This window comes from Paenibacillus sp. M2, from assembly GCF_046713495.1.
GTDB lineage: Bacteria > Bacillota > Bacilli > Paenibacillales > Paenibacillaceae > Paenibacillus > Paenibacillus amylolyticus_B.
The window spans coordinates 5,353,481-5,411,151 of record NZ_CP169648.1; the positions used below are offsets into that span (position 1 = coordinate 5,353,481).

Sequence of the window (57,671 nt, forward strand, 5' to 3'; positions counted from 1 at the left end):
CAAATTCGAATCGCATTAGCAACATTAATCATGATTAACGCAATAAAGTTGATAACACTGGAATACCATTGAAACGAGTTGAACACGATCATCATAAATCCTAAGATCCAGATGAACCAAAACCAAAGTGGAATTTTCAGAAAAAGCTGCTTCATTAAGATGTACTCCTCATATATTAAATTGGTCTATGTACAAGATATTCTTCGAAGTAGATATAAATTCCTTTATTTAGGTTATAATCCCAAATAATAAATACGAATTAGACCCAATTTCAAGCATCCTCACAGTTAAAAGGGCCCCGATAAAGGCGCCCTCTGGTCTGTTTAGTAATTTCTTTGCTTATCCAATCTGTTCCGAGGATATCGATCAGTGTAATTTCATTGCCCTCTTTGTCCGTACCAATTTCAGAGAGCGCAGTGTATCAAATTTTCGATCTTCATGCATCCAGCTACAATTAATGGGTTCGGAAAGCACCATCGTTTTAACGAACAGCGCTATCTAACCAGCAACTATTTTTGCTTATAAAACTCATGATACAGCTTCATTAACGCCCGCTTCTCAATCCGTGATACATAAGAACGTGAGATGCCCAGTTCCTTCGCAATTTCGCGTTGAGTTCGTTCTTCCCCGCCCGCTTCCAGGCCAAATCGACCGATTACAACTTCCTTCTCCCTATCATCCAGGATGTCGAGATTGCGATAAATTTTGCTTTTTTCAATCTTGAGCTGTACCCGATCTACAACATCATCAGCTTCTGTGCCAAGGATATCGATTAATGTAATTTCATTGCCTTCTTTGTCCGTACCAATGGGGTCGTGCAGGGATACATCTTTGCGTGTTTTCTTCAGGGAACGCAGATGCATAAGTATCTCGTTTTCAATACATCTCGCCGCAAATGTGGCAAGCTTCGTACCTTTGCCTTGTTGAAAACTTTCGATGGCTTTGATCAAACCAATGGTTCCGATGGAAATCAGGTCTTCCTGATCTTCACCCGTATTGTCGAACTTCTTGACGATATGCGCGACGAGGCGCAGATTGTGTTCAATGAGCAAATTGCGAGAGTGGGCATTGCCTTCAGCCATAAGGCGTAAATGTTTGGCTTCATCACCCTCAGCCAGTGGCTGGGGGAACGCATTATTTTTGACATACGAGACGAGTAACGTTAACTCTTTAATGAATAGAGCAATTGCGGTAAACAATCCGGGCACAGATGACACCTCCTGCAGTTTTACAACGATCTGGCCTGAGCACATGTGGGAACAGGGTCGATCTATTGTATGTAGGCAGAGGCCCAGAAGTGCACGTACACTTGAAAAAGGTGAAGCTTCTGTAGTTATTTCACAGGCTCACAGAGACAATGGAACCCACCCGCTGAAGCAGGAGAAATTCTTTTTCCACACTTTCGATAAAATATGTTTTCTCCCCAAATATAACGACATCGCTCTCCGTTAATGAAACATCGCTTTTAAAATAGATCACATTGTCCGTTTCCCGGAATGCACCTTTGTAATAGAACATCCTATTTCGCTCCTTCATGTATCTACCTATGTAATTAACTACCCGCTCCATGTGGATCTGCTTCCTTCATGCTAACATATTCTCTCTCATTCATCATGTCATATTCGCACACTAACCAACATAAAGCCCCAGCCCTGTGCAGAACAGAACTGAGGCTGCATATCGATATGAATTCCTGTTTCTCCTGTCAATTGCTTCAAGAAGCTAATTCAAATTAAATCATTTGAAGATTCGTTGAGAGAACTGATACAGTCCACTGTTCCAGACAGATGGTTCGTGTCCACCTACATCCAGATAAAACGTATGCGGAATATTCATGCTACTCAAGCCGTTTTTGAAGTTCTGGCTGACCCATAACAGACCATCACTTGATCCGCAGGAGATCCACAACAATTTGAGTTGGCTGGCGACTTGTCCCGGGTTGGAAACCAGCTGTGATACAGATTGCGTATTCGGTGCAGCCGAGAAGGCCCCTACCCAAGCGAAGGTATTCAGATTTTTCAATCCGAAGTTAAGCGACTGCCCACCACCCATGGACAGACCGGCCAGCGCACGACTATTCTTGTCTTTGTACACCGGATAATTGGCTTCGATATGAGGAATCAGATCCTTGAGCAGATCTTGCTCAAACCGTTCAAACGCAGCCACTTTGTCCGGAGCAAAAATGTCACCGACTGGACGGTCGTCCTTCATGGCACGGCCATTCGGCATGACAACGATCATCTGAGACAACTTACCTTCCGAATACAGGTTGTCCAGAATGTTCTTGGGTTTCATTGCGTTAACCCACTCATACTCATCTCCGCCGATGCCATGCAGGAGATACAGGACGTTATACTTTTTATTCGGAGAATATCCTGGCGGTGTATACACGGTCGCTTTGCGTGTATTGCCCACCGTTGTGGAGTAATAGGATATCAGATTGGTATTTCCATGCGGAATATTGTTTCGATAGCCATCAAAACCCGGTGGTGCCGGCACCACCGGAGTGTTAGCCAGAGCATTGTTTGCGTCATTGCTGGATACATTCATAGATTCATACGCTGTGTTCTGAGCACCAACCTCGCTGGAATCCGTAGCAAAAGCCATTGTTGGGGCAATCATGGCAACGACTATCGAAAGACTTAAAAGGATTGAAATACGTTTTTTCATCTCAATTTCTCCTCTCAATTTTGTCAAACTTAAGTATGCGTTTCTCGATGTTTCACTGGAGTACGCTTGATGCTGAAGTTCAACTTTTTCTAAAGCGGTGAAGCAAGCTTCCTCTCAACCCAAAATTGAAAGCCCTTACAATAAACAGGTTAGATCACCTCCCTTCCCTTCAGAAAAACACTGAAACATGTAGATTTCACTCTGTTTTCCCGACATAGAATTACTTATATAGTATATTTAAACTTATTTATCCATTTTTTGCAACAATATTTTCATTTCTATCGATTCAATTCAATGAATCTTAGAGCATCAGAGTTTTTCTTCTTTATCCTCGAATCATAATTAAAAATGTAAAATACTGTTGTTAAATTGAATATTTTACCTTATTATAGCTTCCATAGGGGGGTGTCTATGAACAATTTCAATAGATTTATAATATTTTTCTTCTGAGATATGCTTACGCAAAAGTTTCTCAACGTTTCGGCCGCCTATATCTTTTGCAACTACTTTATATTTTGGGAGGAAAATGATGATGTTCAATGTACGCTTGTCGATCAAAAAATCATGGGTTTCATTCCTGGTGATTACATTATTGCTGCCTTTACTTGTGGGGTTATGGCCATCCAATGTCTATGCTGCATCTAACAATGAAGGAAAAATATCCATAACCGCAGATGATGAGTTCACACTTTTTATAAACGGAAGACAGACGGGAAAAGGCACCGACTGGGCCAAAGCCTATACGTTCCCTGTGCCGATTCAATCTGGCATCAATGTGATTGCGGTTCAAGCGAAGGATATAGGCCTCTATGCAGGACTGCTGGCAGACCTTAGCTACGGAGATGAGAATCTGGTTACGGATTTCAACTGGAAAGTATCTGAACGATATGTCGAAGGTTGGGAGCAACCCAAATTCGATGATTCGTCATGGTCACGTGCTACTGACTTCGGACGGTATGGCAGTGATCCTTGGAAACAGATTAGCGGCATGCCTGAGGAGACCAGTGCACGCTGGATCTGGGCAGGCAAGACCAATGTGGATGCTCCAGTTTCAGAAGCATATTTTCGAATCTCGTTTAACGTATCCGAAGATGGACTGGCTATTAGCAATCCCATTTCTTCTTCCGGTCAATTCGAGCAAGTCGATTATCAGTTAAAACCGACCCAACCCATGCCTGCTTCCATGGTGAAGAGACTTCCCGTGGTAAATGCCGTCTTTGAAACGGTGGAAGAGAAAGGTTCTATAGAACTTAGCACCCAAGAAGCTGCCCAAATCGGTAATAACCTAGCTCCTGGTCAGATCTTTCTCGATCAGTCTTCTGCCCGGGCTATCAAAGTTACAAGCGTCAATAGAAGCTCTGGTGGTATGCGGGTAGATTACACCACTCCGGGTGTGGAGGAATTGTTCGATTACTATGATATTCCCGAGCAAGAGGTCTCGTTCGAAGAGCGTAACATCGTCATGCCTGATCCTGAGATGGTATTGGATAGCAAGGAATGGCTTGTTCAGGAAACCCCTTCCTTGTTAGAGACCGATATAACTGATGATGCTGAAATGCGACAGTTCAACATCGACAACACCATTCAAAACGATTTAGATGCAAATATGGACATGCTTGCGGATGCAGAAACAATGGATATCGCTTCCACGGATATCGCGCCCATGGATCTGAATGATGTGAATTCCATGGACATGAATGATACAAACGATATGGATCTGAATGAAATAAACTCCACGGAATTAACTGATATTAATTCAACGGATCTGAATGATGTGATTCGCGCTGCTGGAGCAGGTGATTTTGCCAATTGCAAAAAATCCGGCAATGAGTTTGTCTGTGATTTCAAGAAGGTACTTGTAAATCAACAAAATGCAAACGGTAACAAAGTGTTCGTTGAAGCAGGTGGCAAGCTCACCTTGATTGCACCCAAAGTTACGGGGAAATACGGATTTTGGGGGAAATATGATCTGAAATTTACTGCTGGTGAGAAAGCCAACATCTATATCAAAGGTGATGCCAAGTTCAAAAAAGAAGTTAAAGTTCCAATCATGGGCTTCAACATTGGTGCTGGCAACCTCGGAGCCGTATCTGTCGGCGTTTTTCTGGTCATTGGTATTGACGGCAACGTCACCTTTGAATTTCAGGTCGATCAGGGATACACGGTTACCGCGGGAGTCAAAGGGAAAACACGTGTCTTTATTCCCGTGAAGATCCAGCCTTACAGCAGTGTGAACAGATATCTTACGGTAACCCATAAAATTGAAGGACAGATCACTGCTTGGGCAGGAGCCAAAGCGGAAGTCGGTCTGAAAATTGCCGGCAAAAAAATACTTGAGGTAAGTGTTTTTGCCGGCATTGAAGGCACAGGGAAATGGACAAGCAGCAATAATGTGCCCAGTACCATGTCTCTAAAGATTGATGCTCTCGTCAAAGGAGAAGGAGCTGTATTTAATAAGTCCTTCAAACTCTTCGAGCTGCGCTGGAATTTGGTGAATCTGGTGAAAACCCCTACCAATCCGGGAACCGGACAGAACCTGGCACGAAATGCTGCCATAACGGTAACTTCCACCTATCCCGGGTATTCAGCAGCCCGAATTAATGACGGGGATCGTAACACGGCCTTGGGGGAAAATTATAGCTGGGCCAATAACCGTAATTCCTCACTTCCCCAATATGTCGTCATTGATTTGCCGGCATTGAGTTCAATCCAGCGAATTGATCTGTATACCACCCAGGGATACCCGCTTGCCAATTATGATCTGCAATACTGGAATGGCTCAAATTGGGTGAATCTTGTACAGATTACAGGCAATCAAGAGTTAATGCGTTCACACACATTTTCAGCAGTCAGTACCTCCAAGATCCGTGTCGTAGCGAGTAAAGGTCCTTCCCATCAGTCAACCTATGTGCGAATCAATGAGCTTGAAATCTATTAAAACAACATACCCAAAAAGCCTCAGCTCCTGGTTACACAGGATGGCTGAGGCTTTCTTGACATCTGTTTAGTGTACGGATACTGGATTAACTGCCTCTGCACCCTCGGGTGAAGCCAGTCTGTCTTTCATCAACAGACTGATGAACAAGCCCAGCAAACCCAGTGCAGCAATTACTGCGGCATACAAAGGCACTGAGATAAGTCCCGTATGCGTAATTGCATACCCACCCATATAGGCACCGGCGGCATTTCCCAGGTTAAATGCCGAATGACTTGAGGTTGTCGCAAGCAGCGGTGCTTCACGAGTCATATTCATAATCCGAATCTGAAGTCCCGGCATAATACCAAAAGCAGCTACACCCCAGAAGAATATGGTGATTACCGCGAGATAAGGATTCTCTAGTGTAATCGTAAGTGCAGCCAAAAGAACCGCCAGTATCCCAAAGTTGACGATCAACGAAGGCATCAGCTTCCAGTCTGCCAGACGGCCGCCAACCATATTGCCCAAGGTTACACCGAAGCCAAACAACACCAGAATCCAAGTCACACTTTGCTCCGCAAAACCACTAATATCCACAAGCATCGGCGTAATATAGGTGAAGACTGTAAACAAACTTCCGCACCCCAACGCCCCAATAAGCAGAACCAGCAACACTTGTGGACGTACCAGATTTCGGAATTGCTGACCGAGGTTTGCAGGCGGTCCTTGCGCAATAACCGGAATAAAACGAATAATTCCCATTAATGAGATAATGCCAAGAATTGTAATGGCTCCGAAGGATGATCTCCACCCAAGCTGTTGCCCGATAAATGTACCAAACGGAACGCCAATGATGTTGGCAATCGTTAGCCCCGCGAGAACAACCGATACCGCTCCCGCCCTTCTCTCTGGCGCAACAAGCCGTGTTGCCATGATTGAACCTACACCAAGGAACGTACCATGGGCAAATGCCGTTAAGATCCGTGCCGAGATTAACAACCCATAGGTGGGAGCAATAACGGACAATGCGTTCCCGATAATGAAAATGCACATGAGCAGCACCAGTAGTTTTTTCTGTGGAATCTTGTGCGTAAACACGGTTAAAATCGGCGCACCTACCGCTACACCAAGCGCATATCCCGTAATGAGTTGTCCTGCCTGCGGAATGCTTACATTCAAGTCTGTTGCCACATTGGGCAGCAGGCCCATAATGATAAATTCAGTCATACCAATCGCAAAAGCGCCAATCGTCAGGCATAACAGGGACAATGGAAACGCCCCACGTTTACCCGGCTGCGAAGCCTCTAGTTCTGTTTTGTATCCTGTATTGTGTCCAGTCGTGCTCATAGATGTTCTCTTCTCCAGTCTCTTAATCAACGATTTTCTGTCGCCTTCAACCACAAGGCTTCTGTTAGTTGTTCGAACGTTTCACGCATAGCCAGCTTGTCCCGCCAGTGTGCCGGAATACCACTCAGTCCATAATAAGCACCTGCAATCTGCCCATACACCGCACCCGTGGTATCCGCATCATCACCCAGATTAACAGCTAGCAACGCACCTTCTTCAAAGTTCGCCGATTTATGGAACGCCCAAAGTGCTGCCTCAAGTGAACGAACCACGTAACCACTGCCCTTAATTTCCGGCGGTTCTTTGCTCTGATAGGAACCCATAACAACCTCTTCAATAGCGGGCGAAAAGGCAGGTTCTTCCCTCCACTGTCTGCATGTCTCCGGCATCAGCATGACGCTCTTGTCCACTCCGCGCAGTCCAGCAACAAGTATGGCAGCCAATACCTCACATGCCTCTACGCTTTCCGCTGCGGCATGTGTTGTACGAGAACTCAACCCGGCATAGCGGACCATTTCGTTTGGTTGATTGGCATAAGCCATCGCGACAGGAGCAAGCCTCATGATAGAGCCATTGCCTGCCGTCATCGGGTCAGTTGATCCGCTGTAAGCTTCCCCAGTTATCTCAAATCTCTCCAAGGCACTTCGCGTTGCCCCGCCGATATCAAAGCAATCGCCTGTGCTGCTCATATACCCGACCCTGTACCAATTGGTGTATCTGCGCATCTGATCCGCAGGATCGAAGTTTGCCTTGCGTACCAGACTTTCTGCCAAACATAGAGCCATGGATGTATCATCTGTCCACTGTCCAGGTTCCAACCCGAATACACCGCCTCCCACGATATCCGTTACAGGTTCAAACGTACCCGGACTGCTGAATTCCACGGTAGTTCCGAGCGCATCACCCACTGCAAGCCCGATGAAGCAGCCATTGAAACGGTCTCTTAGCAGCATGCTTGTCTTCCTCCCTTACTCCATATACTTTCAGAATCTTTCTTCTATTTTCCCACAGTGTTTAATCTGGCGTAAAGCTAATATTCCTGATAACAGGAACACGATTTCTTCTATTATAAAAGTGTCGAAAGCTGTTGAACGATCAGAAAAACCAATTTTCATAAAAATTCTTTTATTTTATTATGCTGAAAAAACAGTTTATTCAGTACACCGCTTACATGTAAAGGGCTTAACGGTTTGCAAGGTTCATTACTTTCTGAAAACACGTCATACATACGAAAACTTTCAATGTAAACATTCATAACACACTTGACCCCCAAGTTTGTCCTATGTTACGGTTTTATTAGCTTTTAACGCATATTTTTTCCCAAATTAATATTCATTAACGATAAACTGCGTCAGATAACATTCCGCGGGTTAATGAATATACGGAAATGAATTTGCAGAAAATTTTCATTTTATTTTATCCCAAACTAATTCTGAAACAGGAGGAACAAATTTATGATTAAGGCACTGGTATTTGATTTCGACGGAACGATTATTGATACAGAGACAGCATGGTATATTGCTTTTCGTGATGCTTACAAGGAACATGGCGTAGATCTAACCCTGGAGATGTACTCACAATGCATCGGGACCAGTCTAAAAACATTTAATCCGTATGAGTACCTCATCACAGATTTGAATCTTCCGATCGATCGGGAAGCGTTCAGGGAGTCCGTTCAGTTGCAGCACGCTGCATTGATGAACAAAGAGAAGGTGCGTCCTGGTATTCAGGAATATCTCGAACAAGCACGTGAAGCCGGATTGAAACTCGCTGTAGCCTCCAGCTCCAAACGGGAGTGGGTTGAACAGCATCTGGAACAACTGAAACTGAAAGATTATTTTGAAGTCATTCGTACGGCAGATGATGTAGCGAATGTAAAGCCTGACCCGGAACTCTACACTCAAGCGCTTGAAGCCCTTGGAGTAACTGCAGACGAAGCCGTAGCGATTGAGGATTCACCTAACGGCGCGCGTGCAGCTGCTGCGGCTGGTATGCACTGCGTAGTCATCTCGAATACCATCACAGGAACACTGGAATTCGATATGCCTCACCAACGGCTGTCTTGCTTGACTGACCTTGCATTTAACGATTTGATTTCGAAGCCACTCGTCACTACCGTCTAAGGTTTGCACGAATTTCGCGATTTAATCCTTAAAGGGGGAGTTCACATGAAAGCTGTACATTTTGGTGCGGGCAATATAGGCCGCGGTTTTATCGGTCATATGTTGTCCGCTTCCGACTACGAAGTCTGCTTTGTCGCACGTAACCCGAAGAAAATCTCCATGCTTCAAGAGAGACAGGAATATCCGATTACACTTGCCAATAACGATCAGGACACTACGATTGTCAACAACGTGACGGCGATCAATGTGAGTGAGCAGAATCTGGTTGCGGAAGAGATCGCTTCAGCCGATCTGATCACAACCGCGGTGGGGGTATCTGCACTCGGAGATATCGCCGAACCGATCGCCAAAGGCATTCAACTTCGCATGAAAAACAATAATCAGGCTCCACTGCATATTATCGCTTGCGAAAATGCCATCGGTGGTAGCACCAGGCTGAAGAAACGCATCTATCCATTTCTGGATGAACAAACTCGCAAAAAAGCCGAACGTTATATTTCTTTCCCCAATGCAGCTGTGGACCGGATTGTTCCGGCTCAAAACCACAAAGACCCGCTGCAGGTCACTGTTGAACCTTTTTACGAATGGGTCGTTCATCGTCCAGCACTTCTGGATGGATTCAAGAAAATAAACGGCGTCCACTATGTGGATTCGCTTGAACCTTATATCGAGCGTAAAATGTTTACGGTCAATACAGGCCACTGTGTCGCTGCATACTTCGGCTATCTCGAAGGATTCAAGACGATCCGCCAGGTGATGAGTAACTCCACCCTTCGGGCCAAGGTACGCCATGTTATGGAAGAGACGGGTCAGATGCTTATCCAGAAGCATGGATTCAACGCACAGAAGCATAACAAATATATCGACACCATACTGGAACGCTTCGCCAATCCCAACCTGACGGATCAGGTCACCCGGGTCGGACGTTCCCCCCTTCGCAAGCTTTCGCCTCATGATCGGCTTGTTCGCCCAGCGCTGCAGGCCATTGAATTCGGAATTGACATTCCTCATTTAACTTCTGCTATGGCGGCCGCAATGTTGTTTAATGACAAGCGCGACGAGGAAGCCATGAAGCTACAACACATGATTCGCGAAGATGGCGTCTCCGCCTTCATCCGTGAACGCATGGGAATTCCCGACGAACATCCCGTTCATCAGAATGTAATCGCCCGTTATCAAGAACTTAGAGGGCGCAAGGAATCGACTATACTAACCTGAGTAACGGATCAGGGCATGGGTTCGATCCTGCAAACTGAATAGAAACACGGCCAAGAAGCCGGGAGGAACCTTTGCAGCATCGCTCCTTCCGGCTCTTTGTCTATGCACGGCGTGGCATGGCACGGTACATTCTATCTACATTGTAGTAACGTTAATAAAACAGCGCACCTCCTCTCTCAAGGAAATACGCTGTTTAGGGAATCTTTTTTTAAATTTACTACATCGTTTGGCTCAGCCTTGGGCCTCATCCCTTTTCTACTCATTCATGATGGAATTAAGGGATGCATATGCCATGGGCAGGAAACCTTCCGAAGGTTCACCAATAGGTGCTTGGATGTGGAAAATGTAACCATTCCCGTCCAGTTCTTTGACAATAAAGTACTCTGTTTTCTTATCATTCTGGGACATCATGTACAATTTTGCATCCTTCATCGGGCCGTTGCTGAGTTGTTCAGCCGTTAACTGCTTCACTTCTCCGGTCTCGGACAACTCTTCCTTGGCATCCATCTTCAGCGCATCCAGATTGTAATTCACCGGCAACTTCTCAATCTCTACCTCATAATCGGGATCAATCTTCATTGTTAATTCATGGTCTTCGGCGTCAAAAGCCATCGGTTCAAACACATAAAGTGAATAACCTTTCGCTTGTGCCAGTGTGACTGGACGTTTCTCGGTCATTCCTTCTACCGTCGCTTCCAACTCTGATGTCTTCGGACGATCGGAAGTTACTGTACCGCCTGTATTGGAAGCGTTATTGTCATCACTCGATTCAATCTTTGCAATCTCTGTAAGTACCAACTGTTTTGTTGTTGCATCAATCGTTTTCTCTACATATTTGAAACGAACGGAATCTTCGTCATCGATATCATCCATAGACTTCTGCAGATCTTCGCTCACCTGGAATGACATCGGCTTCTCATTCACTCGAATCTCAACGGTATGCGGATCAGCCCACCCAGTCAGAATACCTTCTGCTTCTATTGCAGCACTTTCATTCGGTTGTTGCTCCGGTGCTGGTGACTGTTCTTCCTTATTATTCACTGGCGGCTGTGCAGCAGGATTACTGTTCCCACAAGCCACAAGCGAGAATCCCATAAGTAAAACCAGGAGTGATGCACTGACTTTCATTTTATTCCCTTTTCGCATATGAACACCTCCGTTAGCTTATACGCAATGATGCTTGTCCATGTTGCTTCTCATCCATTGGCTTGGCTGTATACTAGTACTTACACGGGAGAAAGGCAGCTCAATCATGCAAAATGTCTGAACGATTTTTGTAGTCCTCTACCTAACTGGCCTGATCCATCTGTACCAGTTTGGCATTGGCTACGTTAAATGCTTTGGTCTGGAGGTTAAATTGCTTGCGGAATTCAGCAAGCTTCGCATATTCGCTATTTCGTAACCGAATGGCTCGCTTGATCTTAACCAGATTAGGTTCTGCACTTTCTCTCATCAGATCATACAACTGCTCATCGGCACTCAGACTCAGCTGATACGAGGCAATAAAATTTTCCAATGCACGCGCTCTTGCTTCATATTGATCCAGCACCTTCTCAGCCTGTGCCAACGTTTCTTTGTTTTCAAATGATAGTTCTTTCAATGAACTGCGCAGGTCTACCGCCTTCTCGTTGGTCTGTTTCATGGCCTCTTCCGCCTCTTTCAACAACGTGCTTCGTTCATCAATATGATCTACTGCCTGATCCAGAAGTGCTTCGAGATCACTGTTTTTGTTCTTGCCTTTGTCTAAAATGGACTTGTATAACTTCATATCTTCCTGCTCATGACTGGTCAGATTGTTCAAACTCTGATCAATCTTCTGACCACTGAGCACCAATTGGTTTACCTGATTTGCCGCAGGCTCCTGCGGATCTCCACAACCACTCGCCAGCAAAACTAGCAATACACTAACTGCTGCAAGCGCCACTTTTTTACTCGTTAGCACCAAAGTCCTTCCTCTCTTGCATCATCTTGTTGTTCTATTACAAGCGGGTATCTCCGCTAAAATTGGCTACCCAGTGTGCATCCGGATCGTATACTTCGAACTCGTAACCCCGATCTTCGAGTAACTTCAGAATACGTGGTAAAGCCTGAACCGTCTGCTCGCGCTCATGCATCAGAATCACTTCCTTATCCCGATGTACACTTTTGCTCACCCGGGCCACAATCTTGTCTGGCTGACCGGGAAGATTCCAATCGAGTGAATCTGTCGTCCAGTCCCACATTTTGAACCCGGCCGCAGCAATATCACCTCTGAACGTCTCACCGATCTGTGGACTGCTGCCATAAGGTGCACGAATCAGATGAGGTGTAAAACCAATCAGGTCTTGCACCATCTTCTGCTCTTTTTTGAACTCTTTCACAAAGTTTGCAGAACTGCCGCTCTTATACAGCTTTTTGTAGTTATGCGTCATGCTATGAAGTCCAGGATAACTGCCTTCCTTCAACAGCCGTTTCACTGCATCTGGATGCTGATTCAGCTGTCGTCCGATCATGAAAAAGGTAGCTTTCGCCTCATGTTGCTTCAATATATCCAGCAGTTGTTCTGTATATTCAGTTGGCCCATCATCAAACGTTATGTATGCCAATTTGCGAACCTGGCCCTGGAACCGTACCGGCTCCTCCTTCGCATCCGGAGTAACTTGTATCATGCCGAGCTTGGCCGGCTGTTCGATTACAGTCATCGGAGGCGGCGCCACAACGCTTTTGATCCAATGCGTCATGCCAAGGAATATATAGGTTACACCGGTAACGAACAATACCAGAAGCATTAGAGCTATGCTAATCCTTCCATACCGGATTTTTCTTCGTTTATGTGTTTTCTTGCGACTTGTGCTAGGCGGAATACTTCCACGATCTCCCGCTCTCTCTTGTTGGACTCTCACTGTCATGCCACTTCCTTACTTTCATTTATTCCCGATTATTGGTATATTATCTCGTTTCATGTCTCTATATAGAAGATTAATAGAAAAATGGATCGGGAGAATGACAGAATAGTTACAAGCCCGGTTACAATCTACTTATCTCTTCGCTCTATATATCTTTCCTGCGGTTACCTTCTCCTGTATAATGAAGTGATTTACGCCATCAGACTTCAAGAAGGAGCTACACCCATGACAAGTTTGAACCGTGCCGGCAGATCCATCTATCTGTTATTCTTTGTCGGCATTATCGCGATTTCTTTCTCTTCGATCTTTGTACGCTGGTCTACCGCAGACGTTGCGGTCATTGCCATGTACCGTTTATTTCTGACCAACCTGCTGATGCTCCCTTTTGTCTGGAAATATAGACACGAGATGATGCGTCTGAATGCACGACAGTGGGGATTGCTGCTTGCATCCGGTGTGATGTTGGCCCTTCATTTCCTGCTCTGGATGGGTTCACTGCGGCTCACCAGTGTTGCCAGTTCCACCGTTATTCTCGCGCTTGAGCCTATATTGATTCTTGCCGGTTCGGTATGGCTGTTCAAAGCCAAAATTAACCGCATGATGATCATCGGCATGGGCATCGCCCTGCTTGGCTCGATTGTCATTGGTGCAGGAGATTTCCAGTTGGCAGGTACTGCCCTGCAAGGGGATATCCTGTCTTTACTTGGCACAATTGCCGTCGCTGTCCATATGCTGCTGGGTCAATTTTTACGAGCAGGACTTAGTGCATTTTCGTATAACTTCTGGGTGTTCTTCGTAGCTGCTTGTACGCTGGCGGTATATAATATGATTATGGGCCACCCATTCGGGGGTTACGCTGCGTCAGAGTGGGGAATCTTCCTGCTGCTTGCCATTGTACCAACGATCTTCGGACATTATCTCTTCAACTGGTTGCTTCAATATATGAATGCCACGACGGTATCCATGGGTGTACTTGGGGAACCCGTATTCTCTTCATTACTGGCTTGGATGCTGCTCGGCGAATCGCTCAGTGCAATACAGATGTCTGCCGGGGTCGTCATTATATTCGGGGTATGGATCTTCATTCGATATGGCAAAACCAAACCTCAGATTGCTTCAACAGAAGCCTCTGTTGCGGGAAAAGGGCCTATTGAACCTACAACGGTATAACGTATTTTTTCGTAAATCATAGTTATAAACGACTCTACCACTCTCATAAGGCGGTGTATTTTGATGAAAAATATTGTATCCATGCGCTGGCTGCTCGCCAGAATGTATGAACCGGATGTCGTTATTGCAGATTGCCGATTCTTGCTCGGTCAACCGGAGGCTGGACGACAAGCCTATGAAGCTGGACATATTCCAGGGGCTGTCTATCTCGATTTGGAAAAAGATCTGTCTTCTCCTGTGTCTGCGCACGGAGGACGTCACCCGCTTCCTGATCCGGCTGTTCTCGCAAGTCGACTCTCCAAAGCGGGCATCGGCTCCAATAGTCGTATTGTTGCTTATGACGATCAAGGCGGGATGAATGCATCTCGGCTATGGTGGCTGCTTCGCTATATCGGTCATGAACAGGTGTATATCATGGACGAAGGTTTCTCCGCTTGGAAAAACGCAAAATTCCCGGTGACCGCGGATGTGCCCGTTCAGATCCCGGCTTCGTTTGAGGTGAATGTGCAGCCAGCCATGCTGACAAGTGTTGAGGATGTTCAGCAGGCTTCGGCAAGTGGCAGTGCCGTACTTATTGACTCCCGTGATGCCCGCCGCTACGCCGGTCTGGAGGAACCGATTGATGCCAAGGCTGGACATATTCCAGGTGCGGTGAATTATTTTTGGAAAGATGTGTTGGATTGGGATGGACGTTGGACAGATACCGGGGTGTTAGAAGAGCGTTTCAGTAAGCTGGACAAGGATGGTGCGATCATCGTGTACTGCGGCTCTGGCGTATCGGCTTGCCCGAACGTGATTGCGCTGGAAGAAGCGGGATATACGAATGTGAAGCTGTATTCCGGGAGCTGGAGCGACTGGATCAGTTATGAGGAGAATCCAGTGGCTACCGGGGAAAAATAAAAGTATTAAACAGATATACAGATTTTAATTGGAGTGCATCAGCCAAGTGGGGATGTACTCTTTTGTGTTGAGTAAGGATGTGCCGAAGTTAACAGTAAGTCAACACTTGCTCCCTCTAACCATTTTTAGAACCCCCCGCTCCGAATGCTTGTTTATATGATTTTTCATACCTCATACAGCCCACGGAGCATCTTGATCCTCACTGCTGTACCCACACAAAGTAGGCCGATCAGCCCCTCCTTTGGGAGAGATGCTGTACCGACCTTGAACTTGAAGTCAACATTAAAGCTTCGACCTTGGTGGATTCAACGAAAAGTCAACATAAAGAGTCTTATTTACTTCCAATCAAAGCTCGCACTTTTTTCGGCAACCTAATCACTAATTTCTTGCCGTTTGAAGATGTAATGTAGATATCATTATCTTTTATTACCGTATTTGAATAATCGGAATCGTAATAGCCGAACAAACCCATGTCAGTATAGTTGGGTGCACCTGCATCGTCCCAATAAATATTGAATCTGTACCAGTCAGATCCACTTCTTGAATTTGCGTAATTAGAATAATGTACAATAGAGATTGGAGTTTCTTGAAATTCGTATAATGTCTGGCCGCTCTTGATCACTTCTACTCTACAATTTTGAGTTTTAGAGAAAACTTCCCCTTCGTATGTCATTTCATATTTAACTTTAATTTTATGAATTGAATTAAAGTTTCTCCATGCAGTTTTATATGAAAGAGACTTAGGCTTTTTCACTTTTAGCACATCCTTTATATTGAGCATTTTCATTAACTTACGCCCTTGATACCTAAGAAATTTCAGACATAAAAAAGGGGCTCTACCCCAACTTGGATAACTTTTTAGGTGACCAAACCAAAAACCTCAAAAATAGAGGAAGTCACCTTGTATATTTTCCAAGAATGTCTATTATACTTTGAAGATCTGATAAAAATGCATTCAAAAGATCGATTGCTTTTTTTAGTACGTTGGATCTGCGGCCTTACGCCAAAGCACTCAGAAACCTTTCATACGAGGGGCTGACGGACACTGCAGAAAAGGTATTTTACGTGTATTTTTAACCACTCTCTTGAGTACATTGAAACGTTTACCGACTCATATCGTCGTTTTTAAGAGCAAAAAAATACACCGTAATTTAGAAACTAATGTTCTTCAGCAAAGGTTGAACTGAATTGTATACGGTATTTAACAATCCAATTAAAGTTTGAACAGACTCCACAGTAGTTCCTAGGGACTGTATTTTTCCTAAAGCATTTTGAATTTTGTTTCGGCTTCCTCTTTAGTTTTTGCAGTACTGATACTCATTATTTCGCTGAGTAGTTCAATAACTTGATCTTGTTTCTCGTTGCTTGAATGAACAAGTTTAACGAGATCCGCTATTCCACCCGTGTTCTTTTCTATGCCTTGAAGCAAAGCAAGAACATCATGCTTATACTGTTCTTCGCGTTCACTCTTTTTACGGTTCATTTCGGACATTTCTTCCACTGCCCTGTTTGATAAAGCGTTAACGTTATTCATACGAGAGAACAAATCATTAGCTGCTGAATCAAATTTAGGCATATTGATTTTCATGTCTCTAAAATCTTCCATCCTTTTTCCCCTAACAATATCATAGCGCGCTAGAGAGGATATACGTCCTCGGGACATATTGGTTGCAGAATCAATTATTAAAATCAAACCCCCGCCATATGAGAGCAAAAAAAAAAGCACCACAGTGGGTACTTAAAGGTCATCAAGGACAATTGCTGGTGCTTTAAAGATTGTACCCTCTATCTGAGAAAGCAAAGTCTTCATAGGAACCTTATGTGTTTTGACCAAAATTTTTGATAGTACCTCTTTCAATTTAAAGTATCTATCATAAATATCTGGCTTTGCAATGTTTTTTAGAAATCCCGAAATATCACCATGAACTACTTTGCTTCTTAAGTTGTACAGATCTTTAATCAAGTCAAATGTTTGTTTTCTTTTTGTTTCATCTTCTTCAGTCAAAAGACTAGCATTTAAAGATACACGATAGCTGACTTGGTCACTTCCGTTAACCAGAAGAGCTTCTAGTGCAGTGATAATACTGAGAATAGCTTGCTCTAAGTAAGGAGTAGAACAAGAGGACAAATAATTATTGTAAGCGTAAGACCATTCCGTTGTCTTCCATTCTGAGTTAGACATAGCTGTGTGCTGTATCTGGCTATGTTCAAAAATTATGTACATTACTTTTTTTATACTGTCGATATCAGTGTCACCTATAACATAAACATCATCTGACACACTCGGTACATCAATGGCCGTTGATCCATAATAATTAATCAAAAAAGAGTTCTTGCTGTTGTTCAATGTATAGAGATAACTCTCCTCAAACCCAGACATTTTTCTTACCCTTAAGTTTACTTTAGGTAAAGCCAACCTTAAACAATCAAAAAAAACAGTTGGATGATTTTCATAAGTTGTCGGTTCATCCTTTGTTCGTGAAAGTATCGTTTTATCTCCATCTTGAAACAAAGTAAAATACTTATTCAGTATAAACATTGATTTCTCGAGCTTAACATTCTCTAATATAACGAGTTCTATATTATCTTCCATTTCATACCTCCCCTTATTATTTTATATTGTAATATATTTCTATGTTTAATGCATTCGGATCTACTACAGAACTGCTTCACACCATCCCATATGCCCTAAACACAACTTTTGCATTTCTCTGGCTGTTTGTTAGGGCAAATGTGTATCTTCTTCCGTCTTCTTTTCCAGATCACTTCGATTCCTCCAATAAAAAAAGCCGATCCAGTGAAGGAGCGACTTTAATGTGTTGTGTGTTATGTATAATGTTGATGTTAAGTCCTAAAAGCATGCATCCGACCCGGTCGCCGCAAATGTGTCCCGCTCTTTGCTTAAAAGCATACGTACTATGTAACTATAGAGGAAGAACAAGATCATTTTACTGATTATATAATATAATTATCAATTTAGTTTTACGATCTTAATAAGTGAGTATTCAAGACATAAACTACCCTGATCTGAGTAACGCTCTCTTTCTCAATGTCTTGTTACTACCCAACCTAAATTTTAGGATTACAAAAAAATGAAATATAAACATAAAACCCAATGTCAGAATCGACATCGGGTTTTATGTTACTTAAAGTCTCAACAGAAAAAGTTGGCACTAAAGATACCTTAATTAATCTTTGTTCGCCCTCAGTATGAAAAACGAATAACACAAAGAGATACATAATCAATAAAAGTGAGATAATTGCTGAGAAAATAATGACTAGCTTCTTTTTTAGCTTCATAATTCCCCCCCTTGTGACTTCTTCCATTAGGATTATATCACATTTAAGTTACAAATTGTATATGCCTCCGTAGCCTGTTCCTGCTTTATTAACTTCAATCCATTGTCTCTTTGTACCTACCGTGAGGCCTAACTTATCCCATAAGAAGTTCCATGACCAGTCAACAGTGAACTTTGCTGTTGTTTTATCTGACGAAATAACAACGTTATGCTCAGTTTTAGTTATATGGGCTCCCGGAGTATAATTTTGAACTAGTGTCCCTTGCTTGTTGAGAATACTTGTAATTTGACTTGAATTAGTTTGTACTTCCGTTGTTCTGTAAGATAATTCGACCCGAGTCTTAACCATGTCGAGCCCAAATACATTAATAACATCCTCATAGTACAATGCATGATCTTTTGTATCACCTTTTGCCATGATAGACACGCTAGATGAAGATGGGAATATTTCCATTACTGAGCTAGAACTAACTGTCAAATCTCCATTATAAAATGTTTTACTAGCTTCTGTTTGCTCGTTAATAGCTGTAAACGCCGTGTTTAAAAATTCTGGATCATTCAGATAATCAACGAACTGTTGCTGTTTATCTCTAGGTAAACTCTTAAACTGGCTTATGAATAATTTTGTTCTAGAAGACTCTTCATTTGATGACCCAACATTGGTTTGTTTTAGATAAGAGATGTATTCTTCTGGTGTTTTAACCGAGAAACCAGATTGTGTTTCTACTGAGTATGTAGATTGTGATTCAACCGAACCAATTGAATCTGCACTAGCACTTAATGGAACCGAAAGAAGTAACGACATAGCAGCGACACCAGTAATCAATTTGTTAAATTTACTCACGATATAACCTCCGTCATATTATCTTTTTTGGTTTATAAATCATTATAATCCTTATATTGGGTTATATTGATTCTTTTATATCGTATATAACTTTAATGTTATTGTAAAGGTAAATATTTACAATTTAAATAATAAGAAGTAGAAAAGGTGAGAAGAGGAATGCCCCAATCATATGCTGCTATTGCAGCTGTGCGTTTCACTAGCTCGATTTCCACAATACAAATATATCCATGGTTAAAGTCTAACGAACGGCCATCTTTTGGCCATACATAGGTCAGATAACGGCCAATATCTTTTCAGTAACCTGTTGTTACGCCGTGCATCTGCTTCCTTCTTATCTATGAGTGCCTTCTCTTGCTCAGTATAAGCGTTATCTACACATTCTTTTAAGCTAATAATCCACTGATATCTCATAAAGAAAACTGAAAACCCTACTAGCAATATTCCTATAAGTATTAGTAATGCTGTCCCCTGTGCTTGCTGCAACATGTTTAATGCATCAGTGAATTTTTTAGCATCTTCTGAAATTGCTTTTGATATTTACTCCGCCTTTTCATCTACAGTTTTAACTGGTTCTAATGCTTCTTTATAGATATACATTCTTGTCTCGTGTTCCCAATCTGAAGTCTTTAAACCTTGTCCTAGAAAAAATATAGTAGGGGACAAGATAGCTGAAAACACAAAAGTGACAATAACTCAAACAAGGTTAATTTGCTTGGCTGTCTCAGCTTGAATATTAATTCCACTTTTAATCACACCCACTTCGACCAAGTCAGGATGTGTCTCTTTAATCTTTCTTTTTAGTTCATGTGAAATATTCAACCTAATTGCTCCTAGAAACCCAAATAAACTACCTCCTTTTTAATTGTACACTTCAAGCGCAAAGGCTGATCCAAGTATTTATACCTTCCGATTTGATTCTACGGGAATGAAGTATCTGGTTTCTTAATACCAGTTCTCATAAGATAATTGGATCGTACTCACCCTCGTCATCTAAGTAATTCCTTTGAATTACATCTCGTTAAATTGAAGAAAGTTTCTTTATACCCAAACTGAGCAAACGATTTCTCCAGTTCAGATCCCGTCTTCCTTTGAGGTGAACGTACAGCCGCAGATGCTGGCAAGTGTTGAGGATGCTCAGCAGGCTTCGGCCAGCGGCAGCGCCGTGTTGATCGACTCTCGCGATGCTCGCCGCTATGCGGGGCTGGAGAAACCGATTGATGCCAAGGCCGGACATATTCCGGGTGCGGTGAATTATTTTTGGAAAGATGTGTTGGATTGGGATGGACGTTGGACAGATACTGGGGTGTTAGAAGAGCGCTTCAGTAAGCTGGACAAGGATGGTGCGATTATCGTGTATTGCGGCTCTGGTGTCTCTGCCTGCCCGAATGTGATTGCGCTGGAAGAAGCAGGATTCTCGAATGTAAGATTGTATTCCGGAAGCTGGAGCGACTGGATTAGCTATGAGGAGAATCCGGTGGCTATAGGTGATACGGAAGCGGATAAAGACGTATAGCAGTGTATCGATGTTGAATACATCGCCAGGTGGCTTATCTTCCCCGGCGATGTATTTTTCTTTGTTTGGATTCATGATAATAGAAAAACCGTGATGGATATCTGTCCACCACGGTTGAATCATGAAATCTATTATTGCTTTTTACTTAAAGATACATTTGCTGTTAACGTCTTGTCGATCGTCGTCCAGTTGACATAAGCACCGAGTATTTCATTAATAACAGAAACTGGAATGACAGTTTCACCATTTAAAAGCTTTGGTACGTTACTATTGAATACTAGTTTATCGTTAATTGAATACACATCTGAACCAATTTGAGCACTTATATTTTTCGTACCTAATTTGATTTGTGTGGTACGCGTCTTATGATCCCATTTTACTGTACCGCCCAATAGCTCCGAAATGGTTCGAATCGGTACGTAGAACTCATCATTATGAACAACCGGTTTGATTGTCGTCCCCCCTACATTCATAGCAACATCAACATATTCAAGGAAATCAGTCTTTCTAATGAGTCCATGAACGCCTTTTGTTCGGTCCACGACCTGAGATACTTCGTAATCCGTTGCGGCCGATAGGTACGCATAAGCTACACTTTTATCCATATCAAGCTTATCGGATAAGAATTGAATCGATTCACGTACTGATTCTTTCATAGCTTCATCCAAATCAGGGTCCAGTCCAATCGGAATCCAATAATCCTCTGTTTCAGCAAAGGGTTGCGTGAATTCTCCACTGTGTGGTAGTGATGGATCACCTTTCTTTAACACCGTTAACCGAACTGTCCCCCTTAAGGAAGCTTCCAATGCAGTTAACGCCACTTCTCCATCTCCTTGAGCAAAGTGTGGATCTCCAGTATAGAATAGACCGCCTTTAACTTGAATCGGATAATAAATAGTTGCACCAACACCCAACTCATTAATATCCATATTCCCTCCTGTTTCAATAGGTGGAATCGAACTCACAACTTCACTGGTATTTGGTGCAACCCCCATAACACCTAGAAACGGGTTAATGGGGAAACGTACATTTTTGCCAGCTTTTGTTGGTAATACCCCATACCAGTTGCCGTTGATTTCTTCAATAGGCGTAAATATAGATACATTATTATATAATTCCGGTTTTGTTGCGCTAGCTCCCTCTTGTGGGCCTGTATTTTCTGGAAATTCGTTAGGAAGGGCACCTTTACCATGGCGGTTAGAAATGACACCATATGGAACTCGCGTTTGCAATGAAAGGACTTCTACTTTAAGAACATCACCCGGCTCTGCCCCCTCAACCGCTACTGGCCCAGTGATAATATGAGGTCCGTCTTTTACAAAATCATGCTTAATCTCAGAAGCTGCAATTGCCTTCGCATCATCCAACACGCCATCGGATGAGATACCAAATTTGCCGAAGTACTCGCCTGGATTTCTCCCTTGATCCTCCATCAGTCCCTCATGCGATACCGTGTCAAATGTTACAGCACTTCCTGATGGTACAGTAAGAATCGGAGAGCTGTCTCGATTAGGCAGTGATCCCCAGCGAATGTTCTCAATCGCAGACGTTACATAATAATCACCTTCAACCTTTGCAAGGGTTGTTGGTTGCAGTGGCATACTAAAGCCCACTGAAGGTAGAGCAAATGTAAACATACTTATAATCCCTACTGAAACCCCAAATTTCCTAATCGTTCGGTTAATAAACATAACGTTCCCCCTCTGTACTATGTAATATTACCTAACACAAATAAACACTAACATATAAATAAATTTACAACAATATTTTTTTGTTAAAAAACATAACATAATGTAGCTACTCTTTAAGAATTAACTTATAAAAATAAATGATATGTCATTATACTTACCATATGAAAGACAACTCACGAATGTGGAGTTGTATTCCGGAAGGTGGATTGACTGGATTAGTTATGAAGAAAATCCGGTGGCTACCGGGGAAGAGATAGATACGGAGCACAAGTCTACAGGATCTCAACAGCAAATACACCGCCATGCAGGCTGATGCCTGGGGCGGTGTATTTGCCGGGCCTCAGCGTCACCCGGGAATACGGGAGAGAGGCATCGTTGCACGGGAAGACTGATCCAACCAGATCCCTTCCCGCTTAATGAAACAAAATCTGTAAAAGAAAATGAGGAGAAGCATTCATGAGTCCATGAATCAGAATAATCACCCATATTTTACGATAGCGGGCCCACATATAACCAAGAAACAGACCCGTAACCCCATGATTTGCAATCACTGTTGCCACATCTATATCCCACTGACCATTTCCTTGAATGGCGATATGCCAAATGGACCATAGTATTGAAACTAGTAGTATGGCTGGCCATCTTCCAAGCAACGCCTCCAATCGGGTTTGCATCCATACTCGATAAAAAACTTCCTCCAATACGCTATTGATCACAAAACCAATCAACACCAAGAGAAGTAATTCTGTCGTATCGGTTCCTACAATTGCTCCTTCTGGTTGTGCAATTGGGGAATAGAACTTTAGATAACCCCACACCACAATAACGATTAGTGGTGCGATGACGTGTCTGTGGGTGCGAGGCTTTGCAGAGATATTATCTTGCTGTCCGCCAGTCATTTTTCGATAAATCAGTAATAAAATCAATGGGATGAACAATAATGTCGTCAACTTGAACGTCAAATAATATAGCTGGAAATGTAATCCTTGCGGGTCTATCGTTATCAGAGAAACCGTAAATAAAACGCCTGACAGCAATAATACAATGGATTGAACGACCAAGTGCTTTTTCTCCATTTGCTTGAAATAAAAGAGATCTTGACTTTTATAAGGAATCATACGGATTAGAACAATGCCAAGGAATGCCGGCAACATACTATGCCATATTGGAATCACTTCCTCACGATCAGCCGTGTACCTTATATTCAAGTTTCCTGTCCACACTAACCACAATACAGCAGCAAATATCATGATCATGCATAATAAGCCGATTGCCTTTCCCCATGCTGGAAACATTACTTTGAATTGCTGATTCATTCCAATTCCCCTCCTTGAGTGCTATGTCGCCTTTGCTTCTTTTTTTAATTCAATTGAGTTAAATAAACTCTAGCACATCTCATCTTCATCGTCTATTTATTTCAGTTGAGTTAAATAATATGATATTCTGTGTGTATGCCAAAAATCGTGGACCATGAGAAGATGAAGAATATTATTGCTGAAGCAACTTGGAAAATCATTAGTGAGCAAGGCATTCATCATGCAACGTCAAGAACAATTGCGAAGGAAGCCGGATTATCACAAGGAGCCTTAAGACATTATTTTTCCAAACAAGAGAGCCTGCTAGCATTTGCAATGGAGTTAGTTAAAGAAAAGGTACTTACTCGGTTAAGGAATCTGAATGCAAAAGAACTGGCGCCTCAAGAAAGAATTGTTGAATACTTGCTCGAGCTAGTACCTACGGATGAACAAACATTATTGGAAATGGAGGTTTGGTTTGCATTTGTAACCTATGGAAAGACGCAAAAAGGGTTCGATGCCAATTATGAGGACCTGCAGAGTGCAATCAGGAACTGCATTATGTACTTAAAAAATGAAGGTCTTCTGCGCACTACCGATGAAGAGAAGGAACACGAAAAGCTGTATGCCTTTATGAATGGGATGGCTCTCAATTTGTATCTAGAGCCGCATAAGATAAATCGAACACGAAGCAAAGAAATGATACAAGACTATATCCATTGGATTATACGTTGAAGGAAAGCATGACACACAGATCGGGGAGTTAAGTTAGCGTGCCAAAGCGTAGCAGAATCCCATCTGCAGCAGGAGCGACTGAATAAGTTATGAGGAAAATCCGGTGGTTATCGGGGAAAAATAAAGATTAAGAACCCGCGTCTGACGCGGGCTTCTTTGTGCTTTCTATACATCCATATCCATGCATTTCAGGAGCTTACCTCTCCGACTTCTGTAACGTTTAGATTCAGCTTATGTTTTTCGCATACTTCGTAAAAATCTTTTGAAACAATGGGTTTGAAGATATTGATATAATCCAGCATAAAAAATTCATGCTCGCCAATTCGCTCTTTATGAAGGCAGATTCGAGATACAACTTTGACGTTCTTACGTGGAGGCTGTTCTACAGATGCAGCAATGACTGCTTTGCGCCCATATTCGGAACGTTCATAATCAAAAACATCCAAACGATCAAGGTGATGTGCAGTCCAATAGGTTTGATCAACCGAACGACCGTCATGGTAACATACCGTTGTCGGAATAAACTGTGTGTTTGTTTGCTTTTCCTCCAGCAGCTTTTTAAAACAATCTGATACGTGTCTTGTGCCTGTGATCGTCTCAAAATAATCTACATTCAGGTTGCGCACCGAGGACAGTAACTCAACCTCTGCGGTTGTCCCCTCTGGCAACCGATTCTCTACCGCCAGATAATTCACCTCTAATTGGGGAGTGAAAATCGTTCCACCACTAATAAACCCTCTACGTGGATATTGAGATTCCAGAAAATAATAGTTCAAAGAATGATGTCTCCTTTCCAATTGAAGTGCTTTTCATCCATTTTACATCTTTGCATGCAAAATAGGGGCCGGGTTACTCATGAACATGAGTGCCCCTGCCCCTTGCTTTAATATACATATGAATATACAAACCTTAAGCAACACTATAACAGATCGAAAAGAAACAGTCTATATTTTTGGGGAAATGTTCTATATATTTAGGTTGCTGGCCGGCAAAATACAGATGAAACGGAGCATAAATCAATGATTTCCAACAACCATCTTACTCGTGAAGAATTACAGGATTATCTGTACAATGTATTTGGTGCCGGTTACCACATAACGCAGAGCGCAAGAATTCATGGAGGCGCACAAAAAGTCATTTACAAAATTGATTGCACGAATGGTTTCACTTGTATGTTTTACGTTTGGGATATTTCCAGCAACTATTTTCAGGAAGAGATCTTGAATGACTCCACTTTCCACAGTTCCTATGGCAGCGAACTTTTCTCTTTGAATACTCGCTTTCTCGCTCAACATGGAATTCGAACACCAATCTTGTATGATCTAAATAACGATAGAGACCGGCACTCTTATGATTTTGCTCTTGTTGAGTATGTAGATGGACAAAAAGCCGAAGCCTATTTCCAGCATAAAAACCACAAAGATCGGGATGAGTTGTTTCAACGGATCAGGGATATGTTGTCTAATATGCATAACATCCAAAGAAACGTTTATGGAAACGCCAACAATAACAACAAAAAGGCTGGGCCTTGCTACCAAGTTCAGCGGTTAGATGCCGAAGCAGCCTTATCCTATGCATCCAAGCACATGACAGATATAAGGAATAATGACGAAAGGCTGCTTGAGAAACTTTACGAATTGGAAGCAGCCATTCAACCCAGAGATCTCTATAGTTTCATTCATGGAGAGTTAGGTCCGGATCATATATGGATAGATCATGCTATGCAACCATGCCTTATTGATATTGAGGGCGCAGGATTTTTCGATCTCGAACATGAGCATAGCTTTCTGGAGTTTCGATTTGGAGACTTTTATCAATACTTAAAAAATAATGATCTCGACCCGGAGCGGATGACATTTTATCGATTTTGCCATCATTTGTCCTTGATATCAGGAGGATTGAAACTGCTTCACAGACAATTCCCCGATCAGCAATTCGCAAGAGGCCTCGCGGAGTATCATGCCAGATGTGCAATTCAGATGCTTAGCCAAAAAGTTTAATTATCCCGCTTAATCAAACTGTGATAACACTATAAACATGAATATGGATAAGCCTGAAAGGAGGTTTGAACATGGAATTTATTTACGAAGATGAAAAACTTGCAGTGAGCTTTATTCAAGCCATTCACACTGGAGATATTCCATCGTTACAGCAACTGCTGGCAGAGAATCCCGGGTTGGCAAAGATAAGAATATTGGAAAGAAAGCCTGACAACGTAGATTCAGATTCCAGAATCTCTCGAACGCTGCTGCACGTGGTAACGGATTGGCCGGGGCACTTCCCTAATGGAGCGGATACCGTGCGAGTGTTGACCAAGTTCGGTGCGGAAGTGAACGCTCCTTTTGTCGGTCCAAACATCGAGACACCTTTGCATTGGGCTGCAAGCTCCAATGATGTTCAAGTGCTCGATGCCCTTCTTGATGCTGGCGCAGATATTGAAGCCCCTGGCGCAGTCATCGCCGGAGGCACACCGCTGGACGATGCTATTGCTTTTGCACAATGGAATGCAGCACGGCGCTTGGTTGAGCGCGGCGCGATCTTTGCCCTTTGGCATGCGGCCGCCCTAGGAGATATTCACGCCATACAAGAACACTTTAAAGGAGCTAAACTCCCGGAAAGTTATCCTTGGGGAACAAGCACCTCCCCTTCTCCTCCCGATGCAGTAACCGTTGCTTTCTGGTGTGCTTGCCATGGAGGACAAAGAGAATCAGCCGAGTACCTACTTGACCAAGGTGCCGAATTGAATTGGATAGCCAGCTGGGATGGAATGACTCCACTAGACACAGCAAAGCGTAATTTTTCAGCTGAACTGATCCCGTGGCTTGAAAGTCAAGGTGCCAAATCCGCTAGCGAGATTCACAGGTAGATGAATGGCTAGCATAGAATTGCCAATCGCCAGTGGCTGCGAATACAGTTATGAAGAGAATCCAGTGGCTACTGGGGATGTGTAGAAGACTCCAACAAATATACACAACGAAAAGTACATCACCACTTGAGCGATGTACTTTTCGTTGTGTGGTGATTCTAAAACCGTGATAGGCGACAAGGTTCTAATTCATTTCTTGATTTTCCATCAATAATTTCACTTGCAGCCAGATTCGCAATCAGCGGCGCCAGCGTAATTGCAGAATGCATTACCGTCAGATAAAGTCCATTCATGTGATCATGGAAGCCCACAATCGGATAACCGTCTTCAGGCATAGGTCTCCATCCAACCTTTATGCTCTCCAGTTCCAGTTGATTTCCGTGCTTGAGACTGCGACGCAATGTGTCGTAAGCTCGCTTACCGACCGCCTGTGGTCCGTTTTCCTCCGACTCGTCGATATAGTCTTCCGCAGCCAGCAGCGTATAATCTGTCAGTTGACGCGCTTCAAATTGAGCATTGGAGATTAATGTGTGTATCCGTTTATTAGCAGTTTTTATCCGAATCAGAATCGAAGGTGACGTAGTTACTGGCACGTGACAACCTAACGGGTTACAAAGTTCGGGTGTACCTGTTCCTGCGGCCAATACCACAATATCTGACTCCACAAAACCCTTGGATGTATGAACACCAACCAGACGGGAACCCTCTTGCTTCAGTTGTGTAACATTGGTGTCGAACTGAATCTTTGCTCCGTACTCTTGCGCTTTGCTCAACAACAGCTCCGTTACCACTATAGGGTCCACCGCACCTTCTTTGCTGACAAACATGGCTTCATCCGGATATTCCTTCAGATTGGGCTCCAATGCCTCAAGCTGCTCCCGGTTTAATTTTTGAAAGTGTTGCTCCCTTAAAGGCGGAATGTCCCAAGTTAGCGCGCCATGCCAATGAATTTTCAGTTCGGACAACTCTTGCTGAAGTGTGTGATATTCTTCCACAGCTGCATCGTACAAATGCCAGTATTCAGGAGCCACTCTATGCGTCGTATGTATCCAGGCAAATGATTTTTCTGTGACTTCACGCGCCGCGGCTGAGTGCCGTTCAATAACAGTTACATCCTGATTTCGTTTGGCTAGATGATAGGCCATACACGCCCCAACAATCCCTGCACCAATAATCACAATTTTTTGTTTATTCAAAACTAACTCTCCCTTGTCACCCTATCACCCCAAGGAATCGATTTTCCGAGGTTCGGATGGGTGTGCTCCTTTTTCGTCTTCTTCGCCGTACAGCTTCTCCATATGCTGCACATGGCCGGCTCCCCAGTCGCTCATTGTCTGGAGCACAGGTTTCATGAGCTGTCCGTACTCCGTAATCGAGTATTCGACCTTAGGCGGAATTTGGGCAAATGCTTCGCGATGCACAATATCGTGATACTCCAGTTCTTTTAACTGCTGGGTCAGCATCTTTTTTGAAATATCCGGAATGGCTTTTTGTAATTCGCTGAACCGCATTGTACCGTTGCTCAGCAGTCGTAGAAGGATCAAAGATTTCCATTTACCCGTGAGGATATCCAAGGCCGTTCCGAATTTGCAATATACCGTCATTCTTATTCCTCACTTTCTGACCATACCCGGGTATACTTTTGGTTACCTGGTTAGGTTTAAGTGCCTACTTCCAGATTGGGCCTTCTCACTTTAGTATAGAGGCAGATATTAAAATCGAGCAAGTGAGGGGATACGAAAAGATGAATGTAACGTTATGGATCGTACAAATCATATTGGCGCTAGGTTTTGTATATTCAGGATGGATGAAAACCATTCGTATCGAGTCGTCAAAAAAGACCTGGGCCTGGGTCAATAATGTGCCGAAAAATCTAGTTGTTCTGATCGGAATCGCGGAGCTACTAGGAGCGCTTGGCCTTGTTTTGCCTTGGGCGCTGAACATCACTCCGGTGCTTACACCCATCGCTGCAATCGCTTTGGCTACGGTCACCCTGTTCGGGATGCTGTTTCATGTTTGGCGTAAAGAGTACCGGGAGCTCGGCGTAAATATCTTTTTTATAGTTCTGGCATTGATCGTAGCCTTTGGAAGACTGTAGAAGAAACGGTAAAGTACAAATCCAAAAAAAAACTCAAAAGTGGATGGACAGGTGATGAGAGTGAGGATTCCGTTTTTGAAGGTCTTATCTGGGATAACCTCCCTGCTGTCCAGAATAATCACGTTTATCGTGAGGAAAGCCGTGGCTTCGTGTTTAGTGACCTGATTTCGTTGCAAGCCCAACTTAAATTTGTCGTAGACAGCCTAACCCAAACAGAGTGAAATGGAGTAGACCACGGTATGTACGAGGCAAGGAGCAATCCTCGTCTTTTTATGTTTTTGCATAGTCCTTATCTTTCATTTAAAGAGAGTTTGAAAACAAAAACGCGACTTATATGTAACATTGCCACATTTGAAAAAGCCTGGACAGAATACACACCTATTTACCGACGAAGCCTGCGATCTGTTCCAATAGTGTTATGCTATCGTAGTTGTGCACACAAATAAACAGGGACCTCTCACCATGTTGGCAATGGTCCCTGTCTTTAAACTTGTTATATAGCCCATTTTCCGTTACGTGATGGTAAGCCCACCACTTGCATAACCGGCCACGGTTGTAGCCACATCAATTCCGGCTGTTACGGATGCTGAGAAGACCATCAGCAGGCGGTCACCTGCCGATACCGGAATACTCAGTCCCGTAGTTAACCCGCTGGATATTGTCCCCAGTGCCAAAACCCCGGTAAGTGCAGGTGCCAAAGTTACCAATGCACCCGGTACAGCTGTAAAGGAGTTATTAGGTGTAGTGGAACGGAATAATTGTGCAGTTATCGTTACTGTAGATCCAACCAAGCTAAGTCCGGCAGTCGTACTGAAATAAGCGGCTAGTGAAGTAATCGTTCCTGAACGTGATGCCGAGAAAGCAAAGTTAAGCAGGGTACCCGCAGCGCCAGTGAGATCAATAATTCCTCCGGTAACACTTACTCCTGTAGCATTGTTACCAAAACCAACTAAACTGGAAGTATTCAAAAGTCCACCCAATACCGTAGTCAACGCAACCGGAAGTCCTGATGCATACGGAATAATTGCTCCAGAACCTGTCGCACCCGTAGCCCCGGTTGTACCCGCTGTGCCTGTGGCTCCAGTTACTCCGGTTACTCCAGTTATACCTGCTGCGCCTGTCGCTCCCGTTGCCCCTGTCACACCTGCTGTACCCGTTGCTCCCGTTACTCCGGTTGTACCGGCTGTACCGGTTGTACCTGCTGCGCCTGTCGCTCCAGTTACTCCGGTTGTACCCGCTGTGCCTGTGGCTCCAGTTACTCCGGTTGCCCCGGTTGTACCCGCTGCGCCTGTGGCTCCAGTTACTCCGGTTGTACCTGCTGCTCCTGTAGCTCCGGTTACACCTGCCGTGCCTGTCGCTCCAGTTGCCCCACTACCTGTCGTTCCCGTTGCTCCGGTTGCCCCCGTTGTGCCTGCTGCTCCTGTAGCTCCGGTTACACCTGCCGTGCCTGTCGCTCCAGTTGCCCCGCTGCCTGTCGCTCCCGTTACTCCGGTTACTCCCGTTGTGCCTGCTGCTCCTGTAGCTCCGGTTACACCTGCCGTGCCTGCCGTGCCTGTCGCTCCAGTTGCCCCGCTGCCTGTCGCTCCCGTTGCTCCGGTTGCCCCCGTTGTGCCTGCTGCTCCTGTAGCTCCGGTTACACCTGCCGTGCCTGTCGCTCCAGTTGCCCCGCTGCCTGTCGCTCCCATTGCTCCGGTTGCCCCCGTTGTGCCTGCTGCTCCTGTAGCTCCGGTTGCACCTGTGGCTCCCGTGATACCTGGGATTTCACCCAGCAATTCGGAAGAAACCAAACGATGGGCTGTTACCAATGAGCCTGTACTGCTCTTACCCCATACAGATACTTGAATAGGATCATTAACCATGGTTGTTGTTGTAAAAGTAAACTCGAAGGCGTCCAGATTCGCAAAATAATTGTTGGTTATTACTTGATTCGGTGCGATGTCAAAAGACTCACTGACATACAAAACCCTCAAGCCACCGCTCATATAATACCCTTGTATCTGTACGGTTGATACTGTCACATCACTACGATTATCTATTCTTACTGTAACTGTTTGAGTCGGTCTTACACCACCAACCGCATTATTTTCTATCGGCCCTGTTGATAAAAAGCTCATCGCTACATCTCCTCTTTTGGGGATTTCTGATCTCCTAGATGTCATTAACTGTTTTTTCGTGCTCCACCACCCGGTGTGCATCTACCAATTGCCCAGAGGCTTGTTTGCCCCACACTGAAATCCCTACTTCCTCCACACCTTCCACGTCTGTTCCAAAAACAAACTCAAAAGCATCTAAATCTGCAAAATAAGTTCTGGTCACTGCTTCATTGGGAGCAATACTGATCACTTCACTCACATATAGCGTTCTTGTTGTGCTGAGCACATAACCCTGAATGGACACGGTTACCGAGTCCACCTCAGCCCGACTTACCAATCTAATCGTTACCTGTTGGGTCGGTCTAACCCCGGAAACCGGATTGTTTTCAATCGGCCCAGTTGACAAAATAGCCATTTTCCCATCCCACCTTTATGAACCTCTGACTCTAGCAGTATTTGGCATAAGCTCACTCGATAGTAATATTCAAACACTCAATCAACGGTGTGGACAAAACACAGGGGGCAATCCACCATTGTCACTTAACAACCTATTACGCACAGGGCTTTAGCTATATAAAAACTGGGATATGTACAGCAAAGAGAAAAATATGCAATATCAAAGTTGGTCAGCAAGTAAGAGTAAATTTTGTTATGTAACCAGGATCGATTCCAGAAAAAAAACGAAATGACCGTTCCCCCGGTAGATTCCAGGGAAACGGTCGCAGCTTAAGACGTCTTTTTCTCGTATCTAATTGTTGGCCGGGTAAAACTATGCTTGAAAGTGCAGTTTTATAGAATACGAGAGAGTATTTTACCATTAAGCCCAATGTTAAACACATAGAATAATAATGGTCTCTTCATCCTCTACTAAAAAATAGAAAAAGATTGTATTATCTTAAAATTGTGATATGATATCGTCAAGTTAATAAACATTTAAAAGAAAATATGAAAAATAATTACATTTAAATGTGACCAAACCTCTTTCTTCGCCAAATTTCAGTGTTCTAACTCATTTTATTGAAAGCGATTACAAAAAGAAACCTGACAGATTATAGCTTTTCTAATCGCACCCACAGATGCAGGCTTAATTCGGGTTATAGCCACTCCCCTTGCTGCCGTTACTACGTACCCGGTACACAGGTTGTCTGGCTTAAACCATATATGACAACATGAAGACTTATCCTAACAGCCAATCTAACCATTATTTCAAGAAGGGGGTGACATGAGGAAAATCTTTTCGTTTTTTCGGCATTTCATCATCTCAGCTATCCTGAATTTTAGCTCACCAACTAATCCAATCTCATGGAGGCGAAACGTATGATTCGTAAACCGCTAGTTTTGTTGTTGTCGTGTCTGTTAATCTTTGTCACCCTGCCCGTGGAATCAAGCCATGCAGCAAATGCAGCCGTTGCCAAACTTCCTGGAAACTCTAATCCTCTCATCGATCATAAACTGGGAGCCGATCCTTATGTGCTCGTCCATAACAATCGGGTCTATGTCTACATGACAGGTGATGCATATCTGTACAATAGTGACGGCTCTGTCCGAGAGAACCAGTACAGCACGATCGGGAAAATTAACGTCATCTCCTCAGCTGACATGGTGAACTGGACAGACCATGGTTCCATCCCGGTAGCGGGTGCGAATAATGCCAATAATGGACAAGGAATTGCCAAATGGGCTACTCAGTCCTGGGCTCCTGCCATGGCGAAGAAAACCATTGCTGGCAAAGAAAAGTTTTTTCTGTATTTTGCCAACTCGGGTGGAGGTATTGGCGTACTCACGGCTGATTCTCCTATTGGACCGTGGTCAGACCCAATCGGACGTGCCCTCCTGACTCACGGTACACCGGGTATGTCCGGCGTAACTTGGCTCTTTGATCCGGCTGTACTTGTCGATGATGATGGCTCTGCTTACTTGTATGCTGGAGGCGGCATTCCGAACGATACCAACGCTGCTTCCATTGCCAATCCCAAAACAGCTCGGGTCATTCGTCTCGGTGCCGACATGACCAGCGTGGTGGGCAGTGCGGTTACTATTGATTCTCCTTATATGTTCGAAGATTCTGGCATCCACAAGTATAACGGCAAATATTACTACTCCTACTGCATCAACTTCGCGGGAACACATCCCACGGCATATCCGAAAGGTGAGATCGGATACATGGTTAGCGACAGCCCAATGGGGCCTTTCACGTATAAAGGACACTTTCTGAAAAATCCCGGCACGTTCTTCGGGGTAGGCGGCAATAACCACCATGCCGTGTTCCAGTTCAACAACGAATGGTATGTGGCGTACCATGCACAAACGGTAAGTAAAGCATTCCTTGGGGATGGCAAAGGGTACCGTTCCACCCACATTAACAAGCTGACCCACAACGCGGATGGCTCCATCCAGGAAGTGCAGGGTAACATGACTGGTGTATCCCAAACGACCAACCTCAACCCGTATGCCCGGGTGGAAGCGGAAACCATTGGCTGGCAAGCAGGCATTAACACCGAGCCGAGTCAAGCGAGCGGTGGACCTGTAGCCAATCAGAATGTTACTAATATTCATAATGGAGATTGGATCGCGGTCGGCAATGTTGATTTTGGCTCAGCTGGAGCCTCCAAGTTCAAGGCTAATGTCGCTTCTACCGGAAATGGCAACATCGAGGTACGACTGGACAGTCCGACAGGTCCTCTGGCTGGAACACTTAATGTAAGCTCAACCGGCGGTTCGCAAACGTGGCGCGAGATGGAGACCAATGTAACCAACGCTACGGGCGTACATCGTTTGTATCTGGTGTTTACAGGCTCAGGTAATGGAAACCTGTTCAAACTGGATTACTGGCAGTTTACATCCGGTTCGGGCGGCAACCCCAACCCCAATCCTAACCCATCCGTTACTCGCATCGAAACGGAAAGCATGACACTTGGCGGTCAATATGCCGGTGTGATCAGCTCCCCTTTTAATGGAGTAGCGCTCTACGCCAACAATGATTATGCAGCATACAATCAATATTATGCTTTCCCAACCCATCATTTCTCTGTCCGCGGTGCTTCCAACAACAATGAGACGGCCCGTGTCGATCTTGTCATCGGGGGTGTAACGGCGGGTTCATTCTACTTTACCGGTACACAACCGACCGTACAGACCCTGTCGAACATCACACATGCTACAGGCAATCAGGAAGTCAAGCTGGTCGTAACAACGGATAATGGTACGTGGGATGCTTATATTGATTATCTTGAACACTCGCAATAACACAAAGGTCAAGATAGACTTGGGAGGACAAGTTATGTGGAAAAAAATCTGTACGCTTCTGCTCTCAATTCCGTTACTCCTGGCATCGCTGTCAACGACAAGTCCTACCGCTTCCGCATCAACGTTCAGCAATCCTGTCATTTATGCGGATGTTCCTGACAGTGATGTCATCCGGGTGGGCAATGCCTTCTATATGACCAGCACAACGATGCATATGAATCCGGGTGTACCTGTGATGAAGTCTTATGATCTGGTCAACTGGAGCATCGTAAACTATGTGTATGATACGCTTGGAAACGGGGATATACAAAATCTGAACAACGGACAAAACGAGTATGGGCGTGGTTCATGGGCGAGCAGCTTGCGGTACAACAACGGTATATATTATGTGGCCTTTGGCTCGCTTTCCACGGGCAAGACATATATTTACCAAACCAGCAATATTGAAACAGGGCCATGGACACCTTACACATTGAACAGTTATTATCATGACCCCTCCCTTATGTTTGACGGGAATCGAACCTTTCTTGTTCATGGCAGTGATAACATCAGTATCGTTGAGCTGACACCTGATGCCAAGGCCGTCAAGTCCGGCGGGCTGAGTCAGGTTCTGATTCCAAACGCAAGCAGCATAGCTGGCTCTAACATGATCGTAAAGGCAGAAGGAGCACACATTCAGAAGATCAATGGCATGTACTATGTATTCCTGATTGCTTGGCCTTCAGGTGATGGCCGCATTCAGCTTGCCTATCGTGCAAACACATTGACAGGGCCATACACAGGTAAAGTTGTACTACGAGACTCGGGCATTGCCCAAGGAGGTATCGTGGATACCGCATCCGGTGCATGGTACGGCTTGCTGTTCAGAGATAGCGGGGCTGTTGGACGCATTCCCTATCTCGTGCCGGTGACATGGTCCGATAACTGGCCTGTGTTTGGGGTGAACGGCAAGGTTCCCCTGAACATGAATATGCCCGTTGAAGGTCAGCCTGCTGCCAAAATCTACGGGTCCGATGAGTTCAACTCAACCACATCAGGCACACCCTCAGTAACGCAACTGTTAGTGAACGGCGGCTTTGAGGAGAGCAGCATTCAGCCCTGGACCAGCAACAATACGGCGAACATCACCGTAACAAATGCCGAAGCTTTTGGCGGTTCCAAAAGCCTGCTCGTCAGCGGCAGACAGCAGACAGCAGGCGGTGCCAAACAGATGATTACAGGCAAGCTGGTACCGGGAGGAACGTACTCTTTTTCGGCTAAGATCAAATACACGACTGGTCCTGCAACCAAAACGTTCAATCTTAGCATCCAGAATGGTGCAAGTTATACCGGAATTACCATTATGGGCAGTGCGACGCTTACCCGCGGACAGTGGGGTACCATTCAAGGTACGTATACCGTTCCGTCGAATGCCGACCTGTCCCAAAGCTTTATTTTTGTGGAAACACCGTATAACTTGAATCCGGACCCGACCAATGATTTGATGGCGTTTTATGTGGATGACGTCTCCCTGACGAGCAATTCGTCTTCCGGTACATCCAGTCTGGCTCCATACTGGCAGTGGAATCATAACCCTGATGCTGCCAACTGGTCCCTGCTCCAGCGACCGGGTTTCATGCGGTTAACCGCAGGCAAAATCAGCAAAAACCTGTTAGAAGCCCGCAACACACTGACACAACGAACCTTTGGTCCAAAAAGCACAGGCATTACCGCTTTGGATACAGCAGGCATGAAGGATGGTGATTATGCTGGACTTGCTGCTTTTCAGGCCAGATATGGTTTTGTCGGCGTAAAAATGACGGGCAGCACCAAATCCATCGTTATGGCTAATGCCAGTTCCGGCACCATGACTGAAGTAGCAACTGTGCCATTAAACCAGAACAGAATCTATCTCCGCGTCATCTGTGATTTTACGAACCAAACCGACAAAGCCTACTTTGCTTATAGCCTGAATGGCAGCAACTGGACAACCATTGGCAATACACTTCAAATGTCTTACACCCTGCCACACTTTATGGGATATCGGTTTGCACTATTCAATTATGCAACGAAGTCTACCGGAGGATATGCAGATTTTGATTATTTCCGCGTAGAATAAATGTAGTTTTATTCGGTTATTAATTTTTCGTTTATTGATCAGGACCTGTAACTTCACCATGTGTGGAGCCGGGTCCTTTAGTACATTTCTTATGAAGAGTTTCAGCTTTTAACTTTTAAAAATCCCGGAACTGTTTTATATAACGCATGTATTCTTCAGCACTTCGGTTAATCTCTTCATCCGTAGCCTGGAACGAGGCACCGTAGACTGCATAATGCGGCAGCGCCTGAACCCCTATATGATTCATGCTTGCTATGAAAGGTGCAACCAGTTCCTCTACGCTGTAAACGATAGAACCATCTTTCGCATAGTTCTCCTGCTTATCCCCTATGGACATCGCCAGTCCCATCCGCTTTCCCTTCAATCGATTTCCTTTCGATCCGTACGCCCATCCATGAGTGAACACGTCATCAAACCATTTTTTCAACAGCGGTGGGTAACTGTACCAATATAACGGGAACTGCAACATGATATGATCATGCGTCTCCAGCAACTCTTGTTCTCGGGAGACATCAATCTTCCAATCGGGGTAGGTCGTATATAATTCGTGAAGAGCAATATTATCTGTATACTGCAGCAACTCCTCCTTCCAGCGACGATTGACTCTCGAACTTTCCATATCGGGATGTGCCAGAATAACAAGTGTTTTCATCATAAGTTCCTTTCTTCCCATCCAGGGTGTTGGTTTCTATATTTGGATATGGACCATTATCGATCACATCCGGTCAAAAGAAAATACACACAATGAAGTAAGATGCTTACCTCAAAGTGTGTATGGACTTCCGTGTCAGAACCATGAGAAAATAAATAGTTACACCCTATATAACACGTAAAATTTAACTTGAGGTGAATCAGGATATGAAACAATACAATCTGGGCATTGAAGCGACGCTCGAAATTATAGGTGGCAAGTGGAAAGCCTTGATCATCTGTTTATTGATGTCCGGAGTCAAGAGAACAGGCGAATTAGAGCGCAGCATCCCCGGCATATCGCAAAAAGTGTTAATTCAACAATTGCGCGAGCTGGAGCGGGACGGCCTTGTCACCAGACATGTCTACCAGCAGATGCCTCCCAAGGTGGAATACGGGCTTACAGAATATGGCGTTACCGCCAACACCATCGTGGATGTCATGTGTACTTGGGGAAGGGACAATATTGCTCTCAGACAGCAGCGGGGCGAAGATGTTGTATTGTTGGAGAACAACCAGCCCGAGTCTTGATTTCACAGTTGCACATCCTCCATACATTAAGTAGGACATATGTCTCTTTTTCTACGAAAACGTTTAAAAAACCTTTATATTCCAGACCAAATGATCGATATACAAAATGGGACACCTGAATATCCCGTGTTGAGCATTGGATTCACATCTCACAAATGCAACACGGGAGAACAGAATGATACATACGGTAGCGAGTAAGGGAAAAAGATAAGCTCTATCTGGTGAGATGGAAAGGGCTAACAAAGGAGAAGGAGAGTCATATGAAGGTACGAACGACTCAAAGAGGAAAAACACGCAACATCTACATCAACTTGCTGTTATCTGTTCTGTTGTTGATTAGCAGCATCTCGCTGTGGCCGGTCTCAAAAGTGAACGCCGCAGATGAGGAACATCATCTGTTATCCCTGAACCGGCCTGTGTACAGTTCCTCATCTCTGGGGGGCAATACGGCAGACCATGTGGTTGACGGCAACAAAAACACCCGCTGGGAAAGTATATGGCAGCAAGATCCGCAGTGGATCTATGTTGACTTAGGCGCGGTGGCCTCCATCTCGGGCATCTCCATCCAGTGGGAAAATGCGTATGCTTCCGCCTTTGATCTGGAAGTATCCAACGACGAGGTCCATTGGCAGTCTGTTTACTCCACAACAAAGGGGCAAGGCGGCCTGAACGAGATTGAGGTCACAGCGGAGGCACGATATGTGCGCTTGTTCAGTCATCAAAGAGCACAGCCAGCCTATGGCATCTCTGTATACGAATTCAATGTATACGGGACGGGCGGAGCAAATCCACCTCCCAAACCAGCAGCCATGAACCTTGCACTCGGACAACCGGTTACCGCGTCTTCGGAAGAAATTGATGAGCCCAGCCGTTCAGCCGAGGATAAGGCCAAAATGGAAAAAGGGAATTACGAAGCCCGGAATGTAACGGATGGCAATCCGGATACACGCTGGTCTTCCATCTACAAGGATCAGGAATGGATTGTTGTAGACCTTGGACTGATCCGGGAAATCGGGAACGTATCCTTGCAATGGGAAAACGCTTTCGGACGTGCATATGATATTCAAGTATCCAATGATGCACAGCAATGGACTACATTGTACCGGGAACTGCACAGCAACGGTGGACGGGATGAAATTCCGGTATACGCTGAAGCACGGTATGTGAAATTGGCCGGACTTGGCAGAGGAACAACCAACGGATACTCCCTGTACGCCTTAGATGTCTACGAGTATATCGAAGGTGATGCCAAACCTGCGCATACCATTCCGAATATCCCTGAACCGTCCTCGGTACAGGTGGGTTCCGGCAGTTACGCTGTAAATGACATCACGATGCTGCAGCCGAAGAACCCGAAAAATCGTACATCTGATATTACGGCGCCTCTCCCTTCCAATGACTGGTGGCAGTCTATTCTTGTATCCGATCTGGGGGATGGCAACAGTCTGGTCACACTCCCGCTCAAAAGCAGATATACCAAACAAGGACTTCAACTTCTGAATCCCGGAGCTGGTTACGTTTCGGCTGATGGCGGTTCTATGGACGCTGACGGGGAACCGGATCTGATCATGACCACCAGCAATATGAATCCGGCGGAGGTCAATACCAAGGTGGCGGGATACGGGGATTATTCTGCAACGATCATCATGAGCGATGATGACACGGCCAAAATGAACACCACGTTTGTGAAGGGTTCCCCTTTCCTGTACAACACCTTCGATAACCCGGATACCATTATTGTTCGTTCGCCCAACATCACACGTCTCTTCGATGATCAGAACCGTGAAATTGTTCTGAAGGATGGAGAATCGCTGACGGCCGATCATATCGGCGTTGAAATAACCAATCAGGACAGAGCGCCCAAGCCTCAGACCTTTAAAAGAAATTACGGGATCTTTGCACCTGAAGGAACCGTATTTATGAAACTTGGCAATACGCTCAAGATCAAGCTGGGCCAGAGCGAAAACTATCTGTCACTGGCTACCCTGCCGTCCGCGGCAGAGCTGCCTTATTATTACCAGCATGCCTACGCCTTTGTTACCGATACACAAGTGGACTACAAATATAACGAGAGCACTTCACTGGTAACGACTAACTTCAACTCGGTAACCCAGACGAAACGGGCAGGCTTTTCCTCCGAGACACTCATGGCCTTGTTTCCGCACCAATGGAAACTGGCGACTACTCCGTTAACGGAGCTTGCTTACCCTTCCATTCGCGGCATGATGAAAGTAAGTGAAGGCAATACGTTTACGACACAGGATCGATTCTATGGCATTATTCCGCAGTTTGTAGAGCCGGATGATCCGACCTACTCGCGTGCACAATTAATCAGCTATCTGGATCAGCTTGACGCGGATACGGCAGGCAATCTGATGAGCGAGGATCCTTACTGGCAAGGGAAAAAGCTTCATCCGCTTGCGCTGGGTGTACTTATCAGCGACCAGATCGGAGATACGGTGCGACGAGACCACTATCTGTCCCTGCTTCGAAACATTTTGACAGATTGGTATACTTATTCGCCGGATGAACCTTTGCACTCGTATTATTTTTATTATTCGGATGAATGGGGAACCATTTTCCCTTACGGTAGTGGATTTGGTGTTAATACCGGATTGACAGATCATCATTTTACCTACGGCTATTATGTTTTTGCATCGGCTGTGTTGGCCACATATGACCAAGCATTCTTGCAAGATTACGGCGACATGGTTGAGCTCCTGATTCGGGACTACGCCAATCCTTCACGGACAGATGATCAGTTTCCAAGGCTTCGCAATTTTGATGCGTACGCAGGTCACTCCTGGGCAGGTGGTTACGCCGATAATCGCAGCGGGAATAACCAAGAGGCGGCAGGTGAAGCCCTCTTTAGTTGGGTCGGCCAATATATGTGGGGTGAGGTGACAGGCAACAAAGCCTATCGCGACACCGGGATCTGGGGCTTCGTGACCGAAGAGAAGGCTGCCGAGCAATACTGGTTTAACTATGACGGGGATAACTGGCTGGAGGATTACCAACATGCTACGGTAGGTCATGTGTACGGCAGCGCCTACCTGTACGGAACGTACTTCTCGAATGAGGCCGAGCACATTTACGGTATTCACTGGCTACCGCCAGCGGAATGGATGACCTATTATGGACGTGATCCGCAGAATACTAAGGCTCTCTACAATGGTCTCATCAAGGATCTGGGCGGTCAGCAGGAGCGCACATGGCAACATATTATCTGGCCGTTCCAGTCCATTGGAGACCCGCAAGGTGCTCTAGCCAAATGGAATACGAGCGAGATGCAGCAAAATGAAGTCTTTAACGCGTACTGGTTCATGCACAGCATGGCTTCTACGGGAACACGCACGATGGAAATATGGGCAGATGATCCGGCAGCAACGGTGTACGAAAAAGACGGCGTCTATACAGCGCAAATTTGGAATCCGTCCAACACTGTCAAAACAGTGCATTTCTACAATGCCAATGGCGCTTTGGGTTCAGCTACCGTTTATGCTAAAGCGCAAGTAAAGGTTAACCCGCTGGAACATTCCGTTGTTAAACAGCCGGATGCCTCTCAGGGTGTAGTCTATCTCGATCGGAGCCAATGGACCATTACGGCATCCTCCAGTTCAGAACCGGTAGAGCGCATGGTCGACGGTGATCTGACTACACGCTGGTCATCCGGACAGCTTCAGAAGCCCGGCGATTGGCTGCATATCGATCTGGGTAGCGAACAGTCTATGGATACGGTATTCATGAACTCCGGCAACAATGGCGGTGATTATGCTCACGGGTACGAAATCTACGTATCCAAAGATAACGAGAACTGGGGCCAGCCTATCGCAGAGAGCGCTGGAACATCTCCAAGTCTGTCCGTGGAATTGGGCATGCAAACCGCCCGTTATGTCAAGATTGTATTGACTTCCTCTGCGGACAGCTGGTGGTCAATCTCTGAACTCAAGCTTGCCCGATTCGGCAAACTTGACGCAACACCGGAGCTCCCGCAGCCCGTACCGCTTCCAGATCGCTCTTCATGGATTGTAACAGCATCCTCTACTCAAGGAGCCGATGTGACAGCCAATATGCTGGACGGTAGTTCAGATACCCTATGGACCAATGGGAGGAAACAAATCGAAGGACAATGGATTACCATTGATCTCGGTCAGAAGAGTTTTTTCGATGCCATAGAATTGGACCCGGGTCATGCGAAAGAAGACTATCCGAGACAGTATCGGATTTATGTCTCGGATGACGGCGAACACTGGGGCACGTCCATTGCAGGCGGCGAAGGCACGCCTGGACGCATGTCCATCACCTTCCCTGAACAGCAGGCACGTTATGTGAAGGTGGTACAGATCGGGGATTCCGATCAATGGTGGTCGATCTCCGAGATGTTTATTCATCATAATGGGACGGGCAAACAAAAGCGGTTGCTGCCAGACGGCTGGTCCGTGACCACTTCCACCGGAGATGATGCAGCGGCTATACTCGACGGCTCGGACCAAACCCGCTGGACCTCCGGTCAGACTCAAACCGGTGGCGAATGGATTCAGATTGATCTGGGAGCCTCGCAGCCAGTGAACCGGATTTTGCTGGACAGCGCGCACAGCCGGGAAGACTTTGCTCGCGGTTATGAAGTATTTACTTCTCTGGATGGAGAGCATTGGGGAGATGCCCTGGCTTCGGGTAAAGGATCAGATTCGCTGGTTTCTATCCCCTTTGCAACGCAAGAGGCACGTTATATTAAGGTCGTACAGACGGGTACTGATTCTCATTGGTGGTCCGTAGCTGAATTAGAGGTCTATACCACTGATCAGACACCTTGGATATCCGGGGAACAGGATCATCTGTTACCTGCTGAACTGGATCGAACATCATGGACAGCGACTGCCTCCTCCTCTGAAGATGTTGCGGCAATGCTGGACGACGATCTGAATTCACGCTGGACCTCTTCAACTGGTCAACTTGCCAATCAATGGGTCCAGATTGATCTGGGAAGCAAGCAGAGCTTCAGCCGCTTGACCATGGACTCGGGCAGCAGTAGTAACGATTATGCTCGCAGTTTCAAGCTCTTCACTTCTGATGATGGCGAGCACTGGAATGGGGTTACGGAAGTCCTGGGAACAGGCCCAGCCATCTCACATACGTTCTCCAAACAAACGGCGCGATACATTAAACTGGTTTTGACCGCGGACACTCCCGAGTGGTGGTGGTCCATTGCCGAGTTAAAACTTTACCATTAATGTCATCATGATCTGTTCAACCACCTCTCTCCCGTCCCTGCGGGACAGGGGTGGTTTTTCATTGCCAAGGATGAAGCAAAGCTCATTCAAACTTCATGTTCCATATATCACCTCTGTAGTAAGATATAGATTAATGTAATTTCACTACATTCTATTCAACAAGGAGGGTTCCTTATGAAAAATATGATTGTCTTCGGGGCGAGCAAAGGATTGGGTGACGCATTCGTTAGAGGCGTGCCACAGTCCGGTGATAAAGTCTGGGTGGTCTCCCGCAGCAAGCCGGAAAGTCTGAACGTGGAGGATGGCGTCCAGCGAATATGGATTCAGGCCGATCTTTCCGAACTTCAAGCCGCGGAGCATATTGCCAACCAGCTTCAAGGCGAGACGTTGGATGTGCTTATTTATAACGTGGGGATCTGGGAGAAGGAAGGATTTGAAGAACACTATACGTTTGATCGGGATGAACCCGCAGATATCAGTCAGCTAATTCATGTGAATGTGACCTCAACGATTGTATGTATACAGGCTTTACTGCCTCATCTTCGCCAGTCAGAGGCAGGCAAGATCATCCTGATCGGTTCAACAGCCGGTTTGAGCAATGCAGGCAACAGCCAGGTTTCATTTGTCGCCTCCAAATTTGCCATACGGGGTGTTACGGAAGCTCTAAGAGAGCATACGAGAGAGGACCGCATCGCAGTGACATGTATCAACCCGGGCGAACTGGCGGCAGCAATCCCTTATGAAGACGGAATGGAACGTGCACTCGCCGAGTATGACGGGACCCGTATTCCCCTGCAGGACATGGTCGCCATCGTTCGATGTATTATCAGCTTGTCCAAAGCGGCCTGCGTGAAAGAGATCAACATACCCGCATTAACGGATACGAACACCTAGATAGCAATGACATCTACACGCCTCAATCGGTCGGTTCACCGGAGTGCGCTCTGTATACACATGATGGACAGACGCCCGTTTACATTAATACATGCGATAAGTGCGCAATACCTATAGAATTCAGGCGTTCATGCTCAGGGATATTTTCATATAACAAATTCGACTTTCCTGCCTTGGCCAGGTGATCACGCATAGCGGCAATCCGTCCTTTGTTCACATCAATATAACGAAAATCGATTTGGCGCAAGTGCTCCAGCTCGGTCAGTCCAGCAAAAGAATTGGCCTTGAGCGCCGTATTCATCTCTTTTAGTTCAATAGATTCCAATGTGCCTGCTGTCCATAGATGTTCGGTATCCCGCAACGATTTCATATAGTCCAGTTCGAGCTGTCTGAGGCAGGTCATCTGGGAAAAGTCGCATAACTGCTCCAACTTGGGCAAGGACAGATGCAGATATTCCAGCCCGCGCATCTGTTCGAGTCCCTGAATGCTTGTCAGTTTGCGAACAGAGCTGAGCTTCAACATCGAGATGGTCGACTGTGTCAATACATCCAATCCCCCTTTTAACTCACAGTGATCCAGGGATAGATACTGAAGCATGGGCAGTTCCGCCAATACATCAGAACTTTCAACCGTGCAGTTCAGAATGAGCGTATGCAGTTGGAGGCATGCCGCAATGGAAGCAAATCCGTTGAATTTGCCACGCAGTTCAAGAAAGGTCAATCGTTTGTAGTGTTTAATAAAATCGAGCCCAGTCGCCTTTGCAGGTGAATTCAATCTTAGAAACTGCAGTTGCTCCATCGCACCCAGTATCGTCAAATCCTGTGCCTGCGAAAGATCAAGCTGCAAGGCAGACACATGTTTCAACTGTGCCAGTCGCCCCAAAAATCCGGATGAATATACCCCTTTAGGGTCCGTATGTGATATATGTAGGATCAGATCCGGCCGGGCAAAGAATACTTTGGCATCGAGCTCGGCAAGGTCCTCGTATGTATCCGCGTCAACGCGAAAATGAACCGTTGCTCTGCGACGCAACAGATGTACCGCCTGGTGCATCTTTTCGGCATTCCATGGAACCCCCTGTATTGATGCATGCCATAACTCACTCACAGATAATCCCCCTTTTCCACCCATAGTTCCAATTCATTCCATTATAAACAAGATCGCCTGGATGAACCACCACCGATCCCCGTTTTTTCATTCCTTTCCTCTTTTTTCGTTTCTTCCCTTTCATCCTTCTCATACTCATGCCTTTTCTTTAAGTTGCTTTCAGGATTATTCGACAGAAATCTACATAAAACTATAGATCATACCGACATATAACTTAGGCGTTTTGAGCTTTTTAATAATCATCTGGGGAGATGGAATATGTCGAACATGTTAAACAAGTGGGGGAAAACGGGAGCACGGACATCCAGTATGGCAAATACGTTGTCCATTGTGCTGCTCGTCATTATCGTAGTTGTCTTTGCCGTGCTGGGAACATTTATGTTTGCAAGCACACGAAACATTCTGGTGAAACAGCAGGAATCCATGCTCCAGACCAAGACACAAGCCATTGTTAGTGAATTTGATGCACTATTCAAGGAAAAGGGCGCACTGGTCAAGCAAATGTCCACCAACACATTATTTCAGCAATACATAGAAACAACAGCATCTGCTGCGGATGCGAAAAGTTCAACCTACGCTGCGGAGACACAGGCAACACTCGCCGCTATCGTTAAGGCAGAGCCATCGTTTGCCGATGCCTGGGTCGCCGGTCTGGATGGAAAAGGATTTTGGATTCAAAATGATGGTGTTGTATCTGCACCAGACTTCGATATCCAGTCGCGTCCATACTACAAGCCGGTTACCACCGCAGACGGACTTTATTTCTCCGATCCGTACATTGATATTGCAGCAGGCAATGTACTTATGGGTATCTTTTATCCGATCAAAGACGACAACAACAACACGATCGGCTTTGCCGCAGCGGATATTGCATTTAAGGATATTCCGGCGATTATGGAGAGTTATTCCCTTGGAAGCACGGGCTATTCCATGTTGCTGTCCAAGAGCGGGGAAATTCTGTACCATCCGGATCAAGAGAAGGTTTTGAAGGAGAACATCCTGGACAGTACGGGGGACATGGGGGACATTGGCAAGAAAATGCTTGCAGGTGAAAACGGCGTACAGCTTATGAACGACAATGGGGAGCGTCGTTATATCGGCTACGCTACCAGCAAGGATACGGGATGGTCCGTTGGTCTGACCATATCCGAAGAAGAAGTTCTCGCGGAATTAAAAACGTTCACGTGGATTACGCTTGGCGGTTTTGCTGCAGCTACCCTTCTACTTGTGATTATCTGTTACATTACCCTTCGCCGTCTGTTACGCTCCATACCACAGCTGCTGGCTAAGATTAAACAGATTGAACAAGGTGATCTGACTGTCCAACTGGATATCAAATCTAATAATGAAATTGGACAAATCGCTACAGGCTTGAATTCCATGGTACAGAAAATTCAGGTCATGCTGCAAATGGTCGGCAGCTCGGCGCAAATCCTGAACCAGTCGTCGAATGATCTGCAAGCCATCTCCTCTCGAACAGCTGTGACCATGAATGACACATCAACAGCCATCAACGAGATTGCTAATGCAACGAATTATCAGTCCATCGAAACGGAAAATATTTTACGAAAAACAGGCTCTTTATCCAGCCAAATCGATGAAATTGCTACCGATGCGCAGGCTATGGGATCGGTCGTGCAGACATCTGCTGATCAGAGCAGCCAAGGACTTGCGGTCGTGGAACAATTATCGAAATGGTCCGAGGAAAACCATCAGTCCACCCAAGCAATGTCCTCTATTATCCAGGAGATTGACCTGAGTCGGAATGAAATATCCAGTTTTGTGGATACAGTCAAACAGATTGCCTCTCAGACGAACCTGCTCGCTCTGAATGCCTCCATTGAGGCTGCACGTGCTGGCGAACATGGAAGAGGATTTGCCGTCGTTGCCGAGGAGGTCCGCAAACTTGCAGAACAGACGGCTCAGGCAACAGAGGAAATCAACAAAAAGGTGAATGTTATTGAAGAGAAAACAACCCTTTCGGTTGAACATACCATGCGCGGTATGAAGATTGCGGAGGAGAATGCCAAATCCGTAGAAGATACCAAACATGTATTCTTTAGTATTAACAAAGACCTGAAAGATCTGCAGCAACGTATGATGCAGATTACCACTAATACCGCCAATGTACACAAACACAAAGATGAGATATTCCAGGCACTGGAGATTATCTCCTCCACCACAGAGGAGAATTCGGCATCAACGGAAGAAGTAAGCGCCAGCACGCAAGATCAGCTGGATAGTATCGAACAGGTAGCTGATCTGTCGAAACAGTTGAACCAGCTATCTGGCAAACTGCAAGACGAACTAAGCCAGTTTAAAGTAAAGTCATGATCTGCAAGCTTTCACCTGCTCTTCTCTTTTAGTCGCTGTCCATTTATTATTAATGAATATGCGTACGAAGAGGATTGGAGGCTGAATCATCATCATGAACTTTGCCAAACGAATGGATCATTTCAATGAAGGAATTTTCACCCGGTTGCTGGAGATCAAACGCCGCAGACTGGAGAACGGGCAGCCCGTTATTGATCTCAGTGTGGGTACGCCGAATATCCCACCTGCGCAGCATATTATAACTGCACTATGCGAGGCCGCTGCAGATCCGGCTAATTATATATATGCTGTGAATGATCAGAGTGAGTTGCTGCAAGCTACAAGCGATTGGTACAAGCAGCGTTATCAGGTCGAGTTAGACCCGGCAACACAGATCTGTTCCTTGCTCGGTTCACAGGAAGGACTGGCACATATATCCCTCTCCATTGTCGATGAAGGTGATCTGGTGCTCGTCCCTGACCCCTGCTATCCCGTCTTTGCGGATGGACCGTTACTGGCAGGTGCAGAACTGTATTATATGCCGCAAAAAGAAGAAAACGGGTATGTTATTCAGCTTCAGGATATACCGGAAGATATCGCTCAACGAGCAAAATTCATGCTGGTCTCCTATCCCAACAATCCGACAACCGCGATGGCACCGGATCAGTTCTATCTTGACCTGATTGCCTTTGCGAAGAAGTATGATATTATCGTGCTCCACGATAACGCGTACAGCGAACTCGTATTTGACGGAAAGTCATGTGGAAGCTTCCTTGCGTTCCCTGGCGCCATGGACGTCGGTGTGGAATTCAATTCCCTGTCCAAAACGTACGGACTGGCAGGAGCTCGAATCGGCTTCTGTGTGGGCAATACAACCATGGTCTCCATGCTGAAAAAGCTAAAATCCAATATGGATTACGGGATGTTCCTACCGATCCAAAAAGCAGCAATTGCCGCCATTACCGGTGATCAATCGGAGGTTGAACGGGTCAGAGCTATATATGAACAGCGTAGAGACATCCTCTGTGAGGGCTTCAGCCAACTCGGTTGGCCTATTGCCAAACCGGAAGCTACCATGTTTGTCTGGAGTCGCATTCCGGCTCACTACGACAGCTCAGAGCAATTTGCCATGGATCTGGTCACACATGCGGGTGTCATTGCAACCCCAGGTAGTGCCTTTGGTCCTTCAGGCGAAGGTTACGTTCGATTCGCGCTTGTTCAGGATGTTGAAGTACTGCAGCAAGCTGTGGAATCTGTCAATCACAGCGGGATACTGAAAACCAGCTAACAGGAACATCGTTAGCATGCTCTCAACCATCAATCCCCTCAAGGTCTACAGGGAGTATTAGCTTCACGTTTGATAACGTGATCTCTGCTTCTTGTAAACCTGAGGGGATTTTGTCATTTGGTGCAGGACCAGACATTCAATGGATAATGCTACTTGTGTTGTGCCTTCTAGGGTCCGACAAACCATCGATGAGGACCGGTTAAACGGATTTTTAAGCTGGTAGCTAAATGTTGAAAAGGCATAGCAAAAAGCCTGCTCGGGGAGCAGGCTTCCGGTTTCAACCATTTATACAGACTTTCGCCAGTTAGAACGATACATGAGATACAGGAAGTACGGTGTTCCAATGATCGCAATGAGTATGCCTGATGGAATCTCTGTCGGTGCCATGACGGTTCTGCCGATGGTATCAGCGAGCACCAGCATGACTGCACCCGCTAATGCGGATAGGAACATGGATCGTCTTAACTTATTCCCCGTCAGTAGCCGTACCATATGTGGTGCAATCAGGCCGATAAAACCAACGGTTCCTACGCAAGCAACAGCACCTGCTGCAAGTAATACACCAACTGTCATGGCTAATAATCGTGTACGACGTACTCCGAGACCAAGCCCGGATGCACTATTGTCGTCAAATACCAGCAATTCGAATCTGCGTGCCAGCCACCAAGCCACCGGTACCAGAATAACTAAAAATAATCCGATAACCCTCACCTGTTCCCAGGTACGAGCATAGGTGCTTCCTGTCAGCCAGATATATCCGCTGCTACCGTATACTGCACCACGGACAATCAGAATCTGAATACCTGCTCCAGCAATGGCAGACATCGCGATCCCCAGTAACACAACCGCCGAAGGGTTCAGTCCTTTCTTCCAGGCGAGGGAGAACACCACCACTGCAGCAATGGCTGCACCGATGATTGCCGCAATTGGCAGCAAGTATATCGGAAGACCCGGCCATAAGATGATGACCATCATCGCTCCAAGCCCTGCACCTGAGGACACACCAACAATTGAAGCATCTGCCAGCGGGTTACGTACCGCCATCTGAATAAGCACACCACTAATTGCCAGTGCAGCTCCTGCACCTGCGGCAACAAGTGTACGCGGAATCCGAAGCTGAATTAGCGCGGAGAACAGTCCATCCGATTGGAACAGACTTGGTAACCAATCGGCCAGCGGAATTCGCATACCGCCAAACATCGTACTGAGCAAGATAAGCATCACCGTTATGACTGAGAATAATACAGCCATCGGGCCAAATGCAAAGCGACGCGCAGCTCCTCCTGTGCTCATTGAAGTAGACATGCCTGATCCGTTCGCAGCCTTCATGCGTGTAAGAACAAGCCAGATGAGCCACGGTGCACCAATAATCGCCATAACGGCACCCGTTGGCAGTTCCATGCTGGAGTTATGCACCATCTTGGCGAGGACATCTGCTCCAACCAGGAGCGCTGCGCCCCATATGAACACACCAGGTAAAAGTAATCGGTTAGAACGTACACCACTCAATCGAACCAGATGAGGTGCAACCAGTCCCACGAACCCAATCGGTCCGATTACACTGACAATCACGGCAGCCAGCAATACAGCAAGAATTAACCCTACTGCACGAGCCAATGTAACCTTTTGTCCCAAGGAAGAAGCCGTTGATTCATCCAGCTCCAGCATATCCCACTGTCTGGACAGGATTAACGTGAGAAGGGTAATCCCAACCACCCAAGGCAAAGCATAAAACACACCACTCCAGTCATTCTGGACAAGTGTTCCGGAGCCCCAAAGGAACAATCCTTGTGTCTCCATGGAGAAAAAAATATGTAATGCACTTGTAAATGAACCAAGCACCATTGATACAATCATACCGGACAACGCAAGTCGGACCGGGCTTGATGTTCGTCCGCCGCCCATGAAATAAGCCGCAAATGCTGCCAGCAAACCACCTAGTGCTGCGAAAAGAAAAGGCGACTGACTTAACACGCCTGGAAAAGCGATAGCTCCCAGCACCACCACAAAATACGCTCCTGCATTAATCCCCAGCGTATCTGAAGCAGCCAGTGGATTACGAGTAATCGTTTGCAGCAAAGCGCCCGCAACAGCCAGTGCGCCACCCGCAAGAATACCGATCACTGTACGCGGCATGCGCAAGTCCCAGACCATATTGTGCTCTAATGAATCCTGTCTGCCTGTAAGAGCGTCCCAAACGACATGCAAAGGAATGGATGCTTCTCCATAAATTAGACTTACAAAAAAAAGCACGATGAGAGCGGTTAAACCGCCCCCATATATGCTTATTGTGCGCCAATTCATAGCTGGCTTAGATCCTTGAACCGAACTCATTTGGTAATCGCCTCGACTACCCCATCAACCAATACTTTGGAGGAGATCGGTCCACCAAAAGTCCATGTGGTGCTGGCCAGTTGATAGGTACGTTTGTCCTTCACAAAGTTCAGTCCGTTCCAAACCGAGTTATCTTTCATGGCTGTGCCAAAAACGTCATCGTCTGGTTGAGTAATATAAATGAAGTTACTGTCCTTAACAGCGGTCAACGACTCAATTCCTACTGTCGAGAAGCCGTAGTTTTCCAGTTTGTCCGGCTTCCAATCGTTCACCAGACCAATTTTGTCCAATGTACCGATAACAACCGAATTATCCGTAAACATACGCAGGCTGACTGCATTTTGATACGTGAATGCTTGAGTCAATGCAAAGTTGAAGTTCTCTTTACCTGCAGCAGCCAATTTTTCTTTGGCTTCTACATAGTGCTGATCGAGATCACTAAGAACTTGCTTAGCCTTGTCTTCTTTACCAAGAGCTGTTGCAATGGTATTAAAGATCTCTGTCATTTTGTCATAATTATAGCCATCGCCATCATACGGATCGAATTCAATGGTTGGTGCGATAGCATTAAGCTGATCGTAGACCGCATTATTATTATCTGCGTTAGCAATGATCAGATCCGGCTTCAATGCAGCAATAGCTTCCAGATTCGGCTCACCGCGTGTTCCGATATCCGTTACACTATCATCCAGTGCTGCTTCGGATGTTACCCACACTTTATAGTTAGCATTATCTGCATTACCTACTGGCTGAACCCCCAGGGCAACAACATCTTCCGTATATGTCCATTCAAGCGTAACAACACGTTCTGCTGGCTTGTCCAGCTTAAGTTCTCCACGTTTATGCTTCACAGTAACAGGACCTGCTGTCTCCTCAGCTGGAGCACTGCCCGAATTAGTACCTTGACTTGTGTCTGTTGTAGTCGTGGTTTTACCACAACCCGCCAAAACCAGCACAAATGCCAGCATGATCAACAGTCCGTTTAACCCTTTTTTCATATCTTTATCTCCCCTGTTTATATGTATTTATATGATAACAATTATCATTATCACTATTGGATTATGCCGTAGGAATGGATTTTTGTCAATGAAAAGTACCTTATTCCAACTCTTTTATGAAATAAAAAAAGGAAAAGGATAGCTCAACGGCCATCCTTCCCTTCGATTGCTGTCTGTTTACATTAACTCAACTGCATCGTAGTGATGCACGTATTATCATTTTCGTATGTAGACAATTGCGTTTCTGCAACCTTTCCATCTCGAACAATACGAATCAGATAGGTTCTGTCTCTTGGCACCCAAAAATCCATAAATCCGTTTGCACCAGACTTCATCACTTCATCTTTCATAAACGTGTTGCCTTGAGAATCGTGAATGGTAACACTGAATTCCTTATTGCTCATTTCCCCCTGACAATCGGTCAAGCTATGAATTGCACAGGGATGGGTCTGGTCCACATAGGGTGCAATGGAAAGGAAAAATTCGTTCTCAGGCAAATCATATGTAGTCGTATGTTTATCTTGATCGGTGACGATTAACTGTTTGGCATTAATGGAGGCAGATTCCGGTTTCTCTTTTCCTGTGCTGATATCTTCCACCAATTTTCGGATGTTGGGCGCATTGGCTGTACCCGCCTCTTCCTTGCCTGTATTGCTTGCAAACAGATAGGTTCCGATTACAATTACGATTGCAACACTTGCAATAATCCATATTTGTTTTTTCATCTGGAGTTCATCTCCTCGTCCGTTTTCATTAAGTATAATGGAGAACGAAGCAATATGGACTTATACAACAAACAATTCACCAGATTATCACATTATTGGTACGAATCTTTTCGCATCATAGTTGATTGGTTCGAATGGTAGGCTGGGCTCTGGAAACGCAGAGAGCAGCGGTGAAGTCTATGCGCTTCATCGTCCCGCCACTCTCCAGTGCCTACTAGTGTTCAGACTATCTTGCTGGATAAATAGACTTATTGACTGGATAAAAGACATAAACTTTTATTTTTATGCTGACATAGACTATATTGAGAATCGGAATTAAGGAGTCAGTTTTAGAATGGTCACAGTGGTATTTAGATTGTTATGCAACTGTGCAGGAGTTGCATTCGCATTTACCAGCTGGATCGTCGTCGGAACCGTTGTTACTGTAATAATTACTTCAGCAGAGATAGGTCCACCTCCATTACCTGTGAAAGGCACAGGAGTTATGGGCGTTCCGTTTACCGTGAGGTTGAAAGCCGCATCGCCCTGATTATGAATGCTAAAAGAGATCAAGTAACTTCCTGTTTCATTGATTGTTATCGTGGAGGACGGCGGCACGAAAGTGAATGCACCTCCAACATTAGCCAAAACCCCGGTTAAAGTTATTGGTGAGTTGCCAGGTACTGTGTCTGTGCCTGTGCCAGGATCTGCTCGGAAAACACTTAGGAAATCGGATATTCCAGCCCCAACTGGACCGGCCGGACCTGTTGCTCCTGTTGCTCCTGTTGCTCCTGTTGCTCCTGCTGGACCTACTGGACCTACTGGACCTACTGGACCCACTGCTCCGAGCGCGCCTGCTGGCCCGACTGGCCCTTGTATACCCGGAATCCCTTGCAGTCCTTGTGGTCCCGGTATCCCTTGAGCGCCAGTTGCCCCTTTTGGACCTATCGGTCCTATTGGTCCAGAAATTCCTTGAGCGCCTTGCGGTGCATTAACCACAACCTTAGGTCTAACCTTTACCACCTTAACCTTAACTCGACAATGCATGCTTTGTTTAAATTTACGTCTACAAATGCGTTTTCCATGACGATTTAACAATCAACTCACCTCCGTGATATTTCTCCACATACTATGTGTATCCATCACGAGGGGCATAGACTATTAACTATAAATTAGAAAATTATAGTGCCTATAATGAGTAAATTGGTCTATGAATCCAGTCTATAACATAAATGCATAGACCAATTTTCAATATAATATGCAGATAAAAAAGCCAGTCGAACACGAGATAATCTCGATGTTTGACTGGCTTTTGCTATGCTTATCCCTTTCACACAGGTTCTTCTTATTTTACAATAGTTCTTTATTTTTTTCATAGAATCGTGCATTGTGAGAGGATACACCTGCCATATCGGAAGCAGCAGGTTCAAGATACATCTTGGCACTGTTGACTGCGAGCACCGCATCGTTAAAAGCACCTGCGATCAGTCGAACTTTGCTTCCATAAGTGATGAAGTCACCTGCTCCGAATATGCCTGGAATGTTGGTACGCATGCGCTGATCAACGGACACGCCGTAATCTTCCCGCTCCAGTCCCCATTGCACAAGGTTACCGAAATCACGATCATACCCATGGCTTACAACAACTTCATCCACTTCAACATGTGTGATCTCACCAGTTTCTACATGAGCTAGCTCGACACGATCGATTTTGTCACCTGTACCGTGTAAGCGTGAGATGCTAAATGGCGTCATGACGCTCGCTTGAGCTTTCATCTGAGCAACTGGCGACTCGTGTCCGGTAAACTCATGACGTCTGTGTGCTACCGTAACTTCACTTGCGATCTTGCCCATTTCATTCGCCCAGTCGACTGCGGAATCGCCGCCACCCGAGATCAGAACACGCTTCCCTGCAAATCGAGATAGATCAGTTACGGTATAGTGCAGATTCGTCAGCTCATACCGATTGGCACCCTCGACATCCAGCTTCTGCACCTGAGTCATACCTCTGCCCGCACATAACAGGATGGTACGTGTGTAATGACGCTCGCCTGTTTTGGAAATGAGTACAAATACACCATCCTCACGTCGTTCCAGCTCGGCAATTTCCTGACCAAACACAATCGTTGGATCGAACGTTCTCGCTTGTCTCTCCAGCGATTCAATCAGCTTCTCGCAGCGAATCGGATCAATCCCGCCCACATCCCAGATCAACTTCTCGGGGTACGTACGCATGAATCCACCCAGTTCCTGCTTGGCTTCGATGATCTTGGTGCGCATGGCTCTCATACCACTATAAAATGAGGCATACATGCCAGCTGGCCCACCACCAATGATCGTAATATCGTAGATATCCAATTGTGTCTCCATCTTCATCTATGGCACCAACTTTTCAACAACATAGTCCATTAACTTCACAGAGCCAATCGGACCCACACCGGATACGAATTGACTTGTTTTCAATGGAAAGACATGATCATTCTTCACAGCCTCCAGATTCGACCACACCTGGCTTGCTTTCAGATCTTCCATAGATTTCTTCGTGTCATAACCTACGAGGGTTCTGTCTTCTAGGAAAATATAATCCGGATTCATCTCAGGCAAGAATTCCAGTGAGAACTGGCTAAACCAATCTGTAGAATCTTTAATAGCTTCAGGACTATTCAGACCCAGGATATCATAGAAGAAAACACTGCTGCTTCCTCCTTTGGGACCCATGAAACGGTAACGATTGTGCTCAACCCGGAGAACCAATACGGTCTTGTCTCCCAGGACTGCCGCAATTTTCTCTTTCGCTTGTGTGGCTTTCTCGTCGAATTCAGCCAGTACTTTGTCAGATTCTTCGGTCTTGTCAAATATGGCAGCCAGCTTTGGCATAGCACGTTTCATTTCACTGTTGGCATCCAATGCCACCGTTGGAGCAATTTTGGACAACTCGTCATATACGCCCTGTTCCATACCTTCCCCCGCTGTAAGGATCATATCCGGTGACAGCGCCAGCAACTGCTCATAGTTATATTGGTATTGCTCCACTTCGATGACCTGAACGCCATGTTCTTTAAAATAAGCAGGACGGTATTCCGCTTCAACTTCGGGAGTTAACAAAACCATTTGGGGTGTAACCCCCATCTCAATCAGATACTCGGCATAGATCGAATCAAACACAATTAAATTTTGAGGATGGGCAGGAATCGTTACTTCCCCAAACTGATCCTGCACCACTTTAGTTCCGTTAGCATCCTCTGCTTCGTCTGTTGGACTCGCTGCTCCTTCAGTTGTAGCACCAGCTGTTCCAGCTGTAGCGTTCTCTTCAGTAGTTCCACCGGAACATGCCGCCAGCATCATACTGATCACCAACAGCATGATGCCCAACCCTTTAAATCTTCGTAACATGATATACTTCGCCCCTTATGTATATTGATAATGATAATTATTATCAAATAGTATCAAATAAGAAGTGTTGCTTCCATAGCATATCGTGCGTATTCCGTTGGATTATTGTGCTCTCTCATGAAGAGGTTCCGTAAGATGGCGAATGATCTGATTGAGAATCAGAGTGTGTCCCGTAATTCCGTGGCCGTCTACCCACAGGTGAGTATCTACGTAAAATACCCGATTATTTTTTACAGCCTTCAGGTCATTCCATTGTGGACTCTCCCATAGTTTCCTCAAATTCTCTTCAGCACTAAAGTGCTGCATGATCCGCTTCTCCACAAACAAATAATCGGGATTGGCTTGTGTGAGCAGGGCCAGCGAACAAGGATTAAACCAAGCTGCACCTGAATTAAGTGCTTGCGGCAGTGTTAATCCAAGCTGTTCATATAACAAGTGTGATACCCCGTGTGAATGCCCACCCAGATATCGATAACCAAACGCTTCTACCCTTAGCAACATGACAGTGGACGCGGATTGGATGATGGGTTGCAACTGTCGCTTAGCTACGCTGACTTCGTGTTTCATCTGCTGATGCAGTTTAAAAGCCTCATCTTCTTTATAAAACCAGGCTGCCAATTGATCGAGCATTGGTTCTACATCTTGATGAAGTCCGGTTAGAATCGGTGCAATTGTGCGCAGCCCCCTTTTGACCTCTTCCGTCAATACGTTTCCTATCAATATCTCCGGTTGAACTTGTCGAACAAGTTCTATCTCCACCTCATACTGTGTTACCTCCAGCATCTCTACTCCATACGATGTAAATTGTTCATGGTGATGTGGCGACAACAGGATCGGGGTGACCACTACGGCATGGGGGATGACACCCAGATGAATCATAATTTCTGCACAGATTGGAGAAAGTGATACGATCTTGCGCTGCGTCATCGTCTGCCTATATATCTTAGGTGATACGCCAGTCAGTTGTTTGAAGCGTCGGCTAAAATAATGAGCATCTTCAAAACCAGATTTTTTGGCAATATCCTGTGAGGTTGCAGCTGTTAATATCAATTCTTCCTGCGCACGGTAGATCCGGTAGTGTGCCAGATAATCCAGAGGTGGCTTACCATATCGCTCGCTAAATTTGCGGGAGTAATGCCATGGACTGATTCCGGCAATCTGAGCTAACTGTGTACG

The 57,671-nt window shown here is 45.4% G+C and carries 46 protein-coding genes and 1 pseudogene (1 of these 47 cut by a window edge); 17 read left to right on the forward strand and 30 right to left on the reverse strand.

What is annotated here, in order from left to right:
• Nucleotides 1–509: 509 nt before the first annotated feature.
• The 3 genes from sigK to ACETMN_RS24700 form a co-directional block, all read right to left on the reverse strand.
• Nucleotides 510–1,208, reverse strand: coding sequence for an RNA polymerase sporulation sigma factor SigK (gene sigK / locus ACETMN_RS24690; RefSeq protein ID WP_017687130.1), 699 nt, complete (start codon nt 1,206–1,208; stop codon nt 510–512).
• 130 nt (nt 1,209–1,338) lie between these two features.
• Nucleotides 1,339–1,518: a hypothetical protein gene (locus ACETMN_RS24695; RefSeq protein ID WP_091013746.1), complete on the reverse strand. Its 180-nt coding sequence runs from the start codon at nt 1,516–1,518 to the stop codon at nt 1,339–1,341.
• Nucleotides 1,519–1,737: 219 nt separating this feature from the next.
• Nucleotides 1,738–2,670, reverse strand: a complete 933-nt coding sequence (locus ACETMN_RS24700; RefSeq protein ID WP_091013743.1) for an alpha/beta hydrolase — start codon at nt 2,668–2,670, stop codon at nt 1,738–1,740.
• 532 nt (nt 2,671–3,202) lie between these two features.
• On the opposite strand from ACETMN_RS24700, the gene ACETMN_RS24705 reads away from it, so the two are divergent.
• Nucleotides 3,203–5,608 carry a hypothetical protein gene (locus ACETMN_RS24705; RefSeq protein ID WP_143786465.1) on the forward strand — a complete coding sequence of 802 codons (2,406 nt, stop codon included), beginning with the start codon at nt 3,203–3,205 and terminating at the stop codon, nt 5,606–5,608.
• A gap of 66 nt (nt 5,609–5,674) precedes the next feature.
• On the opposite strand, the gene ACETMN_RS24710 is transcribed toward ACETMN_RS24705, so the two are convergent.
• Both ACETMN_RS24710 and ACETMN_RS24715 read right to left on the reverse strand, forming a co-directional pair.
• Complete coding sequence (locus ACETMN_RS24710) at nt 5,675–6,934, reverse strand: MFS transporter (RefSeq protein WP_256974970.1); 1,260 nt, start codon at nt 6,932–6,934, stop codon at nt 5,675–5,677.
• Between the two features lie 26 nt (nt 6,935–6,960).
• Nucleotides 6,961–7,887 carry an ADP-ribosylglycohydrolase family protein gene (locus ACETMN_RS24715; protein WP_091013737.1) on the reverse strand — a complete coding sequence of 309 codons (927 nt, stop codon included), beginning with the start codon at nt 7,885–7,887 and terminating at the stop codon, nt 6,961–6,963.
• A gap of 501 nt (nt 7,888–8,388) precedes the next feature.
• Between ACETMN_RS24715 and ACETMN_RS24720 the strand changes: the two genes are divergently transcribed.
• A complete protein-coding gene (locus ACETMN_RS24720; RefSeq protein ID WP_091013734.1) occupies nt 8,389–9,057 on the forward strand; it encodes an HAD family hydrolase in 669 nt (222 codons plus the stop codon).
• 45 nt (nt 9,058–9,102) lie between these two features.
• Nucleotides 9,103–10,275, forward strand: a complete 1,173-nt coding sequence (locus ACETMN_RS24725; RefSeq protein WP_341073724.1) for a mannitol-1-phosphate 5-dehydrogenase — start codon at nt 9,103–9,105, stop codon at nt 10,273–10,275.
• 255 nt (nt 10,276–10,530) lie between these two features.
• Here ACETMN_RS24725 and ACETMN_RS24730 read toward each other — a convergent pair whose 3' ends face one another.
• From ACETMN_RS24730 to ACETMN_RS24740, 3 genes are all read right to left on the reverse strand, one after another.
• Nucleotides 10,531–11,421: a hypothetical protein gene (locus ACETMN_RS24730; protein WP_411735239.1), complete on the reverse strand. Its 891-nt coding sequence runs from the start codon at nt 11,419–11,421 to the stop codon at nt 10,531–10,533.
• A gap of 142 nt (nt 11,422–11,563) precedes the next feature.
• Complete coding sequence (locus tag ACETMN_RS24735) at nt 11,564–12,217, reverse strand: YkyA family protein (RefSeq protein ID WP_411735240.1); 654 nt, start codon at nt 12,215–12,217, stop codon at nt 11,564–11,566.
• A gap of 37 nt (nt 12,218–12,254) precedes the next feature.
• Nucleotides 12,255–13,157 carry a polysaccharide deacetylase family protein gene (locus tag ACETMN_RS24740; RefSeq protein ID WP_411735241.1) on the reverse strand — a complete coding sequence of 301 codons (903 nt, stop codon included), beginning with the start codon at nt 13,155–13,157 and terminating at the stop codon, nt 12,255–12,257.
• Nucleotides 13,158–13,385: 228 nt separating this feature from the next.
• Between ACETMN_RS24740 and ACETMN_RS24745 the strand changes: the two genes are divergently transcribed.
• Together ACETMN_RS24745 and ACETMN_RS24750 are read left to right on the forward strand one after the other, a co-directional pair.
• A complete protein-coding gene (locus ACETMN_RS24745; RefSeq protein WP_411735242.1) occupies nt 13,386–14,330 on the forward strand; it encodes a DMT family transporter in 945 nt (314 codons plus the stop codon).
• Between the two features lie 63 nt (nt 14,331–14,393).
• Nucleotides 14,394–15,230 (forward strand): sulfurtransferase, encoded by an 837-nt coding sequence (locus ACETMN_RS24750; protein ID WP_091013719.1) that lies wholly within the window; start codon nt 14,394–14,396, stop codon nt 15,228–15,230.
• A 331-nt stretch (nt 15,231–15,561) separates the two neighbouring features.
• Here ACETMN_RS24750 and ACETMN_RS24755 read toward each other — a convergent pair whose 3' ends face one another.
• The 6 genes from ACETMN_RS24755 to ACETMN_RS24780 form a co-directional block, all read right to left on the reverse strand.
• Complete coding sequence (locus ACETMN_RS24755) at nt 15,562–15,984, reverse strand: hypothetical protein (protein ID WP_143786464.1); 423 nt, start codon at nt 15,982–15,984, stop codon at nt 15,562–15,564.
• A 507-nt stretch (nt 15,985–16,491) separates the two neighbouring features.
• Complete coding sequence (locus tag ACETMN_RS24760; RefSeq protein ID WP_091013714.1) at nt 16,492–16,836, reverse strand: hypothetical protein; 345 nt, start codon at nt 16,834–16,836, stop codon at nt 16,492–16,494.
• A 132-nt stretch (nt 16,837–16,968) separates the two neighbouring features.
• Entirely contained in the window at nt 16,969–17,823 is an 855-nt protein-coding gene (locus ACETMN_RS24765) for a HEPN domain-containing protein (RefSeq protein ID WP_091013711.1), read from the reverse strand.
• Between the two features lie 476 nt (nt 17,824–18,299).
• Entirely contained in the window at nt 18,300–18,530 is a 231-nt protein-coding gene (locus tag ACETMN_RS24770) for a hypothetical protein (RefSeq protein ID WP_091013708.1), read from the reverse strand.
• Between the two features lie 48 nt (nt 18,531–18,578).
• Nucleotides 18,579–19,373 carry a hypothetical protein gene (locus ACETMN_RS24775; RefSeq protein ID WP_091013705.1) on the reverse strand — a complete coding sequence of 265 codons (795 nt, stop codon included), beginning with the start codon at nt 19,371–19,373 and terminating at the stop codon, nt 18,579–18,581.
• Between the two features lie 696 nt (nt 19,374–20,069).
• Nucleotides 20,070–20,195 carry a hypothetical protein gene (locus ACETMN_RS24780; protein ID WP_256974968.1) on the reverse strand — a complete coding sequence of 42 codons (126 nt, stop codon included), beginning with the start codon at nt 20,193–20,195 and terminating at the stop codon, nt 20,070–20,072.
• A gap of 247 nt (nt 20,196–20,442) precedes the next feature.
• Between ACETMN_RS24780 and ACETMN_RS24785 the strand changes: the two are divergent.
• Nucleotides 20,443–20,889 (forward strand): annotated as a pseudogene (locus ACETMN_RS24785) (sulfurtransferase); the annotation flags it as partial.
• A 131-nt stretch (nt 20,890–21,020) separates the two neighbouring features.
• Here the strand turns inward: ACETMN_RS24785 and ACETMN_RS24790 are convergent.
• Together ACETMN_RS24790 and ACETMN_RS24795 are read right to left on the reverse strand one after the other, a co-directional pair.
• Nucleotides 21,021–22,580, reverse strand: a complete 1,560-nt coding sequence (locus ACETMN_RS24790; RefSeq protein WP_091013701.1) for an acetamidase/formamidase family protein — start codon at nt 22,578–22,580, stop codon at nt 21,021–21,023.
• Nucleotides 22,581–22,993: 413 nt separating this feature from the next.
• Nucleotides 22,994–23,896 carry a CPBP family intramembrane glutamic endopeptidase gene (locus ACETMN_RS24795; protein WP_091013698.1) on the reverse strand — a complete coding sequence of 301 codons (903 nt, stop codon included), beginning with the start codon at nt 23,894–23,896 and terminating at the stop codon, nt 22,994–22,996.
• A 162-nt stretch (nt 23,897–24,058) separates the two neighbouring features.
• Here ACETMN_RS24795 and ACETMN_RS24800 point away from each other — a divergent pair, with 162 nt between their 5' ends.
• The gene (locus ACETMN_RS24800) at nt 24,059–24,610 is read left to right on the forward strand and encodes a TetR/AcrR family transcriptional regulator (protein WP_306299268.1); all 552 of its coding nucleotides are present in this window, start codon (nt 24,059–24,061) and stop codon (nt 24,608–24,610) included.
• Nucleotides 24,611–24,798: 188 nt separating this feature from the next.
• On the opposite strand, the gene ACETMN_RS24805 is transcribed toward ACETMN_RS24800, so the two are convergent.
• Nucleotides 24,799–25,386, reverse strand: a complete 588-nt coding sequence (locus ACETMN_RS24805) for an imm11 family protein (RefSeq protein ID WP_091013695.1) — start codon at nt 25,384–25,386, stop codon at nt 24,799–24,801.
• Nucleotides 25,387–25,629: 243 nt separating this feature from the next.
• On the opposite strand from ACETMN_RS24805, the gene ACETMN_RS24810 reads away from it, so the two are divergent.
• Together ACETMN_RS24810 and ACETMN_RS24815 are read left to right on the forward strand one after the other, a co-directional pair.
• Nucleotides 25,630–26,610: a phosphotransferase gene (locus tag ACETMN_RS24810; protein WP_091013692.1), complete on the forward strand. Its 981-nt coding sequence runs from the start codon at nt 25,630–25,632 to the stop codon at nt 26,608–26,610.
• Nucleotides 26,611–26,681: 71 nt separating this feature from the next.
• Nucleotides 26,682–27,476: an ankyrin repeat domain-containing protein gene (locus ACETMN_RS24815; protein WP_091013690.1), complete on the forward strand. Its 795-nt coding sequence runs from the start codon at nt 26,682–26,684 to the stop codon at nt 27,474–27,476.
• Between the two features lie 158 nt (nt 27,477–27,634).
• Here the strand turns inward: ACETMN_RS24815 and ACETMN_RS24820 are convergent, their stop codons facing one another.
• Together ACETMN_RS24820 and ACETMN_RS24825 are read right to left on the reverse strand one after the other, a co-directional pair.
• Nucleotides 27,635–28,672: an NAD(P)/FAD-dependent oxidoreductase gene (locus tag ACETMN_RS24820; RefSeq protein ID WP_091013688.1), complete on the reverse strand. Its 1,038-nt coding sequence runs from the start codon at nt 28,670–28,672 to the stop codon at nt 27,635–27,637.
• A 24-nt stretch (nt 28,673–28,696) separates the two neighbouring features.
• Nucleotides 28,697–29,080, reverse strand: a complete 384-nt coding sequence (locus tag ACETMN_RS24825; protein WP_091013685.1) for a winged helix-turn-helix transcriptional regulator — start codon at nt 29,078–29,080, stop codon at nt 28,697–28,699.
• Between the two features lie 140 nt (nt 29,081–29,220).
• Here ACETMN_RS24825 and ACETMN_RS24830 point away from each other — a divergent pair, with 140 nt between their 5' ends.
• Nucleotides 29,221–29,574 carry a DoxX family protein gene (locus tag ACETMN_RS24830; protein ID WP_091013682.1) on the forward strand — a complete coding sequence of 118 codons (354 nt, stop codon included), beginning with the start codon at nt 29,221–29,223 and terminating at the stop codon, nt 29,572–29,574.
• Nucleotides 29,575–30,086: 512 nt separating this feature from the next.
• On the opposite strand, the gene ACETMN_RS24835 is transcribed toward ACETMN_RS24830, so the two are convergent.
• Nucleotides 30,087–31,688 (reverse strand): exosporium glycoprotein BclB-related protein, encoded by a 1,602-nt coding sequence (locus tag ACETMN_RS24835; protein WP_091013681.1) that lies wholly within the window; start codon nt 31,686–31,688, stop codon nt 30,087–30,089.
• Nucleotides 31,689–31,722: 34 nt separating this feature from the next.
• Nucleotides 31,723–32,082, reverse strand: coding sequence for a hypothetical protein (locus ACETMN_RS24840; RefSeq protein WP_091013678.1), 360 nt, complete (start codon nt 32,080–32,082; stop codon nt 31,723–31,725).
• Nucleotides 32,083–32,984: 902 nt separating this feature from the next.
• Here ACETMN_RS24840 and ACETMN_RS24845 point away from each other — a divergent pair.
• Together ACETMN_RS24845 and ACETMN_RS24850 are read left to right on the forward strand one after the other, a co-directional pair.
• A complete protein-coding gene (locus tag ACETMN_RS24845) occupies nt 32,985–34,913 on the forward strand; it encodes a carbohydrate-binding protein (RefSeq protein ID WP_091013676.1) in 1,929 nt (642 codons plus the stop codon).
• Between the two features lie 34 nt (nt 34,914–34,947).
• Nucleotides 34,948–37,011 carry a family 43 glycosylhydrolase gene (locus ACETMN_RS24850; RefSeq protein ID WP_091013673.1) on the forward strand — a complete coding sequence of 688 codons (2,064 nt, stop codon included), beginning with the start codon at nt 34,948–34,950 and terminating at the stop codon, nt 37,009–37,011.
• Nucleotides 37,012–37,126: 115 nt separating this feature from the next.
• On the opposite strand, the gene ACETMN_RS24855 is transcribed toward ACETMN_RS24850, so the two are convergent.
• Entirely contained in the window at nt 37,127–37,663 is a 537-nt protein-coding gene (locus tag ACETMN_RS24855; RefSeq protein WP_091014367.1) for an NAD(P)H-dependent oxidoreductase, read from the reverse strand.
• Between the two features lie 206 nt (nt 37,664–37,869).
• On the opposite strand from ACETMN_RS24855, the gene ACETMN_RS24860 reads away from it, so the two are divergent.
• The 3 genes from ACETMN_RS24860 to ACETMN_RS24870 all read left to right on the forward strand — a co-directional run bounded on the left by ACETMN_RS24860 (nt 37,870) and on the right by ACETMN_RS24870 (nt 44,357).
• Nucleotides 37,870–38,232 carry a winged helix-turn-helix transcriptional regulator gene (locus tag ACETMN_RS24860; RefSeq protein ID WP_091013671.1) on the forward strand — a complete coding sequence of 121 codons (363 nt, stop codon included), beginning with the start codon at nt 37,870–37,872 and terminating at the stop codon, nt 38,230–38,232.
• 260 nt (nt 38,233–38,492) lie between these two features.
• Nucleotides 38,493–43,463, forward strand: a complete 4,971-nt coding sequence (locus ACETMN_RS24865; protein ID WP_411735243.1) for a discoidin domain-containing protein — start codon at nt 38,493–38,495, stop codon at nt 43,461–43,463.
• 174 nt (nt 43,464–43,637) lie between these two features.
• Nucleotides 43,638–44,357, forward strand: coding sequence for an SDR family oxidoreductase (locus ACETMN_RS24870; protein WP_091013668.1), 720 nt, complete (start codon nt 43,638–43,640; stop codon nt 44,355–44,357).
• Nucleotides 44,358–44,436: 79 nt separating this feature from the next.
• On the opposite strand, the gene ACETMN_RS24875 is transcribed toward ACETMN_RS24870, so the two are convergent.
• Nucleotides 44,437–45,465, reverse strand: coding sequence for a hypothetical protein (locus ACETMN_RS24875; protein ID WP_091013665.1), 1,029 nt, complete (start codon nt 45,463–45,465; stop codon nt 44,437–44,439).
• 258 nt (nt 45,466–45,723) lie between these two features.
• Between ACETMN_RS24875 and ACETMN_RS24880 the strand changes: the two genes are divergently transcribed.
• Entirely contained in the window at nt 45,724–47,799 is a 2,076-nt protein-coding gene (locus tag ACETMN_RS24880; RefSeq protein ID WP_179198420.1) for a methyl-accepting chemotaxis protein, read from the forward strand.
• A gap of 94 nt (nt 47,800–47,893) precedes the next feature.
• Nucleotides 47,894–49,066 (forward strand): aminotransferase class I/II-fold pyridoxal phosphate-dependent enzyme, encoded by a 1,173-nt coding sequence (locus ACETMN_RS24885; RefSeq protein ID WP_105599843.1) that lies wholly within the window; start codon nt 47,894–47,896, stop codon nt 49,064–49,066.
• A 285-nt stretch (nt 49,067–49,351) separates the two neighbouring features.
• Here the strand turns inward: ACETMN_RS24885 and ACETMN_RS24890 are convergent, their stop codons facing one another.
• From ACETMN_RS24890 to ACETMN_RS24920, 7 genes are all read right to left on the reverse strand, one after another.
• Entirely contained in the window at nt 49,352–51,400 is a 2,049-nt protein-coding gene (locus tag ACETMN_RS24890; protein WP_091013659.1) for an iron ABC transporter permease, read from the reverse strand.
• The gene (locus tag ACETMN_RS24895) at nt 51,397–52,398 is read right to left on the reverse strand and encodes an ABC transporter substrate-binding protein (RefSeq protein WP_091013657.1); all 1,002 of its coding nucleotides are present in this window, start codon (nt 52,396–52,398) and stop codon (nt 51,397–51,399) included. Before ACETMN_RS24895 ends, ACETMN_RS24890 begins: the two co-directional genes overlap by 4 nt.
• Nucleotides 52,399–52,580: 182 nt before the next feature.
• Nucleotides 52,581–53,123, reverse strand: a complete 543-nt coding sequence (locus tag ACETMN_RS24900) for a CueP family metal-binding protein (protein WP_091013656.1) — start codon at nt 53,121–53,123, stop codon at nt 52,581–52,583.
• 315 nt (nt 53,124–53,438) lie between these two features.
• Nucleotides 53,439–54,149 carry a collagen-like protein gene (locus ACETMN_RS24905; RefSeq protein ID WP_411735244.1) on the reverse strand — a complete coding sequence of 237 codons (711 nt, stop codon included), beginning with the start codon at nt 54,147–54,149 and terminating at the stop codon, nt 53,439–53,441.
• Nucleotides 54,150–54,452: 303 nt separating this feature from the next.
• Nucleotides 54,453–55,472 carry an NAD(P)/FAD-dependent oxidoreductase gene (locus ACETMN_RS24910; protein WP_091014360.1) on the reverse strand — a complete coding sequence of 340 codons (1,020 nt, stop codon included), beginning with the start codon at nt 55,470–55,472 and terminating at the stop codon, nt 54,453–54,455.
• Nucleotides 55,473–55,478: 6 nt separating this feature from the next.
• A complete protein-coding gene (locus ACETMN_RS24915) occupies nt 55,479–56,495 on the reverse strand; it encodes an ABC transporter substrate-binding protein (RefSeq protein ID WP_091013654.1) in 1,017 nt (338 codons plus the stop codon).
• A gap of 102 nt (nt 56,496–56,597) precedes the next feature.
• Nucleotides 56,598–57,671, reverse strand: the 3' portion of a protein-coding gene (locus ACETMN_RS24920; protein WP_091013651.1) for a helix-turn-helix domain-containing protein. Its footprint extends 552 nt past the window's final position; the window shows 1,074 of its 1,626 coding nt (coding positions 553–1,626); its start codon lies off the right edge, out of view; the stop codon is at nt 56,598–56,600.

Bases quoted from the DNA above. Each gene is read 5' to 3' on its own strand.
- ACETMN_RS24695 (WP_091013746.1), bottom strand. From the start codon at position 1,518: ATGTTCTATTACAAAGGTGCATTCCGGGAAACGGACAATGTGATCTAT.
- ACETMN_RS24700 (WP_091013743.1), bottom strand. From the start codon at position 2,670: ATGAAAAAACGTATTTCAATCCTTTTAAGTCTTTCGATAGTCGTTGCC.
- ACETMN_RS24705 (WP_143786465.1), top strand. From the start codon at position 3,203: ATGTTCAATGTACGCTTGTCGATCAAAAAATCATGGGTTTCATTCCTG.
- ACETMN_RS24710 (WP_256974970.1), bottom strand. From the start codon at position 6,934: ATGAGCACGACTGGACACAATACAGGATACAAAACAGAACTAGAGGCT.
- ACETMN_RS24715 (WP_091013737.1), bottom strand. From the start codon at position 7,887: ATGCTGCTAAGAGACCGTTTCAATGGCTGCTTCATCGGGCTTGCAGTG.
- ACETMN_RS24720 (WP_091013734.1), top strand. From the start codon at position 8,389: ATGATTAAGGCACTGGTATTTGATTTCGACGGAACGATTATTGATACA.
- ACETMN_RS24725 (WP_341073724.1), top strand. From the start codon at position 9,103: ATGAAAGCTGTACATTTTGGTGCGGGCAATATAGGCCGCGGTTTTATC.
- ACETMN_RS24730 (WP_411735239.1), bottom strand. From the start codon at position 11,421: ATGCGAAAAGGGAATAAAATGAAAGTCAGTGCATCACTCCTGGTTTTA.
- ACETMN_RS24745 (WP_411735242.1), top strand. From the start codon at position 13,386: ATGACAAGTTTGAACCGTGCCGGCAGATCCATCTATCTGTTATTCTTT.
- ACETMN_RS24750 (WP_091013719.1), top strand. From the start codon at position 14,394: ATGAAAAATATTGTATCCATGCGCTGGCTGCTCGCCAGAATGTATGAA.
- ACETMN_RS24760 (WP_091013714.1), bottom strand. From the start codon at position 16,836: ATGGAAGATTTTAGAGACATGAAAATCAATATGCCTAAATTTGATTCA.
- ACETMN_RS24765 (WP_091013711.1), bottom strand. From the start codon at position 17,823: ATGGAAGATAATATAGAACTCGTTATATTAGAGAATGTTAAGCTCGAG.
- ACETMN_RS24770 (WP_091013708.1), bottom strand. From the start codon at position 18,530: ATGAAGCTAAAAAAGAAGCTAGTCATTATTTTCTCAGCAATTATCTCA.
- ACETMN_RS24790 (WP_091013701.1), bottom strand. From the start codon at position 22,580: ATGTTTATTAACCGAACGATTAGGAAATTTGGGGTTTCAGTAGGGATT.
- ACETMN_RS24795 (WP_091013698.1), bottom strand. From the start codon at position 23,896: ATGAATCAGCAATTCAAAGTAATGTTTCCAGCATGGGGAAAGGCAATC.
- ACETMN_RS24800 (WP_306299268.1), top strand. From the start codon at position 24,059: ATGAAGAATATTATTGCTGAAGCAACTTGGAAAATCATTAGTGAGCAA.
- ACETMN_RS24810 (WP_091013692.1), top strand. From the start codon at position 25,630: ATGATTTCCAACAACCATCTTACTCGTGAAGAATTACAGGATTATCTG.
- ACETMN_RS24815 (WP_091013690.1), top strand. From the start codon at position 26,682: ATGGAATTTATTTACGAAGATGAAAAACTTGCAGTGAGCTTTATTCAA.
- ACETMN_RS24825 (WP_091013685.1), bottom strand. From the start codon at position 29,080: ATGACGGTATATTGCAAATTCGGAACGGCCTTGGATATCCTCACGGGT.
- ACETMN_RS24830 (WP_091013682.1), top strand. From the start codon at position 29,221: ATGAATGTAACGTTATGGATCGTACAAATCATATTGGCGCTAGGTTTT.
- ACETMN_RS24835 (WP_091013681.1), bottom strand. From the start codon at position 31,688: ATGAGCTTTTTATCAACAGGGCCGATAGAAAATAATGCGGTTGGTGGT.
- ACETMN_RS24840 (WP_091013678.1), bottom strand. From the start codon at position 32,082: ATGGCTATTTTGTCAACTGGGCCGATTGAAAACAATCCGGTTTCCGGG.
- ACETMN_RS24845 (WP_091013676.1), top strand. From the start codon at position 32,985: ATGATTCGTAAACCGCTAGTTTTGTTGTTGTCGTGTCTGTTAATCTTT.
- ACETMN_RS24850 (WP_091013673.1), top strand. From the start codon at position 34,948: ATGTGGAAAAAAATCTGTACGCTTCTGCTCTCAATTCCGTTACTCCTG.
- ACETMN_RS24855 (WP_091014367.1), bottom strand. From the start codon at position 37,663: ATGAAAACACTTGTTATTCTGGCACATCCCGATATGGAAAGTTCGAGA.
- ACETMN_RS24860 (WP_091013671.1), top strand. From the start codon at position 37,870: ATGAAACAATACAATCTGGGCATTGAAGCGACGCTCGAAATTATAGGT.
- ACETMN_RS24865 (WP_411735243.1), top strand. From the start codon at position 38,493: ATGAAGGTACGAACGACTCAAAGAGGAAAAACACGCAACATCTACATC.
- ACETMN_RS24870 (WP_091013668.1), top strand. From the start codon at position 43,638: ATGAAAAATATGATTGTCTTCGGGGCGAGCAAAGGATTGGGTGACGCA.
- ACETMN_RS24880 (WP_179198420.1), top strand. From the start codon at position 45,724: ATGTCGAACATGTTAAACAAGTGGGGGAAAACGGGAGCACGGACATCC.
- ACETMN_RS24885 (WP_105599843.1), top strand. From the start codon at position 47,894: ATGAACTTTGCCAAACGAATGGATCATTTCAATGAAGGAATTTTCACC.
- ACETMN_RS24890 (WP_091013659.1), bottom strand. From the start codon at position 51,400: ATGAGTTCGGTTCAAGGATCTAAGCCAGCTATGAATTGGCGCACAATA.
- ACETMN_RS24895 (WP_091013657.1), bottom strand. From the start codon at position 52,398: ATGAAAAAAGGGTTAAACGGACTGTTGATCATGCTGGCATTTGTGCTG.
- ACETMN_RS24900 (WP_091013656.1), bottom strand. From the start codon at position 53,123: ATGAAAAAACAAATATGGATTATTGCAAGTGTTGCAATCGTAATTGTA.
- ACETMN_RS24905 (WP_411735244.1), bottom strand. From the start codon at position 54,149: ATGCATTGTCGAGTTAAGGTTAAGGTGGTAAAGGTTAGACCTAAGGTT.
- ACETMN_RS24910 (WP_091014360.1), bottom strand. From the start codon at position 55,472: ATGGAGACACAATTGGATATCTACGATATTACGATCATTGGTGGTGGG.
- ACETMN_RS24915 (WP_091013654.1), bottom strand. From the start codon at position 56,495: ATGTTACGAAGATTTAAAGGGTTGGGCATCATGCTGTTGGTGATCAGT.